56 protein-coding genes and 1 other annotated feature (2 of these 57 running past the window's edge) are annotated in these 56,819 nt (G+C 54.1%); of the genes, 26 read left to right on the plus strand and 30 right to left on the minus strand.

Translation table 11 applies throughout. From position 1 onward, the window contains the following. The 4 genes in view from WG891_RS05790 to puuD are tightly spaced (at most 15 nt apart) and all read right to left on the minus strand, a layout consistent with a single transcriptional unit that may run on beyond the window. A protein-coding gene (locus WG891_RS05790; RefSeq protein ID WP_337261874.1) for an NAD(P)/FAD-dependent oxidoreductase crosses the window boundary here: on the minus strand, window positions 1–1,182 show its 5' portion. It extends 99 nt beyond the left edge of the window; the window shows 1,182 of its 1,281 coding nt (coding positions 1–1,182); its start codon is at window positions 1,180–1,182; its stop codon lies off the left edge, out of view. 10 nt (window positions 1,183–1,192) lie between these two features. Next, entirely contained in the window at window positions 1,193–2,689 is a 1,497-nt protein-coding gene (gene puuC / locus WG891_RS05795) for an aldehyde dehydrogenase PuuC (RefSeq protein WP_337261875.1), read from the minus strand. Between the two features lie 15 nt (window positions 2,690–2,704). Then, window positions 2,705–3,262, minus strand: a complete 558-nt coding sequence (puuR, locus tag WG891_RS05800; protein WP_156292392.1) for an HTH-type transcriptional regulator PuuR — start codon at window positions 3,260–3,262, stop codon at window positions 2,705–2,707. After that, window positions 3,259–4,020: a gamma-glutamyl-gamma-aminobutyrate hydrolase gene (gene puuD, locus WG891_RS05805; protein ID WP_337261876.1), complete on the minus strand. Its 762-nt coding sequence runs from the start codon at window positions 4,018–4,020 to the stop codon at window positions 3,259–3,261. Before puuD ends, puuR begins: the two co-directional genes overlap by 4 nt. Window positions 4,021–4,258: 238 nt before the next feature. Between puuD and WG891_RS05810 the strand changes: the two genes are divergently transcribed. The 5 genes from WG891_RS05810 (at window position 4,259) to WG891_RS05830 (ending at window position 9,746) form a co-directional block, all read left to right on the plus strand. Beyond that, window positions 4,259–5,677 (plus strand): glutamine synthetase family protein, encoded by a 1,419-nt coding sequence (locus tag WG891_RS05810; protein WP_337261877.1) that lies wholly within the window; start codon window positions 4,259–4,261, stop codon window positions 5,675–5,677. Between the two features lie 128 nt (window positions 5,678–5,805). Further along, window positions 5,806–7,176, plus strand: coding sequence for an APC family permease (locus WG891_RS05815; protein WP_337261878.1), 1,371 nt, complete (start codon window positions 5,806–5,808; stop codon window positions 7,174–7,176). Window positions 7,177–7,267: 91 nt separating this feature from the next. Beyond that, window positions 7,268–8,161 (plus strand): aromatic amino acid DMT transporter YddG, encoded by an 894-nt coding sequence (gene yddG, locus WG891_RS05820; RefSeq protein ID WP_076939878.1) that lies wholly within the window; start codon window positions 7,268–7,270, stop codon window positions 8,159–8,161. Window positions 8,162–8,231: 70 nt separating this feature from the next. Beyond that, entirely contained in the window at window positions 8,232–8,504 is a 273-nt protein-coding gene (locus WG891_RS05825) for a hypothetical protein (RefSeq protein WP_076939879.1), read from the plus strand. A 366-nt stretch (window positions 8,505–8,870) separates the two neighbouring features. Continuing rightward, window positions 8,871–9,746, plus strand: coding sequence for a nucleoside-specific channel-forming protein Tsx (locus WG891_RS05830; protein ID WP_337261879.1), 876 nt, complete (start codon window positions 8,871–8,873; stop codon window positions 9,744–9,746). Window positions 9,747–9,816: 70 nt separating this feature from the next. Here WG891_RS05830 and WG891_RS05835 read toward each other — a convergent pair whose 3' ends face one another. From WG891_RS05835 to hutC, 5 genes are all read right to left on the minus strand, one after another. Then, on the minus strand, window positions 9,817–9,984 hold the full coding sequence (locus WG891_RS05835) for a hypothetical protein (RefSeq protein WP_167370507.1): 168 nt from the start codon (window positions 9,982–9,984) through the stop codon (window positions 9,817–9,819). Between the two features lie 413 nt (window positions 9,985–10,397). Further along, window positions 10,398–10,643, minus strand: a complete 246-nt coding sequence (locus WG891_RS05840) for a hypothetical protein (RefSeq protein ID WP_337261880.1) — start codon at window positions 10,641–10,643, stop codon at window positions 10,398–10,400. 276 nt (window positions 10,644–10,919) lie between these two features. Continuing rightward, complete coding sequence (gene hutG / locus WG891_RS05845) at window positions 10,920–11,720, minus strand: N-formylglutamate deformylase (protein WP_337261881.1); 801 nt, start codon at window positions 11,718–11,720, stop codon at window positions 10,920–10,922. Then, the gene (gene hutI / locus WG891_RS05850; protein WP_337261882.1) at window positions 11,717–12,937 is read right to left on the minus strand and encodes an imidazolonepropionase; all 1,221 of its coding nucleotides are present in this window, start codon (window positions 12,935–12,937) and stop codon (window positions 11,717–11,719) included. The genes hutG and hutI overlap by 4 nt, the downstream gene beginning before the upstream one ends. Window positions 12,938–13,077: 140 nt before the next feature. After that, window positions 13,078–13,833, minus strand: a complete 756-nt coding sequence (hutC, locus tag WG891_RS05855; RefSeq protein WP_156292388.1) for a histidine utilization repressor — start codon at window positions 13,831–13,833, stop codon at window positions 13,078–13,080. A 176-nt stretch (window positions 13,834–14,009) separates the two neighbouring features. On the opposite strand from hutC, the gene WG891_RS05860 reads away from it, so the two are divergent. Genes WG891_RS05860 through WG891_RS05870 form a run of 3 tightly spaced genes read left to right on the plus strand, consistent with a single transcriptional unit; the run spans window position 14,010 to window position 16,999 of the window. Then, a complete protein-coding gene (locus WG891_RS05860; protein ID WP_337261883.1) occupies window positions 14,010–15,380 on the plus strand; it encodes a formimidoylglutamate deiminase in 1,371 nt (456 codons plus the stop codon). Then, window positions 15,380–15,940, plus strand: a complete 561-nt coding sequence (locus WG891_RS05865) for a HutD/Ves family protein (protein ID WP_337261884.1) — start codon at window positions 15,380–15,382, stop codon at window positions 15,938–15,940. Before WG891_RS05860 ends, WG891_RS05865 begins: the two co-directional genes overlap by 1 nt. A gap of 57 nt (window positions 15,941–15,997) precedes the next feature. Next, window positions 15,998–16,999, plus strand: coding sequence for a LacI family DNA-binding transcriptional regulator (locus WG891_RS05870; protein ID WP_337261885.1), 1,002 nt, complete (start codon window positions 15,998–16,000; stop codon window positions 16,997–16,999). Between the two features lie 39 nt (window positions 17,000–17,038). On the opposite strand, the gene WG891_RS05875 is transcribed toward WG891_RS05870, so the two are convergent. From WG891_RS05875 to WG891_RS05890, 4 genes are all read right to left on the minus strand, one after another. Further along, entirely contained in the window at window positions 17,039–18,481 is a 1,443-nt protein-coding gene (locus tag WG891_RS05875) for a glycoside hydrolase family 32 protein (RefSeq protein WP_337261886.1), read from the minus strand. Further along, a complete protein-coding gene (locus tag WG891_RS05880) occupies window positions 18,478–19,737 on the minus strand; it encodes an MFS transporter (protein ID WP_337261887.1) in 1,260 nt (419 codons plus the stop codon). The genes WG891_RS05875 and WG891_RS05880 overlap by 4 nt, the downstream gene beginning before the upstream one ends. A gap of 266 nt (window positions 19,738–20,003) precedes the next feature. Further along, a complete protein-coding gene (gene pckA / locus WG891_RS05885; protein WP_337261888.1) occupies window positions 20,004–21,620 on the minus strand; it encodes a phosphoenolpyruvate carboxykinase (ATP) in 1,617 nt (538 codons plus the stop codon). Window positions 21,621–22,169: 549 nt separating this feature from the next. After that, window positions 22,170–22,379: a hypothetical protein gene (locus WG891_RS05890; protein ID WP_076939890.1), complete on the minus strand. Its 210-nt coding sequence runs from the start codon at window positions 22,377–22,379 to the stop codon at window positions 22,170–22,172. A 170-nt stretch (window positions 22,380–22,549) separates the two neighbouring features. Between WG891_RS05890 and WG891_RS05895 the strand changes: the two genes are divergently transcribed. Then, the gene (locus WG891_RS05895; protein WP_337261889.1) at window positions 22,550–22,720 is read left to right on the plus strand and encodes a hypothetical protein; all 171 of its coding nucleotides are present in this window, start codon (window positions 22,550–22,552) and stop codon (window positions 22,718–22,720) included. Here WG891_RS05895 and yniD read toward each other — a convergent pair. Next, window positions 22,691–22,798 carry a small membrane protein YniD gene (gene yniD, locus WG891_RS05900; protein WP_337261890.1) on the minus strand — a complete coding sequence of 36 codons (108 nt, stop codon included), beginning with the start codon at window positions 22,796–22,798 and terminating at the stop codon, window positions 22,691–22,693. The two genes, WG891_RS05895 and yniD, sit on opposite strands and share 30 nt — an antisense overlap. Window positions 22,799–23,115: 317 nt before the next feature. Between yniD and WG891_RS05905 the strand changes: the two genes are divergently transcribed. Continuing rightward, window positions 23,116–23,502, plus strand: a complete 387-nt coding sequence (locus WG891_RS05905; RefSeq protein WP_337261891.1) for an ASCH domain-containing protein — start codon at window positions 23,116–23,118, stop codon at window positions 23,500–23,502. A gap of 62 nt (window positions 23,503–23,564) precedes the next feature. On the opposite strand, the gene WG891_RS05910 is transcribed toward WG891_RS05905, so the two are convergent. The 4 genes from WG891_RS05910 to yebS form a co-directional block, all read right to left on the minus strand. Beyond that, the gene (locus WG891_RS05910; RefSeq protein WP_337261892.1) at window positions 23,565–23,813 is read right to left on the minus strand and encodes a DUF1480 family protein; all 249 of its coding nucleotides are present in this window, start codon (window positions 23,811–23,813) and stop codon (window positions 23,565–23,567) included. 130 nt (window positions 23,814–23,943) lie between these two features. Then, window positions 23,944–25,380: a 16S rRNA (cytosine(1407)-C(5))-methyltransferase RsmF gene (rsmF, locus tag WG891_RS05915; protein WP_337261893.1), complete on the minus strand. Its 1,437-nt coding sequence runs from the start codon at window positions 25,378–25,380 to the stop codon at window positions 23,944–23,946. A gap of 108 nt (window positions 25,381–25,488) precedes the next feature. Then, window positions 25,489–28,119, minus strand: a complete 2,631-nt coding sequence (locus WG891_RS05920) for a PqiB family protein (protein WP_337261894.1) — start codon at window positions 28,117–28,119, stop codon at window positions 25,489–25,491. Continuing rightward, window positions 28,088–29,335 (minus strand): membrane integrity lipid transport subunit YebS, encoded by a 1,248-nt coding sequence (yebS, locus tag WG891_RS05925; protein ID WP_337261998.1) that lies wholly within the window; start codon window positions 29,333–29,335, stop codon window positions 28,088–28,090. The genes WG891_RS05920 and yebS overlap by 32 nt, the downstream gene beginning before the upstream one ends. 223 nt (window positions 29,336–29,558) lie before the next feature. On the opposite strand from yebS, the gene WG891_RS05930 reads away from it, so the two are divergent. The 4 genes from WG891_RS05930 (at window position 29,559) to htpX (ending at window position 34,085) form a co-directional block, all read left to right on the plus strand. Then, window positions 29,559–30,056, plus strand: a complete 498-nt coding sequence (locus WG891_RS05930; RefSeq protein ID WP_076939894.1) for a GAF domain-containing protein — start codon at window positions 29,559–29,561, stop codon at window positions 30,054–30,056. 95 nt (window positions 30,057–30,151) lie between these two features. Beyond that, on the plus strand, window positions 30,152–30,862 hold the full coding sequence (proQ, locus tag WG891_RS05935; RefSeq protein WP_337261895.1) for an RNA chaperone ProQ: 711 nt from the start codon (window positions 30,152–30,154) through the stop codon (window positions 30,860–30,862). Between the two features lie 19 nt (window positions 30,863–30,881). Next, complete coding sequence (gene prc, locus WG891_RS05940; protein WP_337261896.1) at window positions 30,882–32,933, plus strand: carboxy terminal-processing peptidase; 2,052 nt, start codon at window positions 30,882–30,884, stop codon at window positions 32,931–32,933. Between the two features lie 273 nt (window positions 32,934–33,206). Next, window positions 33,207–34,085 (plus strand): protease HtpX, encoded by an 879-nt coding sequence (gene htpX / locus WG891_RS05945; protein ID WP_337261897.1) that lies wholly within the window; start codon window positions 33,207–33,209, stop codon window positions 34,083–34,085. Between the two features lie 41 nt (window positions 34,086–34,126). Here htpX and WG891_RS05950 read toward each other — a convergent pair whose 3' ends face one another. Further along, window positions 34,127–35,533, minus strand: coding sequence for an MFS transporter (locus tag WG891_RS05950; RefSeq protein ID WP_337261898.1), 1,407 nt, complete (start codon window positions 35,531–35,533; stop codon window positions 34,127–34,129). A 230-nt stretch (window positions 35,534–35,763) separates the two neighbouring features. Between WG891_RS05950 and kdgR the strand changes: the two genes are divergently transcribed. Then, the gene (gene kdgR / locus WG891_RS05955; RefSeq protein ID WP_156292376.1) at window positions 35,764–36,555 is read left to right on the plus strand and encodes a DNA-binding transcriptional regulator KdgR; all 792 of its coding nucleotides are present in this window, start codon (window positions 35,764–35,766) and stop codon (window positions 36,553–36,555) included. A gap of 80 nt (window positions 36,556–36,635) precedes the next feature. Here kdgR and WG891_RS05960 read toward each other — a convergent pair whose 3' ends face one another. From WG891_RS05960 to hxpB, 5 genes are all read right to left on the minus strand, one after another. Further along, the gene (locus WG891_RS05960) at window positions 36,636–38,027 is read right to left on the minus strand and encodes an L-cystine transporter (RefSeq protein ID WP_337261899.1); all 1,392 of its coding nucleotides are present in this window, start codon (window positions 38,025–38,027) and stop codon (window positions 36,636–36,638) included. Window positions 38,028–38,208: 181 nt separating this feature from the next. Then, window positions 38,209–38,757 (minus strand): metal-dependent hydrolase, encoded by a 549-nt coding sequence (locus WG891_RS05965; protein WP_156292374.1) that lies wholly within the window; start codon window positions 38,755–38,757, stop codon window positions 38,209–38,211. 173 nt (window positions 38,758–38,930) lie between these two features. Next, window positions 38,931–39,692, minus strand: a complete 762-nt coding sequence (gene kduD, locus WG891_RS05970) for a 2-dehydro-3-deoxy-D-gluconate 5-dehydrogenase KduD (protein WP_337261900.1) — start codon at window positions 39,690–39,692, stop codon at window positions 38,931–38,933. 57 nt (window positions 39,693–39,749) lie between these two features. After that, on the minus strand, window positions 39,750–40,586 hold the full coding sequence (gene kduI, locus WG891_RS05975) for a 5-dehydro-4-deoxy-D-glucuronate isomerase (protein WP_337261901.1): 837 nt from the start codon (window positions 40,584–40,586) through the stop codon (window positions 39,750–39,752). Window positions 40,587–40,850: 264 nt separating this feature from the next. Next, window positions 40,851–41,516, minus strand: a complete 666-nt coding sequence (hxpB, locus tag WG891_RS05980) for a hexitol phosphatase HxpB (RefSeq protein ID WP_337261902.1) — start codon at window positions 41,514–41,516, stop codon at window positions 40,851–40,853. 198 nt (window positions 41,517–41,714) lie between these two features. Between hxpB and WG891_RS05985 the strand changes: the two genes are divergently transcribed. Then, window positions 41,715–42,275 (plus strand): YniB family protein, encoded by a 561-nt coding sequence (locus tag WG891_RS05985; protein WP_076939905.1) that lies wholly within the window; start codon window positions 41,715–41,717, stop codon window positions 42,273–42,275. Window positions 42,276–42,320: 45 nt separating this feature from the next. On the opposite strand, the gene WG891_RS05990 is transcribed toward WG891_RS05985, so the two are convergent. After that, window positions 42,321–43,190, minus strand: coding sequence for a fructosamine kinase family protein (locus WG891_RS05990; RefSeq protein ID WP_076939906.1), 870 nt, complete (start codon window positions 43,188–43,190; stop codon window positions 42,321–42,323). 232 nt (window positions 43,191–43,422) lie between these two features. Between WG891_RS05990 and WG891_RS05995 the strand changes: the two genes are divergently transcribed. Beyond that, on the plus strand, window positions 43,423–43,872 hold the full coding sequence (locus tag WG891_RS05995) for a GNAT family N-acetyltransferase (RefSeq protein ID WP_337261903.1): 450 nt from the start codon (window positions 43,423–43,425) through the stop codon (window positions 43,870–43,872). Between the two features lie 78 nt (window positions 43,873–43,950). On the opposite strand, the gene ghoS is transcribed toward WG891_RS05995, so the two are convergent. After that, a complete protein-coding gene (ghoS, locus tag WG891_RS06000; protein WP_337261904.1) occupies window positions 43,951–44,256 on the minus strand; it encodes a type V toxin-antitoxin system endoribonuclease antitoxin GhoS in 306 nt (101 codons plus the stop codon). Window positions 44,257–44,329: 73 nt separating this feature from the next. On the opposite strand from ghoS, the gene WG891_RS06005 reads away from it, so the two are divergent. Further along, the gene (locus WG891_RS06005) at window positions 44,330–45,028 is read left to right on the plus strand and encodes a transglycosylase SLT domain-containing protein (protein WP_443006033.1); all 699 of its coding nucleotides are present in this window, start codon (window positions 44,330–44,332) and stop codon (window positions 45,026–45,028) included. Window positions 45,029–45,117: 89 nt separating this feature from the next. On the opposite strand, the gene WG891_RS06010 is transcribed toward WG891_RS06005, so the two are convergent. After that, window positions 45,118–46,329, minus strand: coding sequence for an alpha/beta hydrolase family protein (locus WG891_RS06010; RefSeq protein WP_337261906.1), 1,212 nt, complete (start codon window positions 46,327–46,329; stop codon window positions 45,118–45,120). 252 nt (window positions 46,330–46,581) lie between these two features. Here WG891_RS06010 and WG891_RS06015 point away from each other — a divergent pair, with 252 nt between their 5' ends. Further along, window positions 46,582–47,466 carry a PHP domain-containing protein gene (locus WG891_RS06015; protein ID WP_337261907.1) on the plus strand — a complete coding sequence of 295 codons (885 nt, stop codon included), beginning with the start codon at window positions 46,582–46,584 and terminating at the stop codon, window positions 47,464–47,466. Between the two features lie 27 nt (window positions 47,467–47,493). Here the strand turns inward: WG891_RS06015 and WG891_RS06020 are convergent, their stop codons facing one another. From WG891_RS06020 to WG891_RS06030, 3 genes are all read right to left on the minus strand, one after another. After that, window positions 47,494–48,183, minus strand: coding sequence for a MarC family NAAT transporter (locus WG891_RS06020; protein WP_337261908.1), 690 nt, complete (start codon window positions 48,181–48,183; stop codon window positions 47,494–47,496). A 63-nt stretch (window positions 48,184–48,246) separates the two neighbouring features. Beyond that, complete coding sequence (locus WG891_RS06025) at window positions 48,247–49,611, minus strand: MATE family efflux transporter (RefSeq protein ID WP_337261909.1); 1,365 nt, start codon at window positions 49,609–49,611, stop codon at window positions 48,247–48,249. 61 nt (window positions 49,612–49,672) lie between these two features. Further along, the gene (locus WG891_RS06030; protein WP_337261910.1) at window positions 49,673–50,254 is read right to left on the minus strand and encodes a DUF2239 family protein; all 582 of its coding nucleotides are present in this window, start codon (window positions 50,252–50,254) and stop codon (window positions 49,673–49,675) included. A 345-nt stretch (window positions 50,255–50,599) separates the two neighbouring features. Between WG891_RS06030 and thrS the strand changes: the two genes are divergently transcribed. The 7 genes from thrS to pheT all read left to right on the plus strand — a co-directional run. Beyond that, window positions 50,600–52,528: a threonine--tRNA ligase gene (gene thrS, locus WG891_RS06035; protein WP_337261911.1), complete on the plus strand. Its 1,929-nt coding sequence runs from the start codon at window positions 50,600–50,602 to the stop codon at window positions 52,526–52,528. Between the two features lie 3 nt (window positions 52,529–52,531). Then, a complete protein-coding gene (infC, locus tag WG891_RS06040) occupies window positions 52,532–53,083 on the plus strand; it encodes a translation initiation factor IF-3 (protein WP_071882841.1) in 552 nt (183 codons plus the stop codon). 97 nt (window positions 53,084–53,180) lie between these two features. Then, window positions 53,181–53,378 (plus strand): 50S ribosomal protein L35, encoded by a 198-nt coding sequence (gene rpmI, locus WG891_RS06045; RefSeq protein WP_004931418.1) that lies wholly within the window; start codon window positions 53,181–53,183, stop codon window positions 53,376–53,378. A gap of 43 nt (window positions 53,379–53,421) precedes the next feature. Beyond that, the gene (rplT, locus tag WG891_RS06050) at window positions 53,422–53,778 is read left to right on the plus strand and encodes a 50S ribosomal protein L20 (protein WP_004931417.1); all 357 of its coding nucleotides are present in this window, start codon (window positions 53,422–53,424) and stop codon (window positions 53,776–53,778) included. Between the two features lie 114 nt (window positions 53,779–53,892). Continuing rightward, window positions 53,893–54,015: a sequence feature (Phe leader region), on the plus strand. Continuing rightward, window positions 53,898–53,942: a pheST operon leader peptide PheM gene (pheM, locus tag WG891_RS06055; RefSeq protein ID WP_232758228.1), complete on the plus strand. Its 45-nt coding sequence runs from the start codon at window positions 53,898–53,900 to the stop codon at window positions 53,940–53,942. Its footprint overlaps the feature before it by 45 nt. 206 nt (window positions 54,016–54,221) lie before the next feature. Then, window positions 54,222–55,205: a phenylalanine--tRNA ligase subunit alpha gene (gene pheS / locus WG891_RS06060; protein ID WP_076939972.1), complete on the plus strand. Its 984-nt coding sequence runs from the start codon at window positions 54,222–54,224 to the stop codon at window positions 55,203–55,205. Between the two features lie 14 nt (window positions 55,206–55,219). Continuing rightward, window positions 55,220–56,819, plus strand: the 5' portion of a protein-coding gene (pheT, locus tag WG891_RS06065; RefSeq protein WP_337261912.1) for a phenylalanine--tRNA ligase subunit beta. It continues 788 nt past the right edge of the window; 1,600 of the gene's 2,388 nt are visible here — the first part of the coding sequence; it begins with the start codon at window positions 55,220–55,222; the stop codon falls past the right edge of the window.

Genomic DNA, 56,819 nt, shown 5'->3' on the forward strand with positions numbered 1-56,819 from the left:
CTTGGCAAAGGCGTCGAAGCGCTCGGCGTCGCCACGCATCAACTCGGCAATCAATTTGCCCGCCAGATGAGTACAAGTCACGCCGTGGCCGCTGTAACCCTGCATATAGTAGACATTATTTTCTAACCGGCCGAACTGTGGCATGCGCGACAGCGTCAGCAGGAAATTGCCTGTCCAGCGATAGTCAATACGGACACCTTTTAACTGCGGGAAGGTTTTCAGCAGTTTGGGGCGGATAAGATTGTCGATATCGTCGGGATCGCGTGCGCCATACACCACGCCACCGCCATAAAGCAGGCGGTTATCGCCGGTAATGCGGTAATAATCCAGCAGGTAGTTACAGTCTTCCACGCAGTAGTTCTGCGGGATTAAAGAGGCCGCGACTTCTGGTGCCAGCGGCTCGGTGGTTACCACTTGGGTGCCGCACGGCATACTGCGCTTGGCCAAGCGGGGTTCCAGTTTGTCACCCAGATAGGCATTACCGGCAACGATGACATAGCGCGCCGTCACTTGCCCGCTGGCGGTGCTGACCAGCGCGGGCTCGCCGTGGCGGATGTTGGTGACTGCCGACTGTTCGAAAATCCGCCCGCCTTGCAGGCGAATGGCTTCGGCTTCGCCCAGCGCCAGGTTGAGCGGGTGAATATGGCCACCGCTGTGATCGAGCAGGGCGCCGACGTAACGATCGCTGGCCACTTCCTGGCGGATCCGTTCGCCATCCAGCAGCTCAAGTTGCGTATTGCCGTACCGTTCCCAGTTCTGCTTCTGCTCGATCAGGGCGTGATATTGTTTATTGTTGAGTGCGGCAAAAATGCCGCCTGGGCGATAATCGCATTCAATGGCGTAACGTTTAATGCGGCTGCGGATAATATCGGCCCCTTCAAACATCATGCTGCCCAGCATGCGGGCGCTTTCTGCACCGTAGCGCGCCTCAATCACGTCAATATCGCGGCTGTAGGAGTTGACCAACTGCCCCCCGTTGCGGCCGCTGGCGCCGAAGCCGATACGTGCGGACTCCAGCACGACCACGTTATAACCGGCTTCCACCAGAAACAGTGCTGAAGACAGGCCGGTATAGCCGCCACCGACGATACAGACGTCGCATTCAATCGATTCATTCAACTGCGGATAAGGCTGATGAGCATTGGCCGTCGCCGCATAATAGCTTTTTACGTGTTCAGTCATGATGCAGTCCTTATTCCAGAGAAATCCAGGTGGTTTTCAGTTCGGTAAATTTATCCAGGGCATGCAACGACTTGTCACGCCCGTTGCCGCTTTGTTTGTAGCCGCCGAAAGGCACGGTCATATCGCCATCGTTGTAGTTGTTAACGAACACGGTGCCTGCTTTCAACCGCCGAGCCATACGGTGGGCACGGGAAAGATCGCGCGTCCAGACGGCGGCCCCTAGCCCATATTCGCTGTCGTTGGCCAGTTCCAGCGCCTGCTGTTCGCCGTTGAAAGTGGTCACCGCCAGCACCGGGCCGAAGATTTCGTCGCGCGCTACGCTCATGGCGTTGTCTACCTGGGTAAGAATGGTCGGGCCGAGATAGCCCGGCTGGCTGCCTTGCTTGTGCTCGCGGCCATCGAGGAACAGGGCGGCTCCTTGCTCCAGCCCCTGCTCAATATAGCCAACCACCTTTTCGCAATGCCCTTGGTCGATGAGCGTACCCATGATGGTTTGTGGATCGAGCGGGTTACCGGGCTCGAAGGCCGCCGCATGCTTACGTAGTGCCTGGAGGAATTCCTGCTGGATGCTTTCTTCCACCAGCAAACGCGTACCGGCAATGCACACCTGGCCTTGGTTGTAGAAGATACCGGCGGCAGCACCCTGCGCGGCTTTATCCAGATCGGGGCAATCGGCGAAGATGATATTGGCACTTTTGCCGCCCGCCTCGAGCCAGACGCGTTTCATGTTGGATTCACCGGCATACTTCATCAGTTGCTTCGCCACCTGGGTGGAACCGGTGAAGGTGAGGGCATCTACGTTCGGGTGCAGCGCCAGCGCTTTACCGGCATCATGCCCATAGCCTGGGATCACGTTCAGCACGCCGTCCGGCAGCCCGGCCTGCTGCGCCAAGGCGGCCAGATAGACCGCCGTCAGCGGTGATTTCTCTGAAGGCTTCAACACCACGCTGTTACCGGCCGCCAGCGCCGGGCCCAGTTTCCAGCAGGCCAGCAGCAGCGGGAAGTTCCAGGGCACAATCGCTCCCACCACGCCGATCGGTTCGCGTTGGATCAGCGCCAGCGCATCGTTGCCGGTGGGGGCGATTTCGCCATAGACTTTGTCGATTGCTTCTGCGTACCAGCGCATGCAGCGAATGGCACCGGGAACGTCATCACGCAGGCTGTGGCGGATGGGTTTACCGGTGTCCAGCGTTTCTAACAGGGCGAGCTGTTCATGATGTTCTTCCATCAGCGCCGCCAACTTCAGCAGCGTCGCTTTGCGCTGGGCGGGTGCAGCCTGTGACCAGTCGCCACGCTCGAATACTGCGCGGGCGGCCTTCACCGCCAGATCGATATCTGCCTGGCTGCCGCGTGCCATCTGCACCAGCTCACGCTGGGCAGCGGGATCGTCTACGGCAAAGGTTTCCCCTGCGGCAGCCTGTTGGTAACGGCCGTTGATAAACAGCCGGTTTTCAATCTTCAGGGCCTGCGCTCGTTGTTGCCAGTACTGCAAGTGGTGGAAATCCATACCTTGCTCCGTTAATCAGAAGGTGGTCGGCGTGTGGGCGCTGATAATCCGGCACACCCGCGCCGACGTGTTGCTGAAACTGTGGGGAATACCGGTATTGATGGTGTAGCTCTGGCCCGCCTGCAGGTGATAGGTCTGCCCGTTCACCTGCAGCATGACTTCGCCTTCCAGCAGGGTGCCGATCTCTTCCCCTTGATGTTTAAGACGTTCGCCGGTGGTGGTCCCCGGCTCATAGGTTTCGATCATCATCGCCAGCGTGCGGTTTGGGTCACCGTTGTGGATCAGTTTCATCGAAACCCCTTGGCTGCCGATCTCAATCAGGTCTTCATGGCTAATGACGATCTGGGGTTCATCCGGTTTTTCCGGTTCGGCAAAGAAAGCCGACAGTGACAGCCCATACACCGTCAGTAACTTTTGCAGCGTACTGATGGCCGGGCTGACTTTATCCTGTTCAATGGTGCTGATAGCGCTGTGCGTTAATCCAGACAGTTCGGCTACCCGGCGCTGCGACAACCCTAATTGCTGGCGGATCTGCGATAAGCGTTTCCCCGGAGCCAAGCTGACGTCGCTCATAGGCGTTTTTCCTTCTGATAATTCTGGCAAGCGGTAATGAATCCCTCAAACAGCAGGCGGGATAGTGCGTATTCGTCACTGTTCCATTCCGGGTGCCACTGCACGCCCAGCGCAAACGGCTGATCGCGGATGCTGATGGCTTCCACCAGCCCGTCGGCGGCATGTGCTTCGATGCGTACGCTGGGACCGAGGGTTTTGGCTCCTTGGCCGTGCAGGGAGTTCACCCAGAAGCGGTTGCAATCTGGCAGCAGTTGCGCCAGCAAGCCGCCATCCTGAACGATCACCTCATGGGCAGGGGCATATTGCTGTGCCAGCGGCAGATCGTGATCTTCGCGGTGCTCAAGTAATTCAGGCTGCTCATACAGGCGGCGATGCAGGGTGCCTTGGGTGGCGACCACCATTTCCTGCATACCGCGGCAAATGGCGAAAAGGGGAATGCGCCTGTTGAGCGCCAGGCGGATCAGCGCCAGGCTCAATTCATCTCGCCCAGGATCGGCGTCAGGCTCATCGCCGTTTTCACCATAAAGGTGCGGCTGCACGTTGCTGGGGCTGCCCGGCAACAGAATGCCGTCGAGATGCGGCACTAACTCTTCCAGCATTTCCGGCTCTGCCAGCGCATGCGGCAGGGCGATGGGTAACCCACCAGCGGATAAAACCGCATTCAGGTACTTTTCTTGCAAGGTCTGTGTGAGGTGTTGGTTTAACCTATACCTGCACATCACCACGCCGATGATTGGTCTGTTAAATATATTGCCCATAATGACCTCTAGGTGTGTTCGAAATTATGACCGATATATCAAAATATCGCCTTTTCTTGCTCAATATTACCTAAATCTAGCAGCGAGGTGGACAATATTCAAACCAAAAGTAACACTTGCAAAACAATTTTGTTGCATCTATGTTTCATTCGTGGACATTATATTGAGCAAGATGGTCAATAAACATCGAAGGCAATAAGTGTGAGAACCACAGACCAAACACAATGACGGGTGAATCATGCAAACCAACATCGTAGAAGTGGAAAACTTTGTGCAGCACAACGAAGAAAGGCGAAGTAGCGCGTTCCAGCGCGAAGTGAAGAAGTATCTGGAACGTTATCCATTAACCCAGCATGTCGATGTTCTACTCACCGATCTCAACGGCAGTTTCCGTGGCAAACGTATCCCGGTTGGTGGCTTAAGCAAGCTGGAGAAAGGCTGTTACTTCCCGGCCTCGGTGTTCGCGATGGATATTCTTGGCAACGTGGTGGAAGAGGCCGGGTTAGGGCAAGAATTGGGTGAGCCAGATCATATCTGCGTTCCGGTCGCCGGAACCCTGACGCCGTCGGCGGCCGATCCGGAATATATCGGCCAGGTACTGCTCACCATGCTGGATGAAGATGGTACTCCCTTTGACGTTGAACCGCGTAATGTGCTGAACCAGGTGTGGCAGCGTTTGCGTCAGCGCGGGTTATCCCCCGTAGTAGCGGTAGAGTTGGAGTTCTATCTCATCGATCGTCAGCGCGATGCCGAAGGTTATCTGCAACCGCCGTGTGCCCCCGGAACCCAGGAGCGTAACACCCAAAGCCAGGTGTATTCGGTGGATAATCTCAATCATTTTGCCGACGTACTGAGCGAGATAGATGAACTGGCACGCCTGCAAGGGATCCCGGCCGACGGCGCGGTGGCGGAAGCCTCACCCGGCCAGTTTGAGATTAACCTGCATCACACCAGCGATGTACTGCAGGCCTGCGATCATGCGCTGGCGTTGAAACGCCTGGTGCGTATGGTGGCAGAGAAGCACAACATCCAGGCCACCTTTATGGCGAAGCCTTATGAAGAGCACGCAGGCAGCGGCATGCATGTGCATATCAGCATGTTGGATCATCAAGGTAACAACGTGTTTGCCGACGACGACGGTGAAGACTCGGCGCTGCTGAAGCAGGTGCTGGCGGGGATGATTGCCCTGATGCCGGCCTCTATGGCGCTGCTGGCACCCAATGTGAATGCCTATCGCCGTTTCCAACCCGGCATGTATGTGCCAACGCAGGCATCCTGGGGCCATAACAACCGCACCGTCGCACTGCGCATTCCCTGTGGCGATCGCGACAACCACCGCGTGGAATACCGCGTGGCGGGGGCCGATGCCAACCCTTATCTGGTGATGGCCGCGATCCTCGCGGGCATGGTTTACGGCCTCGACACCTCATTACCGCTGCCTGAACCCGTGACCGGCAACGGGCTTGAGCAGGAAGGTTTACCGTTCCCCATTCGCCAGAGCGACGCCTTGTATGAATTCGAACACCAACCGGTGCTGCATGCGCTGTTGGGGGAAAGATTCAGCCACGTTTATCTGGCCTGCAAGACCGATGAGCTGGTGCAGTTTGAACGGCTGATCACCGAAACCGAAATCGAGTGGATGCTGAAAAACGCCTGAGGCGTTCAGCCTGATCCCATCGCGCGCCCGGCGCATTCCCGCGGGTTACCTGTGACCCGGCGAAGCCGTGCGCAGCGGTGACTTCTTTCTTCCAACTTGGCGTACAGGACGCCGGTGAGGAAAATCCCATGACGATAAGTGCCATCGACTGTAATGGCGCGGGCAAACCGCAACTGCGTAAAACATTAAAACTGTGGCAAGTGGTAATGATGGGTCTGGCGTACCTGACGCCGATGACGGTGTTTGACACTTTCGGCATTGTTTCCGGCGTCACGGATGGCCACGTTCCGGCCTCTTATCTGCTGGCACTCGCCGGAGTTCTGTTTACCGCCATCAGCTACGGCAAGCTGGTGCGCCAGTTTCCCACCTCCGGTTCTGCCTATACCTATGCGCAAAAGGCGATTAACCCGCACGTCGGGTTTCTGGTCGGCTGGTCGTCGTTGCTGGATTATCTGTTCCTGCCGATGATCAATACGCTGTTGGCGAAGATCTACCTCACCGCGCTGTTCCCCGAGGTTCCTCCCTGGGTGTGGGTGGTGGGCTTTGTGGCGATCATGACGGCAATCAACCTGAAAAGCGTCAACGTGGTCGCCAACTTCAACACCTTGTTTGTGCTGGCCCAGGTAGCGATTATCGTGGTGTTTATCTTCCTGGTGGTGCATGGTTTGCACAATGGCGAAGGGGTGGGGACGGTATGGAGCCTGAAGCCTTTTGTCAGTGAAAACGCCCATCTGGTGCCGATTATTACCGGGGCGACCATTCTTTGTTTCTCGTTTCTGGGTTTTGACGCCGTCACGACGCTGAGTGAGGAAACGCCGGATGCCGCCAGGGTGATCCCGAAAGCGATCTTTCTAACCGCCTTATATGGTGGTGTGATCTTCATCGGCGTATCATTCTTTATTCAGCTGTTTTTCCCCAATATTGAACGTTTCAAAGAGCCCGATGCGGCGTTGCCAGAAATTGCGCTGTACGTGGGCGGTAAACTGTTCCAGGCGATCTTCCTCTGTACCACCTTTATTAATACCTTGGCCTCCGGCCTGGCTTCCCATGCCAGCGTCTCACGGTTGTTGTATGTGATGGGGCGCGATAACGTATTCCCGGAAAGGTTTTTCGGCTATGTGCACCCTAAATGGCGCACGCCAGCGCTTAATGTGCTGATGGTGGGGCTGGTCGCGCTTTCGGCCATGTCCTTTGATCTGGTGACCGCGACCGCGTTGATTAATTTTGGCGCGCTGGTAGCGTTCACCTTCGTCAACCTTTCGGTGATCAGCCATTTCTTTATCCGCCAGGGGCGCAACAAAACCTGGAAGGACCGTTTTCACTTCCTGATCCTGCCGCTGGTTGGGGCGCTGACCGTCAGCGTGCTGTGGCTGAATCTGGAGAAAAGCTCGCTGACCATGGGGCTGATCTGGGCGGCGCTGGGGTTTGCTTACCTGGTGTACCTGACCCGTCGTTTCCGCCAGCCGCCGCCGCAGTTTGAGCGGCAACCGCAGCAGTAATCTTCTACGGCGGGGCGATCCCGCCTTTCTTTTTGCCTTTCAGGCCAGTAGAGTGAAACCCCGAAAAAACCGATGATTGGATCCTATCCTGATGCCTGCGTTATCCGTATCCCATAAAGCAACCTTGTTTGGCCTGCTGGCTATTGTGCTGTGGAGCAGCGTCGTCGGCCTGATCCGCAGCGTTAGCGAAGGGTTGGGGCCGGTAGGCGGCGCGGCGATGATCTACAGCGTGGGAACGTTGTTTTTGCTGGTGGTGATGGGGATCCCGAAACTGCGTGAATTTCCCCGCTCTTATTTGATCGTTGGCAGCCTGCTGTTTGTGGCGTACGAGATTTGTCTTTCGCTGTCGTTGGGTTATGCCAGTAACCGTATGCAGGCGATTGAAGTGGGGATGATCAACTATCTGTGGCCCTGCTTTACCGTGCTGATGGCGATCTTGTTTAACGGGCAGAAGGCCAGGTGGTGGGTGATCCCAGGATTATTGCTGTCACTGTTGGGCATTGGTTGGATCATGAGCGGTGATGGGGGCTGGTCAGCGGCACAAATGCTGGCGAATGTGCGCAGTAACCCGCTGAGTTATGCGCTGGCATTTAGCGGCGCGGTGATTTGGGCGGTTTATTGCAACGTTACCAAGAGAATTGCCCAAGGCAAGAATGCGGTGGTGCTGTTTATTACGCTGACTGCGTTGGCCCTGTGGCTGCAATATCCGTTCAGCAACGAAAGCGGTATGCATTTCACCCTGCCAGTCACCCTGGCGTTGCTGTCTGCCGGGATCGCCATGGGGGCGGGTTATGCGGCATGGAATGTCGGCATCCTGCACGGCAATATGACCTTACTGGCCACGGTGTCTTACTTCACGCCGGTGCTGTCGGCGGTATTTGCCGCCGTGGTTCTGAGCACTTCGTTGACCCTCAGTTTCTGGCAAGGAGTCGCGATGGTCACGACGGGGTCGCTGATTTGCTGGCGTGCCACGCGTGCAGGTTAACCCGATGATTCGCGAAGCAAGGGATTTCAGCTAATCTCAAATGAGGTGTTCTGCCTGAAGGAACGTGAAAATGAGGAATGATATTCAGTTTATTCAGCAACCTGCGCTTGATGGGCACAGCTTCAGTACCGGCGATATGGTGCGCCTGACCACCGCGAATCTTTTACATGAATACCAGTTGGATGTGGTTATTCTGCGCCGTGACGATAAGCTGATTTATGGATCAGTGGTGGTCGCGGCACCCAAAACCGACATTCCGGTAGGGCGTTGGGAAATTGCTCAGGGGGACGAGGTGGTCTTCCGGCAGGAAAATATTGCCAAGGCGGTTCTCGGCGCCCGCTAACTTCCCGTTTGAACCGAGTTTACCCTCGACCTGAAGCCGACCTGAACCGTCGGCTTTTTTATTATGCCATTAAGCCGGCGCCGGGTGAGTTTTCAGGCCTGTACGCAAATCGTGCTGATGATGTTTTAAAAATCACCGTATATGACGCCCGTCACATTGAATGTGAATTTCAATGAAAAATAATTTTAAAAACGAGAGAGCAATCGATTACCTTAATGAAGAATAGTTCACTGGATCACAGATTCTTACACCCGGTGGTTTCTATAATGCGCGCGGCGTCCAGGCAGTAAGCTGCCGTTCGTCACACCAGACTCATTGTCGTCTTTCTAACGGGCAGCAATCGCCCTTTCAGCATGTGGTAATAAAATGAAAAAAATCGCTCTCGCAGCAGGTGTGCTTCTCACTGCCTCTTACAGCACATCATCAATGGCGGCCAGCAATGATAGCCAGTTCGTTTCTGATTGGTGGCACCAGAGTGTCAACGTGGTAGGTAGTTACCACACTCGTTTTGGACCGCAACTGAACAATGACGTGTATCTGGAGTATGAAGCTTTCACCAGAAAGGATTGGCTGGATTTTTACGGCTATGTTGATGTGCCAAAATTTTTTGGTACCGGCAATACGCCTAACCGGGGTATCTGGGACAACGGCTCACCGCTGTTTATGGAGATTGAACCACGCTTTTCGATCGACAAACTGACCGGTGCCGATCTGAGCTTCGGGCCATTTAAAGAGTGGTATTTCGCCAACAACTATATCTATGACATGGGCCGCAACAGCGCATCACGCCAGAGCACCTGGTATATGGGGCTGGGAACGGATATCGAAACGGGCTTGCCTATCAGCCTGTCGATGAACATTTATGCCAAATACCAATGGCAGAATTACGGTGCTGCGAATGAAGACAGCTGGGATGGCTATCGTTTCAAAGTGAAATACTTTGTGCCCCTGACCCAGATGTGGGGAGGGAACCTGAACTATATTGGTTTCACCAACTTCGACTTTGGCTCCGATCTGGGTAAAAACGACTTTAGCGTCAATGGCCGCCAGGCGCGTACCAGCAATTCTATCGCTTCCAGCCACGTGCTGGCGCTGAATTACGATCACTGGCATTACTCGTTCGTCGCCCGTTACTTCCATAACGGTGGTCAATGGCAGGACGGGGTTGATATCGGTACACCGCAGGGCCCAATCAAATCTACCGGCTGGGGTTACTACGCGGTTGTGGGATATAACTTCTGATTTTCCGTGGTATCAAACAGTAAAAAACCCCGTTTAAAACGGGGTTTTTTATGTCCATTACAATGTCGAATCAGCCGGGTAAATGTTTAACCGGCATGACCAATTTCCCTTTGATGACATAACACTCATTATTGATCCATTTGAGTATTTGATCACGGCTCACCCCTTCAGATCGTGCATAGCGATAGAGATCGCCATTGAAGTATCGCGTGATGTATTCCATAAGGGTCATTTGCATGGCTGTAACTCCTGAACGCCCACCCGTTGCCAGCCTGGCCACCGCGGGAGGTTAAGGTTTGTGAAGATTAAACTTAAATTATTACTAATAAAAGCTCAATAAAAAGCACGAAAAATAACAATAGACTATAAAAAGAAATCCCGCACGGGAAGGCGGGAAATAATGCGTATTATCATTTTTAGATAACATAAAATGGTATTTTGAGGTGCAACGAAAAAGAGCACGCTAACTCTTTTTGTGACTGCCACAAGGTACTGGATGGCCTATTTTGCTGCAAGAGAAACCTGCGGCTTTTCTTCGGTTTTTATGAACAGTAGCTTGGGTTGGGTGTTTTTTCAGCATTTGAGTATTGATAACCACTGTGAATATAAGGTGCCGTACCGCGGGTGAGAATACGGCACCTGGCGCTCAGGTTAAAGGTGCACGCTGATGTCGCATTTAAAGGTTAATACCCGGCTGCGGTTGGCGATCAGATCCACGCTGTAACCACGAAAATACAGGCAAATACGATCGGCCAATCTCGCAGAGATCTCTGCTTGAGTGTGGCTGCTGTCAACCAGGGTAATAGCCCCACCGGGTTTGCCTGCACTTTGCCAGTCGGCCAGCAGCCGGGTGGCCACGGCCTGCGCAGCGCGCCAGTTGAGCGGGGTGTCAAACATAGTTGCCGAGCGGATGGTGATTCCCGTTTGGCTCCAGGTAGCGGAATACGCAGGTTTGAACCCGATCTGAAGCGCGTCGGATTTTGTCGCGTACGGTAACACGCGTAGGCCACTGTTTTGTGCGCTGTGTTGATGGGGGCGTTATCTTTCCGTCAACATTGCGAGGCAGTACACAAATCCCAGTGATAACAACAGATTCGGAAAAACGATCGGAAGCTGGTAATGGATGATGCGCAACAGCGTCGGCGCATCAGGTGCACCGACGCTCAAAGAGGGCTAAGCCTGCTGTTCACCCCAGCTCAGCATGCTTTCAACCATCTGCTGCAGCAGGCGCTGTAGCGGCGCAGCACGCAGTGCGTCGAATGCAAACGGGGGCTGTTCTGACATGTAATTGACCTGTGCCAGCTCCAACTGTACCGCATGCTGTTTTTCCTGCGGCTGGCCATAGGCACGGGTGATGTAACCGCCCTTGAAGCGCCCGTTGAGCACATGGGTAAATTGCTGTTGCTGTTCACAGCAGGCAATCAACCGGTCGCTCATGGCACTGGCGCAACTGGCACCGCTGTTGGTCCCCAGGTTGAGATCCGGCAGCTTGCCGTCAAACAGCCGCGGTATGACGGAAGCAATAGAGTGGGCATCAAACAGCAGTGCATAGCCGTGTTGGGCTTTCAGGCGCGCCAGTTCCTGTTGCAACTGCTGGTGATAAGGCTGCCAGAGGGCTTGTAGGTAGCCCGCCCGTTCTTCGTTGCTGGTGGCAAGATCGGGCAGGAAACTCGGGCGGCCATCGAACAGCACATCCGGGAACAGGCCGGTGGTAGCGGTGGTGTAGAGCGGTTTGTCGTCTGCAGGGCGGTTAAGATCGATCACAAAGCGCGAGTAGTTGCCGATCAACATACTGGCCCCCATCTTGCGGGCGAAATCGTACAACCGGGGAATATGCCAATCGGTGTCCGGCAACGGGCGCGCTTCGTCGGTCAAACCGCGCTCAACGGCTGGCGTCAGCCGGGTACCGGCATGGGGGATGCTGATCAACAGCGGCAGGTTACCGCTCTGGAACTCAAAGGGATCGCGAATCATTGACGTACTTCTCCTCGGAAAATCACCGTGCAGGGCAGTTGGCCGCCCAACCAGTAGGCCAGCTCTGCCGGGCGGGCCAGCGGCCAGTGAACAAAGTCAGCCACCTTACCCACCTCCAGCGAACCATGGCTTGCCTGCAAGCCCAGCGCTTTGGCGGCATGCAGCGTCACACCGGCCAGCGCTTCCTCCGGCGTCAGGCGGAACAGCGTACAGGCCATATTGATCATCAGGCGTAATGACAGCGCTGGCGAGGTTCCGGGGTTGGCATCGCTGGCGATCGCCATCGGTACGCCGTGTTTACGGAACAGATCGACCGGCGGGCATTGGGTTTCACGCAGCAGGTAATAAGCGCCCGGCAGCAGGACCGCCACGGTGCCCGAGGCGGCCATGGCGGCAGCGTCTTCTGCGCTGGCGTATTCAAGGTGATCGGCTGAAAGGGCGTGATGGCGCGCGGCCAACGAGCTCCCCCCGAGGGCGGAGAGTTGCTCGGCGTGTAATTTGACCGGCAAACCTGCCTGTTCAGCAGCCTGAAACACGCGTTCGACCTGGGCTGTGGAAAACGCCAGATGCTCGCAGAAGGCGTCTACCGCGTCCGCCAGGCCCGCTGCCGCCGCTTCTGGGATGATGGTTTGGCAGACCAGATCGATATAATCATCGGCCCGCCCGGCGTATTCCGGCGGCAATGCATGCGCCGCCAGGCAGGTGGTTTTCACTTCAACCGGTAACTGTTCGCCTAGCTGGCGTGCCACGCGCAGCATCTTCAGCTCGCTGTGTGGCGTTAGGCCATAACCGGATTTGATCTCTACGCAGGTTACGCCTTCCGCCAGCAGCGGCCGCAGGCGAAACAGCGCCTGCTCAAGTAATTGTGTTTCTTCAGCGTCACGGGTTGCTTTTACCGTGGAGATAATGCCACCGCCTTGCGCGGCGATTTCCGCATAGCTTACGCCATTTAAACGCTGTTCGAATTCACCGCTGCGGTTGCCGCCAAAGACCAGATGCGTGTGGCAATCGATCAGGCCGGGGGTAATGATCCCGCCGTCAAAACGCACCGTTTTAGCCGCCGCCAACACCGGCATGGTGGCCTCTTCACCCATCCAGACAATCTTGCCGTCGCGCACGGCGATCGCGCCATTGCTGATGATGTGATATTTGCCGTCGCGCATGGTGACGATATCGGCGCCGTGCCACAGGCTGTCGCAGTGGATCTCAGACGTCATGGTGTTCCCGCTCCCACATGGTTGTATATACAATTAAGACCAAGCTAGCGCATTCATCAGGCTGCGACAAGGGAGGGGATAAAATTTGTTATGAGAATGTGATAAAGCGCGCAGCGGGGCCGAGCTTGCCCCGCCGAGGTTCAGACCTGATTAGTAAAACGGCCAAACAGCTGGTAGCGGCTGCCCGGGTACAGCAAACGCGCGGAAGTCACCACCGTTTTGCCTGACCAGGTGCGGCGATGGATCAGCAGGCCCGGCTCATGGTCTTCCAACTGCAGCAGTTCACGTTCGCGCCGCGTGGGCACCACGGCTTCTACGATGTGCTCACCGGCGGTCAGCGGGGCGGCCTGGGTCAGATAAATATAGGGAGTGACCTGATCGAAATCCTGCTTCATGTAATCCGGTGCTACCAGTGGATTAACGCAGCGATCTTCTATCTGCACCGGGACGCCATTCTCGTAATGCACAATCTGCGAGTAAAACAGCGGCTGGCCAGGCTGAATACCCAACGCAGTGGCTTCTTCATCGCTTGCCGGGCGAGCTTTCAGCTCCAGGATTTTGCTGCTGTGGTGGTGGCCGCGCGCGGCAATTTCGTCGGCAATGTTGTGCACTTCCAGCAAGGCGGTGTGCGCTTTCGCTTCGGCGACAAAGGTGCCAACCCCCTGCATGCGGATCAGAAAACCTTCGCTGGTCAGTTCGCGCAAGGCGCGGTTGATGGTCATACGGCTGACGCCGAGTTCGGCCACCAGTTCACTTTCAGAGGGAACGCGCTGGTGTGGTTGCCAGTGGCCCGCGCGAATTTGGCTCACTATCGCTTGTTTGACCCGTTGATAGATCGGGGCAGGTGTGTCGCTCATTGCGGCAGCCAGTTGTAGCACGGTCTGTTGATCTACCACGACGTTAACCTCGTCAAATAAAAAAATAATAACATCAGTTTACTGTTGATGTCGGCATATGTATATGTATATACAAGTAGGGCCAGTTCACCCAATGAGTGATATTGGTTCACAAATTTTTTACGTATGCGCCTGCCGCGCTTTCTTAGCTGTTACACCTACTTTGGAATACTGCTATGCCTGCTTACTTTGCTCCTCGCGCACTGCTCCCATCCGGTTGGGCTCACAACGTGCGGCTCGATGTTGATGCGCACGGCCAACTGACCCAGATCACTCCGAATGCCGAACCTGCCGGCTGTCAGCGTTTGCACGGTGACGTGGTGCCGGGTATGCCAAATCTGCATTCGCATGCTTTCCAGCGTGCGATGGCCGGGTTGGCCGAGGTGGCAGGCGATCCGCAAGACAGTTTCTGGACCTGGCGCGATCTGATGTACCGCCTGGTGCAGCGCTTAACCCCAGAGCAGGTTGAGGTGATAGCCCGTCAACTGTATATCGAAATGCTCAAGGGCGGCTATACCCAGGTGGCAGAGTTTCATTATTTGCACCATGCGCCAGACGGTAAAGCCTATGCCGATCGCGGTGAAATGACCGGCCGCCTCAGCCGGGCGGCACAACAGGCGGGGATTGGCATGACGCTGCTGCCGGTGCTCTATAGCTATGCCGGTTTTGGCGCTCAGCCCGCGCAAGCGGGGCAAAAACGCTTTATCCAGGATGTGGAGAGTTATCTGGCACAGCAGCAGACCATCGCCCGCCAGCTCGCCGGGCAGCCGTTGCAGAACCACGGTGTGTGTTTCCATTCGCTGCGTGCGGTCGAACTTGGCCAGATGCAGCAGGTGTTAGCTGCGTCCGAGCAGCATTTGCCGGTGCATATTCATATCGCGGAGCAGCAGAAAGAGGTCAATGACTGCCTGGCGTGGAGCGGCCAACGGCCAGTTGCCTGGCTGTATGAACATTTGCCGGTGACAAGCCGCTGGTGCCTGGTGCACGCCACCCATCTGGATCGTGAAGAGTTGGAGCAACTGGCGCGTAGCAAAGCGGTGGCCGGGCTGTGCTTAACCACCGAAGCTAACTTGGGTGACGGCATCTTCCCTGGCGATAGCTATCTGCACCACCAGGGGCGGTGGGGCATTGGTTCCGACAGCCATGTTTCACTGAGCGTGGTGGAAGAGTTGCGCTGGTTTGAATATGGTCAGCGGCTGCGCGATCAGCGCCGTAATCGGCTGACCACGCCGGAACAGCCGGCGGTGGGCGATGTGCTCTATCAACAGGCGCTACAGGGGGGCGCACAGGCCTGTGGTACGGCGATCGGCCAACTGGCGGTGGGATATCGCGCCGACTGGCTGGTGCTGGACGGCGACGATCCGTATCTGGCGGCGGCAGCGGATGCTTCCATCCTCAACCGCTGGCTGTTTGCCGGCGGTAAAGAACAGATCCGCGACGTGTTTGTCGCTGGCAGCCAGGTGATCGAACAGGGGCGCCATGCGCTACAACAGCAAAGCAGCGCCGAGTTTCTGCAAGTGCTGAAAACCTTCCAGCAGGAGGCATGATGAACCTGAACCGTTTTGATTTTGCCAGCCTGTTGGTTAGCCCGTGGCGCAACGGCGGTGGTGAGACCCGTGAAATCACCAGCCAGCCGCCGGGCAAGGCCGATTTTGACTGGCGCGCCAGCATCGCGACGATTGCGCAAGATGGCCCGTTTTCGGCTTTCCAGGGTATCGATCGCTCCATCACTTTGCTGGAAGGCGACGGCGTGCATCTGCACAGTGCGGGCCTGATCGATCACCGCTTGCAGCATGTGGGGGAGCCGTTCGCCTTTTCCGGTGATGCGGCGCTGGAGGCGTTTCTGCTCGGAGGCAACAGCCAGGATTTCAATATTATGACGCGGCGCGGACGCTGTAGCGCCGATGTGCAGCGTATCACGGCGGAAACGATCGCCCCGGCGTGGCATGCGGGCGTGCTGTACGTGTTGCAGGGCGAGTGGCAACTGGAGGACGGCAGTTGGTTGGGGCAACGCGAGGGCTGCTGGTGGCAACCGCAACAGCGTGCGCTGCGTTTTTCGCCACGCGAAGGGGCCGTTGCGCTGTGGGCAGAGATCACTGCCCGCTAGAGTCTGCGCTTAAGTTATGGGATTATCAGGCTTTCTATCCCAGACAGAGAAGGGCGCATGGCCTCGCTGAAAGACGTTGCTAAACTCGCTGGCGTATCGTTGATGACGGTGTCTCGCGCCATCAACGAACCCGGTAAACTGCGGCCAGATACCTACCAGCGGGTAAAGCAGGCCATCGATCAACTGGATTACGTGCCGGATCTTTCGGCACGGCGTATCCGTGGCGACAGCAGCCGGGTGAAAACTCTCGGCGTGCTGGCCTTGGATACGGCGACAACGCCATTCTCGGTTGACATGATCCTGTCGATTGAAAAAACCGCCCGTGAACAGGGCTGGAACAGCTTTGTGGTTAACCTGTTTGCCGACGACGATGCTGAACAGACGGTTGACCTGCTGCTGGCACATCGGCCAGACGGGGTGATCTTCACCACTATGGGGCTGCGCCAGGTCACTATTCCCGCCAAGCTGCTGGATCAGCAACTGGTGCTGGCCAACTGTGTCAGCCCAGAAAACGCGGTCGCCAGCTATATTCCCGATGATGAACAAGGCCAGTACGACGCTATGCGTGCGCTGATCGCCCGTGGTTACCGTGCACCACTGTGTATTCAACTACCAGAAAACGCCTTGGCTGCGGGGCTGCGGCGACGCGGATTGGAGCGCGCCTGGCGCGAAGCGGGGGGGGAGTTGGGGCAACTGCGCCAATATCACTTGGATTTAAGCGGTGGTGATAAACATTACCGTGACACCGTCACGTTTTTAGCTCGGCATTTTTCCCCTGGTTGGCAAGATTGCGATGTGGTGGTGTGCGGCAACGATCGCGTGGCGTTTATGGTCTATCAAACCCTGCTGGCTCAGGGCTGGAAAATTCCTGAGCAGGTGGCAGTACTGGGGTATGACAATATGGTGGGGATCGGCGAACTGTTCCAACCGCCATTGACTACCGTACAACTGCCGCATTATGAGCTGGGGCGCCAGGCGGCATTACATCTGATCAATCAACTTACGCATAAAGAAACGGTGCGGGTTGCCTGCCCGTTGTTGTTGCGCGATTCACTGTGAGAATGGGCTCCTGCCACTCAAGGCTGGAGCCCGAGTCATTTACTGCCAGATGCTGGCTAATTCCCACGCCTGAACATCAGTAAATTGCGCACTGCCCGCTTCAGCGAACAGGCTGAGATGGCGATCGCCATCCGCAGGGTAAATCCGGCTGGTCAGGCAGGCTTCCCCTTGATTGACGAACACCTCTATCGAAGAACGATCAACAAAAATCCGCAATCGCAGCGTATCGCCCTCTGGCAGGGGAATGCTGCGGCAACCGCACAAGCCCGGCTCAGGGCTGAAGCGCTCCAGAACCAGGCGACGGGCCTGATGATCAACATACAGACGCGCTGCTTTGCCTACGGCCATGCCACAGCGCTCCGCTTCACTCGCCGCCAGATTGACGGTCATCAGCAGTTCATGCAGGTTACTGCCTAAAATCTGTTGCTGATTATGGCAATTTACCGCCCCCCATTGCCGCTGTTCACCGCGTAATGCGCTCAGTTCGCGGGCCGGGTTCATCAATACTTTGCCCTGAGCACTCAGCGACAGCTCTCTTGGCAAGGTCAAAGCCCCCGCCCAACCGTGCGCCTTACTTGGCATGGCGGATTCCCACATATCCATCCAGGCAAACAGGAGGCGGCGGCCATCGGCGGCGGTGAACGTTTGCGGTGCGTAGAAATCATGCCCGGCATCCAATTCGCAGAAAGGCTGTGTGACGGTAAAATCCTGCCCCGGCTGCCAGTGGCCCAGCAGGTAGCCGCTCTGGAAACGGTTGCGGTTGCGGTAACCCTGTGCCGCCAGCCCCTGCGGCGAGAACAATAACACCTGCTGTTCAGCCAACGGGAAGAAGTCTGGGCATTCCCACATGTAGCCCTGTGCTGCATCTTGCGCCTGAGCGATAATGCGCTCGAACTGCCAGTCGCGCAGGTCAGAAGAGCGATAGAGCCGAACCTGGCCGAACTGGTTCTCTTTGGCACCGATCACCATCCACCAACTGCCCGCTTCGCGCCACACTTTGGGATCGCGAAAGTGTTGAATACCTGGCGGTGCTGCCAAGACTGGCCCTTGTTTAACAAAGTTCACACCGTCATGGCTGGTGGCCAGGCACTGCACTTCACGCACCTGGTCGTCATCGCCGATCTTACCGAGCCAGACATGACCGGTATAAATCAGCGTCAGTACACCCTCATCATCCACCGCGCAGCCGGAGAAACAGCCGTCCCGATCGTAATCCTCGCCTGGAGCCAGCGCGATAGGCTGATGTTGCCAATGCACCAGATCGTTGCTGGTGGCATGTGCCCAATGCATCGGGCCCCAGTTTTCATCGTAGGGGTGATGCTGATAGAACGCATGATAGACGCCGTTAATACAGATCAGCCCGTTAGGATCGTTGATCCAACCGGCCTGTGCGGCCAGATGAAAACGGGGGTAATACGCGTCCTGGCGCTGTGCGCGCAAAGCCTCAATCATTTGCTCGGCTTGAGCTAAAGTTTTTCTCATTGCATCGACTCGCTTGATGTCATTGTCGGTTGAAACGGGGGCGTTTGGTTTACCTGCTCACCGCGCAGCAGGAAGCAGGACAGAAGGGTGGTGCTGGCGACGGCACCGCCCATCAGCAGGTAGGTTGAGGCAAAGCCGATATGGTCATAGCCGTAACCCGCCAAGGGTGACAGGAGGCTGGCCATGGCCTGGGTAACAAACTGGAAGCCCACCAGATACAAGGTGGAGGACAGACGGCTGTCGAAACGGGTAGCGATATATTTGAAAATGGCAATCAACAGGATCGGCAATTCAACCGCATGCAGCAGTTTCATGGCGGAAATCATCAGCGCGCCGCTCGCCAGACCGGAGCCGAGCATGCGCAAAGCCATGATGCTGCCAGCCAGCAATAAGCCTTGTTTAGCCCCGATGCGGTTGACCAGCAAGGGAGCCAGAAACATCCCTCCAGCCTCCAGAAACACCTGCAAGGAATTGAGGAAGCCGTACATCTCATTACCCTGCTGCTGGGTTGCAAATTGCGCAGCAAAGTAGACCGAAAACTGTTGGTCAAACACGTTGTAAACGCTGATACCGAGCACAAATACCACCAGTGCCCAGAAGTTAGGCAAGCGCAGCAAGGCTAGCGCATCTTGCAACTGCAAGTTCTCCGGTTTATCGAATTCCAGACCCGCCATGGCATTGGGTTTCAACTCACGAATCTGGCTCAGCAACAGCAAAAAAATCACGGCAGAGGCGGAGGCCAGCCAAAAGTTGATATTCGGGTTGATATTAAAGATAAAACCGGCAAAGAAGGTGGCAGAGGCCCAACCGAGCGAGCCCCACATGCGTGCACGGCCAAATTCAAAGCCGATAATGCGGCTGACGCGTTCGGTGTAAGACTCCAGCGCGCCAATACCGGCGAAAAAGGTCGCCCCGATAAACAGCCCACCGGTTAAAGCGCCAAGTAACAGATTGGTTTTTAGCAGCGGGGCGTAAACGTAGATAAAGAACGGCCCGGTGAGCAGCAGCATCATGCCGAGAAATTGCAGCAGGTGTTTACGTAGCCCGAGTTTGTCCTGAATAAAACCGTATAGCGGCTGGGCGCAGAGGGCGATCAGCGAAATGGCCGAGAAGATCAGGCCAGTTTCAGCGCCTTTCAAGCCGATCTTCTGGTTCAGCCAAATGGAGATCAGCGAAAAACTGGAGGACCAGGTGAAGAAGAAAAAGAACAGCAGGCCACTGAGGAGCAGATAATCCTTCTTGGTTTCGCGGTTCATGTGAAAGCCCTGATGGATGAGGTTAGTCTTATTGTTAACGTTAACTTTTAACAAGATAAACCCGAAAACCTGTCTGATTGCGATGTTAATCACAAAAGTTAACGTTAACATTTATGTTTTGTGATTAAAGTCACTGGCGAGCACTGCATAAAGCCGCCGCGGTTGTTAAGGAGGGATATCCCGGGGAGTATCGATCAGGCAAATTTATTGCGATAAAAAGGTTCAGCCCGCGCGGAACCTTCGATTAAACACCCTTGCGGATGGGGTTACAGTTTTGGCCCGGCACTCACCAGCTTTTTGCCCGCTTCAGTCACGGTATACTTGCTGAAGTTATCGATAAAGCGCTGTGCCAGATCCTGCGCTTTCTCTTGCCACAGCGCTTCATCAGCATAGGTTTTACGTGGGTCGAGGATCGATGGATCCACGCCCGGCAGGGCCAGCGGTACTGCCAGATCAAAGATCGGCAGCGTAAAGGTTTCTGCCTGTTCGATCTCGCCACTCAGGATGGCATCAATAATGCCGCGGGTATCCTTGATCGAAATGCGCTTGCCGCTACCGTTCCAGCCGGTATTCACCAGATATGCCTGTGCTCCGGCGGCTGCCATGCGTTTTACCAGCACCGAAGCGTACTGCGTTGGGTGCAGCGCCAGGAATGCGGCACCGAAACAGGCCGAGAAGGTGGGGGTAGGCGTGGTAATACCGCGTTCGGTACCGGCCAGTTTGGCGGTGAAACCGGAGAGGAAGTGGTATTGGGTCTGTTCCGCCGTCAGGCGTGAAACCGGTGGTAATACGCCAAAGGCATCCGCCGTCAGGAAAATGATTTTCTTGGCATGCCCGGCTTTAGAAACCGGCTTAACGATGTTTTCGATATGGTAAATCGGGTAGGAAACGCGCGTATTCTCGGTCTTGCTGGCATCGTCAAAATCGATGCTGCCGTCGGCCAGCACCTGAACGTTTTCCAACAAAGCGTCACGGCGGATCGCCTGATAAATCTCTGGCTCGGCCTGGGCGGAAAGCTTGATGGTTTTGGCGTAGCAACCCCCTTCGAAGTTGAACACCCCATCATCATCCCAGCCGTGTTCGTCGTCGCCAATCAACTGGCGTTTCGGATCGGTGGAAAGCGTGGTTTTACCGGTGCCAGACAGGCCGAAGAAAATAGCCACATCGCCTTTCTCCCCGACGTTGGCCGAACAGTGCATTGAGGCGATGCCTTTCAGCGGCAGCAGGTAGTTCATGATCGAGAACAGCCCCTTTTTCATTTCACCGCCGTACCAGGTCCCGCCAATCAACTGCATACGTTCGGTCAGGTTGAAAGCGACAAAGTTCTCTGAATGCATGCCCTGCTGTTGCCAGTCGGGGTTGGTGCATTTGGCACCGTTCATCACCACAAAATCGGGCTCAAAATCCTGCAGTTCCTGCTCCGAAGGGCGGATAAACATGTTCTTGACGAAATGCGCCTGCCAGGCCACTTCGGTGATAAAACGCACTTTCAGCCGGGTATCGGCATTGGCACCGCAAAACGCATCCACAACAAACAGGCGTTTATTAGAAAGCTGATTGCCCACCAGGGTTTTCAGATGCTGCCAGACCTCAGGCGAAAGCGGTTGGTTATCGTTTTTACCTGTGCCGCTGTCAGCCCACCAGACGGTATCGCGCGTGGTGTCATCACGCACAATGTACTTGTCTTTCGGTGAACGGCCGGTGAATTCACCGGTATCGACGTTGACTGCACCTAACTGGGTCAGCGTGCCCCGTTCCAATGCGGGCAAGTCGGTGCGGGTTTCTTCGGTAAACAGTTGTTGGTAGCTAGGGTTGTAAACGATCTCGCTAGCGTGATGAATACCGTAACGAGTGAGAGTTTGTGGGGTAACAGTTGAAGACATATCTACTTCCTTATTGGCTATGTTCTGCCCATTTTGTACGGTGTCGCGTATAAAATGGGGCTCGGCTACGGCTGACCGGATTCAGCTTTTACCGTTCCGGCTCTATTTATTAACCAAGTCGCTACTATAGCATAACATTAGCTGTTCGACTGATGATTTTAATATCCCAGGGCCGGTAACAGTTAATGAAACGCAATATAAGAACAGCAAGAGATATTGAATTTGCATGGTGAGAGGGGGGATGCATAATGTTTTGTTTTTATTAATTATTTTAAATAAAACGGCGTTTTATTATATTTAAAATTTAAACAGGGTTTTAATTCATTATTCGCGGATGCTCTTTTTTCAGCAAGGAAATAATAAAGTCGATTAACGAGAGAAATCTATTGTCAAGGCAGAACCTGGTTGCAGGTCATTAGTCATACCAATCGGCTATTTCCCGATAATTCCTATTAAAACAGGCTTATTTTGTGTGAGAACATACCTTGAGAAAGACCGGGCTTGCATACCTCGGGCTTTCTTAGAATCGCCAGTCATCGTGCTGGCGATTCACTTGCCATCTTTCAGCATGTTGATAGCGGCACCGATCAGAATGCGGCGTTCAATGTCGTGGCTTGCTGCCAGCTGCTGTGCCAGATGTCTGGCCAGTGTTTCTACCGATAAAACCTCGCCGCGATGGCGCAACTGCATCACGCTGTCGCCAATCAACCGCGCAACTTCATCCCAGACGGGCTTTATCTCCTGCTCCGAGAACTTCATTGCTAACCTAGGGTTGGGGGACTTTTGGTCAATGTAGCAGCTGCCTGTCAGGTTCGCTACTTGCGGTGTTGAACAAAAATAAAACCGGAAGGATAAAAAGCAATCCGTCAGTATTTCTTCTGGTTTTGCTATTCAATACTGCTGGTGTCAAACAACGGGAGGATGACGCAATGAAACTGGTCGAACAACTGGAAGAATACTATCGCCTCAGCCGGCGGGAAGAAGTGCAGAATCGCTGGTGCCGGTTGTGGTTACCCCAAGGCGAGGCGCGCATCGCCTATTTGCGGGAACTGCTGGAACCCACGGCCAAACTAACTGAAGGCAATCGCCGCCCAACGTAATAGCATTAATGCCAGGCAGATCAACAACAAGATCACAAACATTTTCCAATGTTTGGTGCGCATACGCTTGCTTGGCAATTTTGCCTCCTTATCCATTCAGGCGCAGAGATATCCGATACCTAGGCCGAAAACCGCAATAGCGGCAAAGGAAACGAATTTCAGTAAATCACTGAAGGTGTCATCAGGGTCTTTCTCTGAGTTGTTCATTAGGTTGGTCCAGCGGCGAGTGAAGATATCTGCAGCACAGTATGCCTGCTGTAGCGGGCTACGCACAGGGATTTACCCTAAAATTGCATAAAAAATGTCAGACTCTCTCTTGGCCGCGAGGGGTAATACGTCAGGTGCAGGTGTGCTATCCTGCGTATATCACGGGTTTTATTGAGAAAGGTAAAGCGATGGCATTTGCGGCAAAATATGAAGATCTAGAGCGTTGGGCGTTTGGTGATACTGAGCAGCAGGCGGATGAGTTGGCCAAACTGGTGCTGGACGGCGTAAAAACGGCGACCTGTTCCAATCTGGACGGTGAGGGGATCCCACAGCCTGGTGACGTTTTTGTCGTGGTTGACGGTAAGAACGAGCCGGTTTGCGCCATAGAACTGACCCGCGTGAGTATGAGCACTTATGATCAGGTGGATGAGGCTCATGCCATGGCCGAAGGTGAGGGCGATCGTTCGCTGGCCTATTGGCGTAAAGAACACCAGCGCTTTTTTGAAGAGTACGATCTGTTTTCACCGGACATGATGCTGGTATTGATGCATTTTAAGGTGATCGAAAAGTTTTAAGCGATATTGCATAGCCGCGCGCTGTGCCCACAGCGGGTGCACAGCGCGTTTTTTGTATCCGCTTATTCCAGCCGCATCACCCAGGCATCCGCCTGCCGATCGTAATGCTGCTTGTACAGCAGCGACTGTTTGCCATCCAGCATGGCGGGGATGCTGGTATGCTCATCCCATCCGTCCAGTTGCATACACAAATCGGGATCGGATTTGCAGGGGATCGTGAGTGGGGTTTTCCCTTCGGCATGTTCAGACGCGGACGTTAAATGTGCGTCATCGACCTCAAAGCTGCCTATTTTTACAACGGTTTTGCCCATTGGAACTCCTTGCTTAAGCAGATGGTAGGAGGTGTGACCAGTTAAGGGTCGCCTGTATGAGCATAGCTAACGCAACAAAAAATGCCACAGAAAAGGCGGGAGCGGGCAAGCTACCGTTGTTCAGCCCCTTTCATTGATGGAAATCCAAGGTGCCATCGCGAACCAGTTCCCGTGGCAAATTATTCTTAATCCGGCTGCCGATCCGTTTGGCAATGCCCAGCGGCTGTTGCTGATAGGTGACGATACATTCGTCGCGTTGCGGCGGCTGTTGCGGATACAGATCGCGGCCATGGAACCACTCCTGCGCCAGCTCAGCATCCAGTTCAAAGGTGTGTTTGCTGTCGCCAGCGGCCAAGGCAATCACTGCCTCATGCTGCCAGCGGAACCCTTTTGGGAAACGTTCCGCCAGCTTAAGGCCAATGCGTGAAAACCGCACTTTGCCAATCAACGCTTCCAGTTCTGCCGGGAATAACCAGATCTCTTTGTCACGAGCCCAGAGCTTGCCGGTTTCATCCCACATCAGCCCAGACGCCGCGGCAGCCTGAGCGATCTGTGCCGTCTCTTTAGCGGAAAGCGGAGTAAAGGGAAATTTGCCGACCTGATAGCTGGGTTTGGCTAAGCGGGGGACCGCATGATTCTTGCGTAGACGAGCGACGAAAAACCCTTCGCTGTCGTAAATCTGCGGGAAAACGTGCAGGAATCCTTCGGCGGTTAACGCCTGTTCTGCACCAGGGAACAACTCACCCAGCGGTTCGATGCTCACGGCATCACCATAGGTGGCCAGCAGAGCGTTGATGACCTGCTGATTTTCCTGGGCGTTAAGCGTGCAGGTGGAATAAACCATAACCCCACCCGGTGTCAGGGCGTGAAATGCGCTGTCGATCAGTTCTCGTTGGGTGGCGGCGATGCTGGCGACGCTTTCTGCCGACCAATTGCTCATGGCATCAGGATCTTTACGCACTACCCCCTCGCCCGAACAGGGGGCATCCAGCAAAATGGCATCGAAGCTTTCTGGCAGCGCTGCGCCAAATACCCGGCCATCAAAATGGGTCAAGGCGACGTTTTTGACGCCGCAGCGGCTGATGTTGGCATGCAGCACCTTGACCCGGCTGGCGGAGTATTCATTGGCCACGATGCCGCCACGGTTTTCCATCAGTGCGGCGATCTGCGTGGTTTTGGAGCCCGGAGCGGCGGCGACATCCAATACCCGGTGCGGTGTATCCTGGTGGGCGAACAGCGCGCTCACCGGCAGCATGGAGCTGGCTTCCTGAATGTAAAACAGCCCGCTGAGGTGTTCTGCGGCACTGCCTAGCCGCAACGCTTCATCATCACGCTCGATCCAGAAACCTTCGGCGCACCAGGGAATGGGTTCCAACCGCCAGTCATAGTCTTTTACTTGCGCCAGAAAGTCGGCGACGCCGATCTTCAGCGTATTCACCCGCAGGCTGCGGCGCAGTGGGCGCTGGCAAGCGGCGATGAAATCGTCCATGGATAGGTGGTCTGGCATGATGGCGCGGGTGGCGTCGAGAAAAGCAGGAGGCAAAAAAGCAGGGGCAGGTTTAGCCACAGGGAACTCTCAGGGCGAAAAAAATCGAAGGGGCTAGTTTAGCATAAACTCTCGCGCTGAGGCTATCCGCTGGGCTCAATATCTCGAGCCCAGCGGAGAAGTGAGGGATTAATCTCTGGGGATTGCCGTTCCCCAAGTACGCCAGCCTTTGGGCTCTTCTGCGTCGAGCAGGAAGTGTTTGTTCGGCGTTGCCTGTGGGGCCAGCGGGATGCTTGGCGGCGTGGCGAAGGCAATCCCGCCGCGGATAAACTGCTGGAAGGTGCCGCTTTTGATCACGCCACCGGTCAGGCCAAATTGCAGGTTATAACCGGAAGCAAGCCAGAATACGCTGTTGCTACGCACCAGATGCTGGAATTTTTTACTGATACGCAGTGAAACATGCACTCGGTCAGACATCGCACCCAGATAGAATCCGGTGACCGTGCCTACTTCGATCCCGCGGAACAGCACCGGCGTGCCGATTTGCAGCGAACCGGTTTCCGCCGCATCCAAGATCACGCTTAAGCCATCCAGATAGCGGGAGTCCGTAATGCTGGCCTCCTGCAGTTCGAAAGTACGCAATGTGCGGCCATTGCCTGGCTCAACGTTGATGTAGGGCTGCAGCAGGGTGTCGAGGTTATTCACCCCGGCGGCGGAGATCTCCGGTGAAACGATGGCAAAGCGGCTGCCAAGGCGGGCGAAGGTTTGCACATATTCAGGATACAGCACCGCTTTTGCCAGCACTTCATTGCGTTCAGGCGCCAGCTTGAGTGATTCCACCTGGCCGATATCGATACCGAGGTAACGCAGCGGCATGCCGGGCGATAGCTTGCTGGCGTCGTAAGTGCGCAAGGTAATCTGGCTGCCGACGGCGCGCGCGCTGGTTTCGGAGGCGTAGAGCACGCGTTTGGCGCCTTTATCCAGCGTGACGCCCTGCAGGTTGTCGAAACTGATGGCCCCTTTCAGGGCGCGATTCAGCGGCGAGGCCTGCACGGTCAGGCCACTGCCGTTCAACTGTACTTTGGCTCCGCCTTCGGCCCAGAAAATACTCTCGTTGGTCAGCAAGTTGCGGTATTCCGGGCTGATATAAACGTCGACTTCAAATTCGTTGGCCTTTGGCCGTACGTTAACGATTTCACCTACCTGGAATTTACGGTACAGCACGACAGAACCGGTCTGTACGTCCGGCAGGCTGGCTGCGGTCAGTGTCAGGGTCGCTGTTGGGGTGTTGCCGACGATCCCGGCTGCGGCTTTTTCAGCATTGCCGAACAGCGGATATTGCACTGCAGGTTCCCCTTTGCTGCCGGGGATGAGCTGCACGCCACCGTCGAGCCACTCCTGTGCGCTGGCGCCTAGCAGCTGTACGCCATCCAGCCCGACTTTCACCTCTACGCGGCTATTCACCACAAACTTGCTGTCGTGGTGCACCAGATGGCGATACTGCGCATCAATCGCGGCGGTAAAGGTTACGCCGTTATCAGTCAGCGCGCGGGTGAGGATTTGGCCAATTTTGATGCCGTGCACGATCAACGGTTGCCCTGCGTCAATACCGTAACTCTGCGGGGCATTCAGCGTCACCGTCAGCACACCCGGCTGTTGCAGCAGGGTTTTATTGCTGTCGAGCACGGTGAAATGCTGCTGCGGCTCGCCTTCGCCCGGCACCAGTTCCAGCGTGGTACCGGTCAGTAACTGGCTTAAGCGAGCGTCGTTCAGGCTGATTTTCGGGCTGCGCATTTCAATTCGGGTGCCGCTGCGCATCAAATCTACCACCGAAGGATCGAGGGTCAGCTCGCCGGTGACTGTGCTGTTCTGCTGTAGCGCCAGGCGAGTGAGGGTGCCGACCTGCAGCCCCTGATACATCAGCGGCGTGCGGCCTTCGCTCAGATTACTGCCACTTGGCAGCTCCAGTGTGATATTCACACTGCGCTGGCTGCGGGCCAGATCCGGGTATAAGGCGTAACTGTGGTCGGCCTTGGCCTGAGCGCCGTCAGGCGGTGAGTCAAAAGCAATCGCCCCGTTGACCAGCGCGGCCAGGCTTTCCATTTGCAGCGAAGCCCCAGCCAGGCTGACATCGCCTTTAAAACCGGAAACATTCCAGAAACGGCTGTTGTCTTTGACCAGCTTGGCAAAGCGGCGATCGATCAGGACATCGATGATCACGCCCTGGTTACCTTCAGAAATGGTGTAGTCATAGACTTTGCCCACCGGAATTTTTCGGTAATAGACCAGTGAGCCCGTGTTCAGTGAGCCGAGATCGTCCGCCCGCAGGTGGATCATCAGTTCGCCGGTATTCAGGCGGTATTTCGGTTGAGTATCCAGCGCGGTGAAGTGGGTTTGCGGCTTGCCACGGCCCGGCATCATGCCGATGTAGTTGCCGCCAACCAGCGCATCCAGGCCGGAAACCCCGGCCAACGAGGCTTTGGGCGTCACCAGCCAGAATTGTGTGCCTTCGCGCAGGTAGTCTTCGAGATCGCTCTTGATGCTGGCCTCTACCACGATGCTGCGCAGATCCTGGCTCAGCGAAATGCTTTGCACGGTGCCCACATCGACCCCCTGATAACGCACGGGCGTCCGGCCCGCCACGATGCCAGCCGCTGATTGGAAATCAATGGTGATGGAATTACCGCGCTCCTGGAAATTGTTGTACACCAGCCAACCGGCAATCAGCAGGGCGATAAACGGCATTAACCAGAATGGCGAAATACGGCGCTTGTTTTTGACCCGCGCCTCAGTCGGCGTATTCGGCGTTTCCTGTTGCATGTGCATCCCAAATCAATCGGCTGTCCAGCCACTGTACGGCAAGGATAGTTAAAATGACCGCCGAGCCAAAGTAAAAGGCTGCCGGCCCCATGGTGAAAGATAACAGTTGGTCACGATTAACCAGTGACATCATTAACGCAATAACAAACAGATCCAGCATCGACCAACGGCCAACCCAGGTTACCAGCCGCAGCAGGCGGATCCGCGTTTTCAGGCTGTGTGAGGTTTTTAAATGAATGCTGAATAATAGGGTGAGCAGTACCATGATCTTGGTAAAAGGCACCAGTACGCTGGCAATAAACACGATGGCCGCAATGGGCAGGTTGCCGGAAGTGGCCAGGGAGACGACGCCAGAGAAGATAGTGTCTTCCATACGCACGCCGTTGGCATAAACAATCGAGATCGGCAGCAGATTGGCCGGTATCAGTAAAATAATGGCGGCGATCAGCGCGGCCCAGGTTTTCTGCAGGCTATAGGGCTGACGGCGATACATGGGAATATGGCAGCGTGGGCAACGAGCGCGTTCATCCGGATAGCCGGTGAAATGACACGACAAACAGGCGTGCAGCGCCTCTGGCTTGCCTTCTGGCTGTTCCTGCGGGTAGTAGCGATCCCACAGTTGTTCCAGGTTCAGGTGGATCAGCGTCAGAATGCTGAGCAGCGTCAGCGATAAATAGGCAATTAACGCGCTGCCAGCCTGAACGTCGGCATACTCCCTGACCTTGATGGCCGCGACCGCCATGCCAATCAGATAAATATCTAGCATGATCCACTCTTTCAGCCGCTCCAGCATCAGCAGCACCGGGCGCAGGTTCATGCCGAGCGCGTGGCCGAAACGTAGATACAGCAATGACAGGGTGAGGGTGAGTGGCGCACCCAGAGTGCAGAATGCCACCATACTGGCCGTGATCGGATCGCCCTGGCTGCTCATCTGCCAGATGCCTTCCAGCAGGCTGGCGTCGATACGCGTGCCCAGTAAACGGATGCTGATTAACGGTTCGGTAAACGCGAATGGCATCAGGAGCAGCATGGCGATCGCCATGGCGGTCAAACGGGTCATTGACCAGTCGCGGCCAGGGATCGCTTTAGCATTGCAGCGTGGGCAGTAGGCAGCCTGATTTCTGCTCAACGGCGGCAGCGTGAACAGCAGGTCGCATTCACCGCAGCGCTGATGGCGAGCTTTGGACAGGCGGCCAGTCATGGTATGTATCTTCATCATCAAAAGGCGGCTCGGAAGCGTGCGGATAGACTCAGCGTCGCTGGAAAATAAACCTGGCTGATATAAGCAAATCAGGTTTCAAACGATTTCAGCGTGGCAAACATACTCTGTTGAGCAGGGTTTTGTGAAGCAACAGATGATTAACCTTGTAGCTATAGGCATTTAATGCTTATTTTATTAGGGCTAAGCTTAGGCTCTCTGAACGTATGAACGGTTAATAATGACTAAAGAACAATTCTACGCGGAATTAAAACGCGATCTGGGTGCGCTGCTGGAAGGGGAAACTCATTTTATCGCCGCCTTATCGAATGCCAGTGCGTTACTTAATGAACGGCTGGATGACGTGAATTGGGTCGGTTTTTACCTGATGGATGGTCAACAACTGGTGCTCGGCCCGTTCCAGGGCAAGATCGCCTGCGTGCGAATTCCGGTGGGCAAAGGGGTCTGTGGTACGGCGGTGGCAGAAAACGCGGTGCAGCGTGTCGGCGACGTCCATGCGTTCCCAGGGCATATTGCCTGCGATGCGGCCAGCAATGCTGAAATTGTGCTGCCGCTTGAAGTGAGTGGCCAGATCATCGGTGTTCTGGATATCGACAGCACAGTTTATCAACGCTTCGATGAACAGGACGAAATCGGCCTGAAAGCAGTGGTGGCGGGGCTTTGTGCGCAGTTGGCACAATGCAATTGTGCGAAATACGTCACTGTAGCGGCAAGTTGATCTACGGTTAACGTGGCATTTAGCGATAGCGTCATTATAATGACGCCTGTTCATGCCTGCGGCTTGTTGGCAACCCGTTGTAATCAGGAAATTTCATGGAAAATCAACCTAAGTTGAACTCTAGTAAAGAAGTCATTGCTTTTCTTGCCGAGCGTTTCCCGCTCTGCTTTAGCGCCGAAGGCGAAGCACGTCCGCTGAAAATCGGTATTTTTCAGGATCTGGTAGAGCGTGTGCAAGGGGAAGAAAACCTTAGCAAAACGCAGCTTCGTTCCGCCCTGCGCCTGTATACCTCAAGCTGGCGTTACCTGTACGGTGTTAAAGTTGGCGCCCAGCGCGTTGACCTTGACGGTAACCCGTGCGGTGAATTGGAGCAGCAGCATGTCGATCATGCTCGCCAGCAGCTTGAAGAGGCCAAAGCGCGCGTTCAGGCTCAGCGTGCTGAGCAAAACGCCAAAAAACGTGAAGCCGCCGGTGAATCTGCTACCGCCGAACCTCGTCGTCCGCGTCCTGCCGGTAAAAAGCCAGCGGCACGTCGTGAAGGTGGAGCAGCGCCAGAGAACCGCAAGCCGCACCCACAAACTCGCCCACAACCCGCTCGTGAACCTCGTGCAGCAAAAGAGGAAAGCCAGCCGCGTCATGTGCCTGTCACGGATATCTCTAAACTGCAAATTGGCCAGGAAATCAAAGTCAGAGCAGGGAAGAGTGCGATGGATGCCACCGTACTTGAAATCGCTAAAGATGGCGTACGTGTGCAACTTTCTTCCGGTCTGGCGATGATTGTGCGCGCAGAACACTTGCAGTTCTGATACGGAGACCAACCAAGGCATGAACAAATTTGTCAGATTAACCGCAGTTGTGGCTCTGCTGTGGGCTGGGGTCAGTTTCGGAGCGGATACAGCCAACATCCGCATCGATCAACTGCCGCAGCTTGAGCAGGAGCCGCAACATGCAACCGTGAGTGAGCGCGTGACTTCGCGCTTCACTCGCTCTCATTACCGTCAGTTTGCCCTTGACGCAGATTTTTCGGGCAAGATCTTCGATCGTTTCCTGAATATGCTGGATTACAGCCATAACGTTTTGCTGGCTTCCGATGTGGCGCAGTTTGCCGACAAACGCAGCACGTTGGGGGAAGAGCTGAAATCTGGCAAGCTGAGCACCCCTTATGCCTTGTTCAATCTGGCGCAGAAGCGCCGTTTTGAGCGCTACCAGTATGCGCTGTCGCTGCTGGAAAAACCGATGAACTTCACCGGCGATGACACGATTGATATCGACCGCAGCAAAGCGCCGTGGCCGAAAGATAAAGCCGAGTTGGATCGCCTGTGGGATGCCAAGGTCAAATATGACCAACTTAACCTGAAGCTGACCGGTAAAACCGAACAAGAAATCCGCGATACGCTGACCAAGCGTTATCAGTTCGCGATCAAACGCCTGACGCAAAGCAACAGCGAAGACGTCTTCACGCTGATCATGACGGCTTTCGCGCATGAGATCGATCCGCACACCAATTACCTGTCTCCACGCAATACCGAGCAATTCAATACCGAAATGAGCCTGTCGTTGGAAGGTATCGGTGCGGTGCTGCAGATGGATGATGATTACACGGTGATCAACTCCATGGTGCCGGGTGGCCCGGCGGCGAAGAGCAAAAACATTACCGTAGGCGACCGTATTGTCGGCGTTGGCCAAACGGGCAAACCGATGGTGGACGTTATTGGCTGGCGCCTGGACGACGTCGTCTCCCTGATTAAAGGGCCGAAGGGCAGTAAAGTGCGCCTGGAGATCTTGCCCGCAGGTAAGGGCACCAAAACCCGAGTGGTCACCTTGACCCGTGAGCGTATCCGCCTGGAAGACCGCGCGGTGAAAATGACCATCAAGACCGTGGGTAACCAGAAAGTCGCGGTAATGGACATTCCTGGTTTCTATGTCGGGCTGACCGATGACGTCAAAGTCCAACTGCAGAAGATGGCTAAGCAGAACGTTGATAGCCTGATCATTGACCTGCGATCCAACGGCGGTGGAGCACTGACGGAAGCCGTATCGCTTTCCGGCCTGTTTATTCCGAGTGGCCCGGTAGTACAAGTGCGCGATAACAACGGCAAAATCCGTGAAGATGCGGATACTGACGGCGTGGTGTACTACAAAGGCCCACTGGTGGTGCTGGTTGACCGTTTTAGCGCCTCGGCTTCCGAGATCTTCGCGGCGGCGATGCAGGACTATGGCCGTGCCTTGATCGTGGGTGAGCCTACCTTTGGTAAAGGCACGGTGCAGCAGTACCGTTCGTTGAACCGTATTTACGATCAGATGCTGCGCCCTGAATGGCCTGCGTTGGGTTCCCTGCAGTACACCATTCAGAAGTTCTACCGTGTTGATGGTGGCAGTACTCAGCGTAAAGGCGTAACGCCAGATATTCTGATGCCAACCGGTATCGATCCAGCGGAAACCGGTGAAAGCTTCGAAGACAACGCTATGCCGTGGGATAGCATCAATGCGGCTACCTACACCAAGACCGGGGATATGAAGCCGTTCGAACCGCAACTGCTGAAAGATCACGAGCAGCGTATTGCCAAGGATCCTGAGTTCCAGTTTATCGCGCAGGATATCGCTCATTACAAAGCGTTGAAGGCTAAGAAAAACATCATTTCTCTCAATCTGGCCACGCGCGAGAAAGAGAACCATGACGATGATGCGACGCGCCTGAAACGCATTAATGAGCGTTTGCAGCGTGAAGGGAAGAAACCGTTGAAGTCCTTGGACGATGTGCCTAAGGATTACAAAGATCCGGATCCGTATCTGGATGAGACGGTCAGGATTGCTTTGGATCTCGCCAATATCGAAAAACAGCAACCCTCGCAGCAAGCAGCAGCTCCAGCCAAGTAATTTGTTGGGTTCTGAGTGGAAAACGCACCTTTCGGGGTGCGTTTTTTATTACAGCGTTCAACATGATTTCCCCTCTATAATTGCTTTAAGGCCTAACACGTTTTCGCAACAATCGTTTACAATTTACAGAGGCGTTATTAAGTACCGTTTTTGTAAAGTTTCGTATTTTTAGTAGGTTAATGGCGCATAACTCTTGAAACTGTGACAAATGCCCATACGATCAGGGTATCTGAGGCCGTGTTTTGTTAACATTTATGAGGAAGTAAACATTCTATGATGCGTATAGCTCTGTTCCTGCTCACCAACCTGGCGGTGATGTTGGTTTTCGGACTGGTACTCAGCCTGACAGGAATCCGATCCAGTAGCGTTCAGGGCCTGATGATCATGGCCGGTCTATTCGGTTTCGGTGGTGCCTTTGTTTCACTGCTGATGTCGAAATGGATGGCGCTGCGCTCTGTCGGTGGCGAAGTGATCACACAACCGCGTAACGAAACTGAAAACTGGCTGCTGGAAACGGTACGCCGTCAGTCACAGCAGGCAGGTATTGCCATGCCGCAGGTGGCGATCTATCACGCACCGGATATCAATGCGTTCGCCACTGGCGCGCGCCGTGATGCTTCGTTGGTGGCGGTCAGCACCGGTCTGCTGCAAGGCATGAGCCGTGATGAGGCCGAAGCGGTTATTGCGCACGAAATCAGCCACGTTGCCAATGGCGACATGGTGACCATGACCCTGATCCAAGGGGTGGTGAACACCTTTGTGATCTTTATTTCGCGCCTGATTGCGCAAGTGGCCGCAGGTTTCATGGGTAACCGCGACGGTGAAGGCGAAGGTAACGGCAACCCGATGATTTATTTCGGTGTTTCGATGGTGCTGGAACTGGTGTTTGGGATCCTGGCCAGCATTATCACCATGTGGTTCTCGCGTCACCGTGAGTTCCATGCTGACGCCGGTTCGGCCAAACTGGTGGGCCGCGAGAAGATGATTGCTGCACTGCAACGCTTGAAAACTAGCTATGAACCGCAGGAAGCGGGCAGCATGATGGCATTCTGTATTAACGGCAAATCCAAGTCGTTCAGCGAATTGTTCATGTCACACCCGCCGTTGGACAAGCGTATTGAAGCGCTGCGCTCCGGCCAATACCTGAAGTAATAATCAGCAGTTAATAAAAGCCCCGGTTTTCCGGGGTTTTTTTATGTCGGTGAGTTAGGTTCATCGGTGCGCGTAGGGGGCACAGAACGGGGCTGGGTGATGCGCAGGCAACTTACCACGGCTGCCACACTGGCAAAGGCACCGGCAAGCACCAGCGAGGCGTGAGTGGCATTGTTGTGGAACAGGTTAAACATCAGGGCAACCAGCGCTGCGCCCGAGGTTTGCCCCAGCAGGCGCGCAGTGCCGAGCATACCGCTGGCACCGCCGCTACGATGACGCTGTGCAGCAGAAATGATGGTGTGATTGTTGGGGGATTGGAACAGACCGAACCCCACGCCGCAAAGAACCATACGCCAAATGATGTCCAGATCCGTTGGAGCGGCCGGCAACATCGCCAACAAAAACAGGCCAAGAGCAAAGGTCGCCAGACCGATACCGCCTAATAATCCGGCGTGAACATGTTCCACCAGGCGGCCAGCAATCGGTGCGACTACGATGATCGCCAGTGGCCAAGGGGTCAACAACAGGCCGGTGGCTACTTCGTCACGGCCCAAGGCACCTTGCAGGAAAAAGGGTAGCGACACCATCGCCAGCATCTGTGCGGTAAAAGAACAGATCGAGGTGCCCATCGATAGGGCAAAGATAGGAATGCGCAGCAAATCCACGGGTAAGAGAGGGGACTCCTGATCCAGTTGGCGGCGCACAAAGAAATAGCCAATCACCAATAATGTGGCAACTTCAGCGGCGATCAACAGCAGGCTTTGCCCTTGGGCAAAACCGCTGATGGCGGTGATCAACAGGCCAAACGTCAGTGCGTTCATCACGGCACTGATAGGATCAAACCGCTGGTTGCCTTTTTTCTGGCTGTTTGCCGGCAAAAATTTGATTCCCAACAGCAAGGCAACGATCCCGATCGGCAAATTGATGGCAAACAGCCACTGCCACGAAGCGACAGCGAGAATAGCAGCCGCGATCGTGGGGCCAGCAGCGGAAGAAAAAGCCACGATCAACGAATTGATGGCGATACCGCGGCCAAGAAAGCGCTGTGGGTAGATAATCCGGATAAGGGCGGTATTGACGCTCATGATTGCCGCCGCACCAAAGCCCTGCAGCACACGGGCAATGGTTAGCGTGACCAGTGAATCAGACAGTGCGCAGAACAGCGAGGTAATGCTGAAGACCAGCAGACCAGCCTGATAGATACGGCGATAGCCAATCAGATCGCCGAGTGAGGCCAGTGACAATAACGAAATAACCACCGCCAATTGATAGGCATTCACCACCCAAATCGAACTGGCTGGGCTGGCCTGTAGATCGCGGGCAATCGTCGGCAGAGCGACGTTGGCGATCGTACCGTCAAGCACGGAAACGGTAATGCCCAACGCAATGGCAAGGATCGCGCCATACCGCTGTGGGACGGGGAGACCGTCGGAACAAGAACGCGTCATAGTCAGGATATTTATAAACAGGGGGAGTATTAACATGCTAATCATATTTGCTGCTGAATGCACCCCTCCTTTCCCCGCCAAGTGTAAAAAGTGGTGAGAAGTGTGTCGCTAATTGCTTCATTGCTGGTCATTATTCCGCAACTTTCATTGCGCGGGGTGAAATGTTCCGATTATACTGAAACTCTTGTTCAAATTTCCTAAAACAAAAACAGGTGAGTAAGGTATTGACCATGGCTAACGCAGATCTAGACAAGCAACCAGATTCGGTCTCATCAGTGCTGAAAGTGTTTGGCATCTTGCAGGCATTGGGCGACGAACGCGAGATTGGTATTACCGAACTTTCTCAGCGGGTGATGATGTCCAAAAGCACCGTTTACCGTTTCCTGCAGACGATGAAGTCGCTGGGCTATGTGGCTCAGGAAGGGGAGTCTGAGAAGTATTCCCTCACCTTGAAATTATTTGAGCTGGGGGCCAAATCGCTGCAAAACGTCGATCTGATCCGCAGTGCCGACATCCAGATGCGTGAACTGTCAAACCAGACGCGTGAAACTATTCACCTGGGTGCGCTGGATGAAGACAGCATTGTTTATGTCCATAAAATTGATTCGATGTATAACCTGCGTATGTACTCGCGCATTGGTCGCCGTAACCCGCTGCACAGCACCGCCATTGGTAAAGTGCTGCTGGCATGGCGCGATCGCGGTGAAGTGGAAGAGATCCTTTCGCACGTCGAGTTCACTCGCAGCACCCCTCACACCATCGTCAGCGCCAAGGCGCTTTTGCCTGTGCTGGATAAAGTGCGCGAGCAGGGGTTTGGTGAAGATATTGAGGAGCAGGAAGAAGGGCTGCGCTGCATCGCGGTTCCGGTGTTTGACCGCTTTGGTGTGGTGATCGCCGGCCTGAGTATCTCCTTCCCAACGATTCGTTTCTCTGAAGAAGCTAAAGAGGGCTATGTGGCACAGTTGCACACTGCCGCTCGTCTGATTTCAGAGCAGATGGGGTATCACGACTACCCGTTTTAATCGTTTACCCTGTGTGACTGCAATAAAAAACCGGCGCATTGATTTAATGCCGCCGGTTTTTTTGTTACTGCGATAAATCTTTACCGATGAGCCAGATCCACTTCGTCTTCACTGTCCATGATGGACTTATCAGTCTGCTTCATCAATTGGCTGGTAACGGTGCCTGCGGTCATCGCTCCGCTGACGTTCAATGCGGTACGGCCCATGTCGATCAAGGGTTCAACGGAGATCAGCAGGGCAACCAGCGTTACCGGTAAGCCCATCGCCGGTAAAACAATCAGGGCAGCGAAGGTTGCACCGCCGCCGACGCCGGCGACACCGGCAGAACTGATAGTCACGAGCCCTACCAGCGTGGCGATCCACATCGGATCTAACGGGTTAATACCCACGGTCGGCGCGACCATCACCGCTAACATGGCAGGATACAGGCCTGCACAGCCGTTCTGGCCGATAGTGGCACCAAAAGAGGCTGAGAAGCTGGCGATGGATTCTGGCACACCCAAACGACGGGTTTGCGCTTCCACGTTCAGCGGAATACTGGCGGCGCTGGAGCGGCTGGTGAAGGCAAAGGTCAGAACTGGCAGCACCTTGCGGAAGAATTTCAGTGGGTTAACCCCGGTAACAGCCAACAGCAGGGCGTGAACGGCGAACATAATCGCCAGGCCAAGATAAGAGGCTACCACGAAGCTACCCAGCTTGATGATGTCTTGAATGTTGGAACCGGCAACCACTTTGGTCATCAGCGCCAGCACACCGTATGGGGTGAGCTTCATTACCAGACGCACCAGCTTCATCACCCAGGCTTGCAGGGTGTCGATCGCCGCCAGCACACGTTGGCCTTTTTCTTTATCGTCTTTCAGCAGTTGCAGAGATGCCACGCCCAGGAAGGCGGCAAAAATCACTACGCTGATAATTGACGTCGGATTGGCACCGGTGAGATCGGCAAAGGGGTTTTTCGGTATAAATGACAATACCAGCTGTGGCACGGTCAGATCGGCCACTTTACCTACGTAATTGTTCTCAATGGCTAAAAGACGCGCGCTTTCCTGCGTACCTTGCACCAAGCCTTCGGCTGTCAGGCCGAACAGATTGGTGACGAATACCCCTACCAGTGCGGCGATCAGCGTGGTGAACAGCAGGGTGCCAATCGTCAGGACGCTGATTTTGCCTAAAGAAGCGGCATTATGCAGTTTGGCTACCGCGCTCAAGATTGAGGCAAATACCAGCGGCATCACGATCATCTGCAGCAGTTGTACATAGCCGTTACCGACAATGTTGAACCAGGTGATGGATTCTTTCAGCACCGGGTTATCTGAACCATAAACCCCTTGCAGTGCCAGACCAAATATCACACCGATCACCAGACCGACCAACACTTTCTTCGCCAGGCTCCATTGCGTATGGCGGGTTTGCGCCAACAGCAAAAGCAGGGCGACAAAAACCAGCACGTTTAATACGAGCGGTAGATTCATCCCATCTCTCCAATCATCTTTTTATAGTCTAAAGGTGCTACCCATCGAGGTATAGCAATGTAAATATCGTAACAGTTTGCGAGAAAGCTCACTTATATCCAAATGGAATGGAATATAACTTTCAGTGCGAATTTGTTTAATCTATACACGTAAAGAACAGAAAATCACCGGGGTTTGGTGATCACAATCGAATATTTTTTATTTGTTCAAAATATGACTGCACGGGAAAGGTATATCCCCCCTGCCAATAGAGAGCAAAAGCCACCAAGCACAAGCACAGGACGCGTTCCAGTTGATTACCTTTCTGCGAGTTCAGCAGCGGCAGGCCGAAACGCCAGCGGCAGGGCCACAACAGTGGTACACCTGCGGGGGTCAGCATGTCGGCCAATAAATGGCTGAAATAGCCGATGATCATCGCGTGCAGTACATCAATAGGGATTAGCCAACCCTGGGGGACGTCTAAGCGGAACAGCATCATACCGCCGAGGATCGCCAGCAGGCTATGCGTGAAGCCGCGATGGCCGAAAGCGCGTGACATTGGGATCGAGATCCAGCGCAGACGCTGGCCTAGCACAGATTTGGGGTGGTCGATATCTGGCAATAACGATGTCAGCAAGGCAGCAGGAATAATATGCCACCAGTCACCGTTGGCCAGTTCGGGCGTGACCTCTGCCTTTTTGGCGAAGATCGCACAGGCAACAGAGAAAATAAGATGTCCTTCCGCGGTCATGCTGTTGTTATTCCGGTTACTAAACTGTTAATTTATCCAGTATATGGTTTTTTTTACAGTTGCGGAAGATGTTACCGTGTAACTGATTGTTTATTTTCCGGCGTATTACAATGAGTTGAGTCAATAAACAGGCCCTGGATGCAGGGCCTTGGTGAATGTATTGAGACCTGCGTTCAGCGTGCCAGCCAACCACCGTCCACCGCAACGGTATAACCATTCACATAGTCAGAGGCGGCAGAGGCCAGAAACACGATCGGCCCCATAATGTCTTCCGGTGTACCCCAACGCCCGGCGGGGATACGCTCCAGGATTTGCTGATTACGCTCTTCGTTAGTGCGCAGTTGCTGAGTGTTGTTGGTGGCCATATAGCCAGGGGCGATCGCATTCACGTTGATACCATAGTGCGCCCATTCGTTTGCCAACAGGCGGGTAATGCCCAACACGGCGCTTTTCGAGGCGGTATAGGAGGGCACACGGATGCCCCCCTGGAAAGAGAGCATCGAGGCGATATTAATGATTTTGCCGCCGTTCCCTTGGCTGACGAACTGCTTCGCCACGGCCTGCGCCATAAAGAACAGGGTTTTGATGTTGACGTCCATCACGGCATCCCAGTCTTTTTCGCTGAAGCTGAGTGCGTCTTCGCGCCGGATAATGCCCGCGTTATTGACCAGAATATCAACCTTGCCGCATTCGCGAACGGCGTCCTCCAACAAGGCAGGAATGGCATCAATCTTGCCAAGATCGGCTTTCAGATTGAGGAAACGGCGCCCGAGCTGGGTTACTTTAGCGATCGTCTCATGCGGATCGCTGCGGTTGACGCCGATAATGTCGCAACCGGCCTGAGCTAAACCCACCGCCATTCCCTGGCCTAAACCGGTATTACAGCCGGTGATTAGCGCTACTTTGCCTTTGAGATCAAAGGAGTTCAAAATCATGATTGCATTCTCTTGTGGCACAGCGAAATACGCTGCGCCGATGATTGCTGAAGGGGGTTAGCGCAGATCGCCGGTAGCCACGTGGTCCATATCACCAAAGACCTGGTTTTCACCCACCATGCCCCAGATAAAGGTGTAACGCTTGGTGCCTACGCCGGAATGAATCGACCAGCTTGGTGAGATCACCGCCTGTTCGTTGTGCACCAACAGATGGCGTGTTTCCTGCGGTTGCCCCATCATGTGGAACACTGCGGTTTCTTCGTCCATGTCGAAATAGAAATACACTTCCATTCGGCGTTCATGGGTATGGCAAGGCATGGTATTCCACAGGTTGCCTTCTGCCAGTTTGGTCAAGCCCATGGTGAGCTGGCAGGTGGGTAAGACATCCGGCACGATGAATTTATTGATGGTGCGGCGGTTGCTGGTGGCGTCGTCCCCTAGCGTTTGCGGTGAGGCCTCGGCCAGAGTGATCTTTTTATTTGGATAATGGGTATGCGCAGGGGCGCTGTTGTAATAAAACTTGGCGGGGTTGTGCGGATCCACGCTGCTGAATGTAACGTGCTGTGCACCTTTGCCCACGTACAGTGCTTCTTCGTGACCAATTTCGTAGGTGTGCTCGTCCACCTTCACCACACCCGGCCCGCCGATATTAATCATGCCCAACTCACGGCGCTCAAGAAAATAGCCAACGCCCAGTTGTTTACCCACATCGTCACCGATGCTGACCGTGGCATGCACCGGTTTAACCCCGCCGATAATGATGCGGTCAATATGGCTGTAGGTCATGGTGTAGTTGTCGGCTTCGAAGATGTTTTCGATCAGGAACTCGCGGCGTAATCCAGCGGTATCGAGTTGTTTAGCCTGGTCACTATGAATGCTTTGACGAACGTCCATCAGCAATATCTCTCTTCTCTGAAATTCACCCTTGAGGAAGAAAGCACCGGACCGCCAGCTTGCGCCGTGTGGCAGTAACAGCGGTCACCGGTTGCCCGGCGTTTTCTTTGTAACGCCAGCATAGAACGGCTGATAAACGAATTCAATAAAAATGAAATGGTGTTTTATTTATTTTATGACGCAGTCGGGGTTTTGCTGTAAAAAGCGCGTGCGATGTCATGTGAGAAGAAAGAAACGGCATCAGCAGGAGCCGATGCCACAGGATTACGCCAAGTGATCGGCGGTTAACTGCTCAAGGCTGTGCAGTTTATAATCTGCCAGCGCCCAGCGGGGGTCCTGATGGTATTCCTGGGCTGGGATCACAATCGAGCGCATACGTGCCGCTTTGGTGGCGATCATGCCGTTGAAGGAGTCTTCCAGCGTAATGCAACGCAGCGGATCGCTGCCCAGACGCTCTGCAGCAATCAAGTAAACCTCGGGGTGTGGTTTGCTGTAGGGCAGATATTCGGCAGAAACCAGTTGATCGAAATAGCTTTCCAGATCGAACATTTTCAGAACCTGCCGCTGCATATGCAGTGGTGAAGCGGAAGCCAGGCCGATATTCAGATCCAGGCTGCGGCACAGCTCCAGCGCCTGCTGTACGCCAGGCAGCAGCGGGCGTTGTTCGCGCACCAGTTCAATAGCCCGTTCGATAATACGCCCAGCCACCTCTTCTTGTGATACGCCTTGCCATGGCATTGACTGGTACCACATTTTCACCACCAGATCGATGCGTAGGCCCAACGTATCTGGCAGCTTGTGGCGATCGGAGAGATCCAGCCCCAGCGCGCCAAAGATATCCAGTTCCGCCTGCAACCACAGGGGCTCTGAATCGATCAACAAACCGTCCATGTCAAAAATAGCGGTATCTATGCGTTGTGAATAAGTCATTAATGAGTAACTCCTACTGCGCCGGTAAAAGATCACGTTTTCGCCAGTTTAACATTTTTGCCGGCAGCGCTGTACCTCCCCTGTTTTGCCAGAACGCAGGCTTTGCTCATCGCTGGGTAAAGAAAACGGTGGGCGAGTTTCATTAACTACAGGTAGACTTAGCCCATTATGGTTATGTCACTGACACAAGGGGAATACATGACGTATCAACAGGCTGGGCGCATTGCCATACTGAAACGTCTTCTGGGATGGGTGGTTTTTATCCCGGCGTTACTTTCAACGCTGGTTTCGCTGTTGAGCTTTGTGTATCAGCACAGTGAGAAAACCAAAGGGATTAACGCCGTGATGCTGGATTTTGTTCACGTTATCGTGGATATGGTGCGTTTTAATACCTCGTTCCTGAATATTTTCTGGTACAACTCGCCGGTACCGGACCTGGAGAAAAGCCTGTTCAGCGGGGCGAATCTGATGTTCATCATCATCTACTTTCTGATTTTTGTGGGCCTGGCGTTACAGACTTCCGGCGCGCGGATGTCGCGTCAAGTGAAGTTTATCCGTGAAGGGTTGGAAGATCAGATGATTTTAGAGCAGGCGAAAGGGAGTGACGGGCAAACGCGTGCGCAGTTAGAAGAACGCATTACGCTGCCGCGTCATACCATCTTTCTGCAGTATTTTCCGTTGTATATTCTGCCAGCGATCATCGCAGTGATTGCCTATTTTGTGCTTAAACTGCTGGGGCAGATGGCGGGTGCTGTGTAGCAGTGATGGGAAATGTTAGGGCGCTGCTTGCAGCGCCCTGATGATTTAGAAGGCGTCAGGACGCAGCAGAGCGTCGACGGCGCGCTGGGCGTTAACCAAATGCTGGCCACCAAACAGGTTGCTGCGGTTGAGCAGGTAATAAAGCTGATACAGCGGCTGCCGCTCGATAAAGCCAGCCTCCAGCGGCCAGACGCTTTGATAGCCATCGTAAATCTGCGCGGGCAGGTCTGGATAGAGCGGCAACATGGACAGATCGCACTCGCGATCGCCCCAGTAGCAGGCAGGATCGAACAGGAATGGCCCATCGGCGGCTAGCGCACAGTTGGCGGGCCACAAATCACCGTGCAGTAGGGAAGGCTGTGGCTGATGGTTTTGCAGCCGCAGATACACCACGTCGATGATTTCATCGATATCACCGAAGGTCATGCCTTTTTCCGCCGCTAACTGCAATTGCCAACCGATGCGCTGTTCGGCAAAGAATTCGGCCCAGCGACGTTGCCAGGCATTAGGCTGTGGTGTGGTGGAAAGATCGTTATCGAAATCCAAGCCGAATTGCGGTTGCTCACTCCATTGATGCAGGCGAGCCAACTGCTGGCCCAGACGGTGTGCACCATGGGCATCTAAGGGTTTAAGCGGTTGATATTCGAGCAGCAGAAAACTGTAATCGCGATCGCTGCCAACACCGTACACTTCGGGCACACGTACGGTCTTACTGCGCGCCAACAGGGCCAGTTGATCGGCTTCGGCAGTGAATATCGGCAGCAGTTCGCGGGTATCGCATTTCACAAACACCTCGCTGTCACCGTAACTCACGCGCCACGCCGAATGGATTTCGCCTCCGGGTAGTTCAGTCCTTTCGCGGATTTCTGCGCTGCCAAGATGTTCACTCAACAGACGACTAACGGCTTGCCACATAGTCATTCCCCTCTGTGTTGCCTGCGATTTCATTAGGTTAGCGTCTTTCCTGTTGCGAAAACACGACATGGCGCACAGCCACACCAACTATTGACGATAATTTCACTGCCGTGTTTCTGCTCAAAGTATATACGCTATTGATTAATTTAAGTACGCCAACTGTTGCAAGTTGTTGGCCGCTCAGCGATGTTTATGGATTGTGTCTTTAATCAGCGAGCATCAGGAGTAGCAGATGGAGCAAAATGTGCAGTGGCGGCGTGGTGAATTTCGCATCAGCACCGACAAGAGTGAATTGGATCGGGTGTTTACCCACGCATTTTTGACCACTAGCCGTTGGGCAAAAGGGATTTCACCGGCAACGGTGCGCCTGTCGATAGAAAACAGCCTGTGTTTTGGGCTTTACCATTCGCATCAGCAAATTGGTTTTGCCCGTTTGGTGACTGACTATGCAACGTTTGGTTATTTGTGCGACGTTTTCGTCACGCCAGAATTTGAGCGGCAGGGATTGGCACGTTGGCTAATGGAGTGTTCGCTGGAGCATCCGGTGTTACAACGCCTGCGGCGCATTATGCTGGTGACCAACAGTGCTCCGTGGCTATATCAAAAAGTGGGTTATCAGCCAATCAATGAAGAGAACTTTGCCTGGCATATCGTCCGGCCTGATATTTATCAGCAGCAATAGCGTGGGCAGAGCAGGCTTGGGAACCGTCGCAGATTTCGTGCCCAAGATCGGCGATGAACTCCACGACGGGGAATCGGGCTATTTTAATGTATCAGCATGTAACTGCTTGACGTAGTCCTTGGAAGTGGCAACGGTAACCTGTGGGGGCTTGCCTAAGGCAACCTGACCGAACCCCTGGGCCAGTTGTTGCACAACTTGTTGATCTAACGGTGTAATCAACGCAAAACTGGTGCTCTCCAGTTGATGGCGAATGCCTCTTTCATCCGTGACTGTGGTAGTAAAACCCTCGCGAGTGAGCTGCCCGCTTAGCTTGGAGATGTCGGTGACACCGTCTTCCTGAACGTTGAAAGTCACCACAAAACAGGTGGGTGGAGATTGACTCATAAATCACCTCTTGGTATATGGATACCCTTAGAATAGACCCAAAAAGTCATGCAGGCGTCCTTACAGGTTGTATATGCTAAGCAACTTATTGAAAGGAGTGAGGGATTCTGTGAAAACAAAAATCAGTTGCCTGATGGCAATCTTATTGTTAGCCGGTTGTGCGAACGATCCGCAGACAACCAGCAACACAGCAGGCAGTGGTAAATCGGGCGGTTGGCTCAAGCCTCCACCGCAAACATCCAGCAACCGCACCGGTACACCGGTCGCTTATAGTGATTATATTCGTCAGGCAGCCAGTAACTATGGCGTTGATGAAAAGCTGATTAAAGCCATTATTCAGGTGGAGTCCGGGTTTAACCCGAACGTCGTCAGTACCTCAAATGCCGTGGGGTTAATGCAACTGAAGGCGTCAACCGCCGGGCGTGATGCCTATCGCATGAAAGGAAAAGACGGGCAACCCAGTTCACGTGAGTTGAAGGATCCGGCTGTTAATATTGATCTGGGAACGGCCTATATCAATATTCTTCAAAGCCAGCAGCTAGCCGGGATTACCGATCCACAAACGCTTCGCTATGCCACCATTGTTTCTTATGTCAATGGTGCCGGGGCGATGCTGCGCACATTCTCATCCGATAAGCGCGTAGCGGTAAACCGTATTAACCAGATGAGCCCGGATGAGTTTTACAAACATATCCAGAAGAAGCACCCGGCACCGCAGGCGCCGCGCTATCTTTGGAAGGTCACTACCGCCTATCAGGCGATGTCTGAGTAATCAGTTCAACTTCTTTCAATATCATCGTCATCGCTAAGGCCCCTTTGCGGGGCCTCTGTGTTTAACGAAGCCAAACTACTTAATGCGTATTATTTGCTATCGAACCACAATTTCCACTGTGGCACGGCGGTCGCAAAGGTGCTCCGGTGCGTGGTATCCCCCGTGGAGATCGCCTCAACCTTGGTATTACCTGAGCCCATCGCTTGTGCGTAGGTCATCGCCATACGGCCAACGCCAACCGTGATGGCTTCGTCTGTTTCGCCGTAATAGTTACGAACCGGTGACTGGATCACCCAGCGATAGGCTTGGGCTGCGGCGATCAGCTTGCCGTAGGCCGAGTTGGCAAAGTATTGCGGGTTGAAATATTCCGGCCGTATCAGTTTGTGCAGATCGGTAGGAATATCCTCTGGATTGAACGGTTGGCGCTCATAGGCTTTCTTGGCGACCTCGTAATATTCGTCGTTGAGCAATGCGCGGGCCATCCCTGGAATCCCGTAGTAATTTTCATAAGCGAAAGCCGATAGGATCACAATGCTGTTCAACCAACTGGCGTCGAACTTACGCGGGAAAAACAGAAAACCGTTCATCAAAGCAAACACGTCAACAGGGGCGCTGGCGGTGGTGGTGCCCTGAGGTTTGATGCCGACACTTTCCAGCTTCTCAAGCATAGCCATGGTCACAAAACCGCCCTGTGACCAGCCGGAAAGGAACAGACGATCGTTGCTCAGCCCCATGTGCTTGAGCACGCTTTGGGCGGCGACCAGCATGTCATAAGTGGCCTGCTGGTGGCTGCCTTTCACCATGTAGCCTTCAGGCTCTGTGGAAACCCCTAAGCCAAAATAGTCAGCACCAATAACCACATAGCCTTGCCCGGCAAACTGCGCGATCATCAACTGGGTTTCCGGTGACTGTTCCGGGAATGAGGGAACCTGATATTTTCCATAGACCGTGCCGTGCTGGTAAGACACGAGTGGGAATGTTTTACCTGCGGTATCTGGGATCGCCAGCAAGCCTGAAGCCACCGTTGGCCGGTTGCCGAGCTCCGGGATCACCGAATGATAGGTAACGCGATACAGGTTAACGGCGTTGTGGGCTGGGGTATATTTAACCGTCACTCCGGCAAATTTAGGGGTATCGACATTAAGAATCTGGTTTAACCGCTCACTGCTCCAGCGATCGATCAACTGATAAGAAACGCTGTCGCTTACCTGAACTTGAGGGTTGTTATTGGTCTCCGCCGTGGCAGGGACCAGCCAGCAAATCAGCAAAAAATAAATGAAAGCGTAAAGAGTTTTTAGCATTGATGTTCCCTCAATATAATCATCGTGTAGAACCGCAGATGGGCCTTGCGGATGATGTGGTATCGCTGAGATGCACTTCACCGACGGGCTTGTTAGTCTCGTAATACAATGGATATTAAATTCATCAGGCCAGCGCAGTGCTTCAATTGCAGGTTAAACATAGTGTGCTTTGGTCAAAAAGACCAAATGGGCCTTTGATAAAGTCAGCATAATCAATGGTGCGAATCAGATAGCAGGAACCGAGGAGATAAGATGGAAAAGATTGATCTGCACATGCATTCCAATTACAGCGATGATGCGGACTTCCCGGTTGACGTGCTGATCGCGCGCTGCCAGGAGCAGGGGATCGGCACACTGGCCGTGACCGACCATAACAATGCTTATTCGGTAGCAGCAGCCAAAGCCTTAGCCTCATCCAGCCTGAATGTGTTGTCCGGCATTGAGATTGACTGCACCTTTGAGGGGCGCAACTATCATCTGCTGGGATATGGTTTTACCCCCAGTGAAGACTTTGTGGCGATCCACCAGAATTTTAGTGCAATCCAGCGGGAATTGACGCCGAAAAAGTTCGAAAAGCTGCGTGAACTGAATTTCTATCTGGATGAACAGCGGTTGCAGCAGCTGTGTGGTGACGCTCTTCCACAGGAAGAGCAGATGGGAGAGGTGATACTGGAAGATGAGCGCAATGACGAGCATCCGCTGTTGGTTCCTTATCGTGCCGGTGGCGCCAGAGCGGATATGCCTTTGATCAACTTTTACTGGGATTTTTTTGGGCCAGGCAAGGTGTGCTACATGCCGGTAACCTACCCGGCCATGAGCGACATGGTTGAGGTGATCCGCCAGAATGGTGGGATCCCGATCGTGGCGCATATCGGTGCCAACGTTAAGCAGGATCACACTCAGGTGATTGAGCGTATGCTGAAAGCAGGGGTGATGGGGGTTGAAGTATTCTCCAGTTACCATGGGCCGGAACTGGCTCGTCAGTTGTATGATTTTGCCACTGCACGCGCGGCATTCGTTACCTGCGGCAGCGATTTCCATGGGCGCAACAAACCGAAGATCGAAGTCGGGCAGTGCGCTTACGGCCCGCAACATATAGAGCAAATTCGCCGTTTTGTTGCTGCCGCTAGCGCCTGAAAATTTGTATCCAGTCTAAAGCGAGAGTTAAAGGGCGTTCGGAGTATAGGTGGAGATAATCTCCAGTACGCCGTTGATAATAAATTGAACGCCCATACAGACCAGCAGGAATCCCATCAGGCGGGAGATGGCCTCAATCCCGCTTTTGCCCACCAGGCGCATGATGCTGGTCGAGCTGCGCAGGCAGGCCCACAAAATCACTGAAACCACCAGGAACGTTGCCACCGGAGCTACCAGTAACACCCAACGGGCGAAGCCTAGCGTGTTTTCTTTGATACTGGATGCAGAACTGATGATCATCGCAATGGTACCCGGCCCGGCGGTACTCGGCATCGCTAAGGGCACAAAGGCGATATTGGCGGAGGTCTTCTTGCGCAGCTCTTTGCTTTTGGTTTCCACCTCCAGCGTTTCGCCCGCCGTTTGCTGCGGGAACAGCATGCGGAAACCGATAAAGGCGACAATCAAACCACCGGCGATGCGCAGGCCAGGAATGGAAATGCCGAAGGTTTTCATGACCAATTGACCGGCGTAGAACGCTATCGTCATGATAAAGAACACATACACCGAGGCCATCAGCGACTGCTGATTACGTTCTTCGCTCGTCATATTGCCCGACAGGCCAAGCAGCAACGCTACGGTGGTGAGTGGGTTAGCCAGTGGTAGCAGCAACACCAGTCCCAGCCCGATGGCTTGAAACAACTGCAAAATGGTCAACATAGAAACAAACCCCAAAAAATAATGGACGGTGAACGTACTCAATACGCTTTTGTATCAACAACGCTATACCAAGCGCTCGATCTTTTTGTGCCGCCATACCAGCCTGTAAAAAGCGGTCTGCAACGCCAGCATGGCCAAATAGGCAATCGGGAAGGCCATCCATACGCCTTCGAGGCCAAAGTGGCTGCTGAGAAGGTAGGCGGCAGGTAGCTGCACAACCAGAATACATAAAATCGAAATGGACACGGGGACCAACACGACGCCGCTGGCACGCATGATACCACCGACAATCGCCTGAAAACCAAATACCAGCATGCTCCACAGCATGATATGTAACAAATATTCTGCCTGTGCCAGCACGTTAGGGTTAGTGAGGAACAGGCCCAATAACCAATGTGAAAGCACGTAGCCCAAGACAATCAGCGTGCCGGTCAGCCAGAAATTGATCATCAATCCGGTGCGCAGAATGGGGCTAATCCGTTCCATATTTCCACCGCCGATCGCCTGAGCACCGAGAATCGAAGCCGTAATGGCGATCGACAGCGCCGGGAACTGCACGTAGTTGACGATCTGTGTAACAGCCCCATAGGCTGCGGTTGCATCTGAACCGTGGCGGTTTACCAGCGCCAGAATGGCCAGTTCAGAGATGGAGATCACCACCATCTGCAAACCGGTCGGTAAACCAATGCGCAACACTTTGCGCAGCACCAGCGGGTTGAGCTTCAATGCGGCCAGCATGGCACGGTCGGGTGCCAGGACGTGTTGTTTACGGCGCAGGCGCAGCGCCAGATAGACCATGGCCAGCGCGTTCCCCACCATTCCAGCCAGGGCTGCACTCTGAATGCCCAACGGGGCCAAGCCCAGCCAGCCACGGATCAGCGCTGGCGTCAGCAACAAGCCAACGCTGGTAGACAGCACCAGTGCCAACAGCGGAGAAACCGTATCGCTGACGCCGCGCAGTAGCTGAGTGAACAGAATAAACACTAGCAGCAGCGGCATGATCAGCATCATAATACGGGCGTAGGAAACCGCTTCTTCCAGCACATCTGGCGGCGTGCCCAGAGCTTGTAACGCCTGCCGCGCAAACAGAGAGCCAAACACGGCGGCCAGCAAACCAATGATGATGCCCAGCATCAGCGCCGTGCCAGCGATGGTTTTCACCTTCTCCGGCTCATTGGCCCCCCATGCCTGCCCAATCAGCACTGATGCCCCGGCGCCGACGCCAATCACCAATGAGATAAAGAAGAAGACAACGGGAAACATACCGGCAATGGCGGCCAGCGCATGAGTGCCGAGCATTTGGCCGATATAGATGCCGTTAAGGGTGCCGGAAAATCCCTGCAGGAAGTTGGACAGTACCATCGGCACTAAAAAGATCAGGTAGATACGCCAAAGCGGCATCTGCCCTTGTTGCGAACGGGTTGGCATTTAACGTTTTCCTGCACTTAAAAGGAGTGTAATAGCATTGATCGCGCTTATCGTTGCGCTCTCAAGAGGTGAACGCATCACGGGTCATCCAGGCCAGATGAGCCTGGATGTCGGCTGGCCAGAATGCGATACGTTCGGCAAAAAGCTTGCCGTCATGGCCAAACAGCGCACGCACCGCTTCTTCATAACCAGGAAGAGAACCGGCTATAGCGGTCATAAAGCGGTAGCCATTCTCTTTTGCCTGGCGCTCATGGTCTTGCTCCGCCATATTGTGCCGAGCTTCATCAACTAGGCGACGCAATGCCGCAGAGGCACCGCCACGCTGTTGTGCCAACCATTCCCAATGGCGGGGAAGAAGCGTGACTTCACGAGCCACTACGCCAAGCTTTGGCCGGCCAACGGAAGGTTGAGCGTTTGGTTCTGCCTCAGGTGCTGGGGTGTTTTCCCCAGGCTGCGGCCAGGTATAACCTTCAGGCCAGGGGTAATCGACTTGCGCACCAGTGGCATCATCAAACACCAGCAGGCCACCGGCTGAAAGATCGATCGTTGCCAGCATGTTGGCGACTTCGGCGTAGGAGCCTGTAGCGACGCGTTGGTAACGTAGAAATGCGGTACATTTGGCGGAGGCCATGGTATCTTTCATTTTTATACCCGGGTTTTATTATTTTACCCGGATTAATTTGGCCGTATTATGTTTAAAAGTCAAGCATCGTGATATTCACGGAGTCTTACAAATTGTTTCGGTGGGCGGCAATAACCTATTGATGCGGGTGCGATTGCGCTTTATTTATCCGCTACAAATTTAATGTTATTATCCACGGGGCTGTAAACAGCCGCTGAAGGTACGCGTTTTATTGGCGTATCAAGTTGTGCACCAATCTGGCAATTGTGGGCGAGATATGATGCATAACTTACTCATTACTAACCAGAATATCTGTACTGCATGTGATCTGTCGTGTGGGTCACCACTGTAGATAAGGAATTATTAATGCCTGTTATTACTCTTCCTGACGGAAGTCAGCGTCACTATGATCACGCCGTTTCCCCTATGGACGTTGCCCGCGATATCGGCCCTGGCCTGGCCAAAGCCTGTATTGCCGGCCGTGTTAACGGTGAACTGGTGGATGCCAGCGATCTGATCGAATCCGATGCACAGTTGGCGATCATCACCATCAAAGACGCCGAAGGCCTGGAAATCATGCGCCACTCCTGTGCGCACCTGCTGGGCCATGCGATCAAACAACTGTGGCCGGATACCAAAATGGCCATCGGCCCGGTGATCGACAACGGTTTCTACTATGACGTTGACATCGACCATACCCTGACGCAGGAAGATCTGGATCTGCTGGAGAAGCGGATGCATGAGTTGGCCGACAAAGATTACGACGTCATCAAGAAAAAAGTGAGCTGGCAGGAAGCCCGCGACACCTTTGCTGCCCGTGGCGAAAGCTACAAAGTGGCGATTCTCGATGAAAACGTTAGCCGTGACGACCGCCCTGGCCTGTATCACCATGAAGAATACATCGACATGTGCCGCGGCCCGCACGTGCCAAACATGCGTTTCTGCCATCATTTCAAGCTGCAGAAAACCTCAGGTGCCTACTGGCGCGGCGACAGCAAAAACAAAATGCTGCAGCGTATCTATGGCACGGCCTGGGCAGACAAGAAACAGCTGAACGCCTATCTGCAACGCTTGGAAGAAGCTGCCAAGCGTGACCACCGTAAGATCGGCAAACAGCTTGACCTGTACCATATGCAGGAAGAAGCGCCGGGCATGGTGTTCTGGCACAACGACGGCTGGACCATTTTCCGTGAACTGGAAGCCTTTGTGCGCATGAAGCTCAAAGAGTACCAGTATCAGGAAGTGAAAGGGCCGTTTATGATGGACCGCGTGCTGTGGGAAAAAACCGGGCACTGGGAAAACTACAAAGATGCGATGTTCACCACGTCGTCAGAAAACCGTGAATACTGCATCAAACCGATGAACTGCCCGGGCCACGTGCAGATCTTCAATCAGGGCCTGAAGTCTTACCGCGACCTGCCGCTGCGCATGGGCGAGTTCGGCAGTTGCCACCGTAACGAACCTTCAGGTTCGCTGCATGGCCTGATGCGTGTTCGTGGCTTCACCCAGGATGATGCCCATATCTTCTGTACCGAAGATCAGGTGCGTGCCGAAGTGAACGACTGCATCAAGATGGTCTACGATATGTACGGCACCTTTGGCTTTGAAAAGATCGCGGTGAAACTGTCTACCCGCCCAGAGAAGCGCATCGGTACTGACGATATGTGGACCCGAGCTGAAGACGATCTGGCCGCCGCGCTGACCGAAAACGGGATTCCGTTTGAATATCAGCCGGGTGAAGGTGCCTTCTACGGTCCAAAAATTGAATTTACCTTGCATGATTGTTTGGATCGCGCATGGCAATGTGGTACCGTGCAGCTCGATTTCTTCTTACCGGGCCGTCTAGGCGCGTCGTATGTCGGCGAAAACAACGAACGCGTGGTTCCGGTAATGATTCACCGTGCTATTCTTGGCTCCATGGAGCGCTTCATCGGTATCCTTACCGAAGAATATGCCGGTTTCTACCCAACCTGGATTGCTCCAGTGCAGGTAGTGGTGATGAATATCACCGACAGCCAGTCTGATTACGTCCAGCAATTGACCAAAAAACTGCAAGATGCAGGGATTAGGGCAAAAGCGGACTTGAGAAACGAGAAGATTGGCTTTAAAATTCGCGAACATACTCTACGTCGAGTTCCTTACATGTTGGTGTGCGGTGATAAAGAGGTCGAATCAGACAAAGTTGCTGTTCGTACCCGCCGTGGCAAAGACCTGGGGAGCCTGGACGTGAGTGACGTCGTAGACAAGCTGCTGAAAGAAATTCGCAGCCGTAGTCTTCATCAACTGGAGGAATAAAGTATTAAAGGCGGAAAACGAGTTCAACCGGCGCGTCCAAATCGCATTAACAGAGAAATTCGCGCGCAAGAAGTTCGCCTAACCGGCGTCGATGGCGAGCAGATTGGTATTGTCAGTCTGAATGAAGCTCTTGAAAAAGCTGAGGAAGCGGGCGTCGATTTAGTAGAAATCAGCCCAAATGCCGAGCCGCCAGTTTGCCGGATCATGGATTACGGCAAATTCCTCTACGAGAAGAGCAAGTCGACCAAAGAACAGAAGAAGAAGCAAAAAGTTATCCAGGTCAAGGAAATCAAATTCCGTCCTGGCACCGATGATGGCGACTATCAGGTCAAACTACGCAACCTGATTCGCTTTCTGGAAGATGGCGATAAAGCCAAAATCACCCTGCGGTTCCGTGGGCGTGAAATGGCGCACCAGCAGATCGGTATGGAAGTGCTTAACCGCGTCCGTAAAGATCTGTGTGAAGATATTGATCTGGCAGTGGTCGAATCCTTCCCTACGAAGATCGAAGGCCGTCAGATGATTATGGTGCTCGCACCCAAGAAGAAACAGTAAGGCTTCCAAGTAATCGAACCCGCGCCGTGTAAGCGTGCGTGGGTTTTATTCGCCTCACTGATTCGTTGTTTAACAATGCGAAGTGGATTTAATTAACATGCCAAAGATTAAAACTGTACGTGGTGCAGCCAAGCGCTTCAAAAAAACCGGCAGCGGTGGTTTTAAGCGTAAACATGCTAACCTGCGTCATATTCTGACCAAAAAAGCAACCAAGCGTAAACGTCACCTGCGTCCGAAAGGCATGGTGTCTAAGAACGATCTGGTCCTGGTTACTGCGTGCCTGCCGTACGCATAAGCCATATTTTTTGAATCAAGAATAAGACTTTAGGAGAGAGCATATGGCTCGCGTAAAACGTGGTGTAATTGCACGCGCACGTCACAAGAAAATTATGAAGCAGGCGAAAGGCTACTACGGTGCCCGTTCGCGCGTCTATCGTGTTGCCTTCCAGGCAGTAATCAAAGCAGGCCAGTATGCTTACCGTGACCGTCGTCAACGTAAGCGTCAGTTCCGTCAGCTGTGGATTGCACGTATTAACGCAGCTGCTCGTCAGAACGGCCTGTCTTACAGCAAGTTCATTAACGGCCTGAAAAAAGCCTCTATTGAAATTGACCGTAAGATCCTGGCTGACATCGCTGTATTCGACAAAGTGGCCTTTGGCGCACTGGTTGAAAAAGCGAAAGCAGCTCTGGCGTAAGAAAGACGAAGAGGGAGCTTGCTCCCTCTTTTAATCTTTATTTTTCATAGACAAATATTGACTTTTATTGGCATCCGCTAGCAAACTGGGCGGCAATCCCTCAGCAAGGTAACGTAAGCATGCACGCTGCTGTTTTCCGTTTCTTTTTTTACTTTAGCGCCTGATTTCAGGGGGCTTCGGCGTAAGAAGAGAAACGAAAAGTAGCGCCTGAGCCTCCCCTGTGGAGGCTTTTTTGTTTTTGACCACCGTCTTCGCCTTTCAAGCGTTAGCGTTGTTGGCTGCACTCACAGCAGGCTCCAATCACTTACTTGAGTAAGTGACGGAGGGAGCACGGGTTGGCCACTGATTACCGCTTGAAATCTTTGAAGATAAATCAAAGGCGTGCTCGAATAATAATCCATCATCACTTAGCGGGCCATCACGGTCAGAGGAAGAGGAAAGCAATGCCACATCTCGCAGAGCTGGTTGCCAAAGCCAAGGCAGCCGTAGAAGATGCCCAGGATGTTGCCGCGTTAGATTTGGTACGCGTCGAATATTTAGGCAAAAAAGGCCATTTCACCTTGCAGATGCAATCACTGCGTGAAGTGCCAGCGGAAGAGCGCCCGGCTGCCGGTGCGGTGATCAACCAGGCAAAACAGGAGGTTCAGGATGCGCTGAATGCGCGTAAGAGCATGCTGGAATCCGCCGTACTGAATGCACGTTTAGCCAGTGAGACGATCGACGTCTCATTGCCAGGCCGTCGCCTGGAAAATGGCGGACTGCATCCGGTGACCCGTACTATCGATCGTATCGAAACTTTCTTCGGCGAACTGGGTTTCTCCGTCGAAACCGGCCCGGAAATCGAAGACGATTACCACAACTTCGACGCTCTGAATATTCCCGACCATCACCCAGCGCGTGCCGATCACGACACCTTCTGGTTCGATGCTACGCGCCTGCTGCGTACCCAGACTTCTGGCGTGCAGATCCGCACCATGAAGACTCAGCAACCGCCGATCCGCATCATTGCGCCGGGCCGTGTTTATCGTAACGACTACGATCAGACGCATACCCCGATGTTCCACCAGATGGAAGGGTTGATCGTTGATAAAGACATCAGCTTTACCAACCTGAAGGGCACGCTGCATGATTTCCTGAACAACTTCTTTGAAGAAGACCTGCAGGTTCGTTTCCGTCCTTCCTATTTCCCCTTCACCGAGCCTTCTGCAGAAGTGGACGTGATGGGTAAAAACGGCAAGTGGCTGGAAGTGTTGGGCTGCGGCATGGTGCACCCGAACGTACTGCGCAATGTGGGTATCGATCCGGAAGTTTACTCCGGCTTTGCCTTCGGCATGGGGATGGAGCGCTTGACCATGCTACGTTACGGTGTCACCGATTTGCGCGCATTCTTCGAAAACGATCTGCGTTTCCTCAAACAGTTTAAGTAAGGCGGGAATATCACATGAAATTCAGTGAACTCTGGTTGCGCGAGTGGGTAAACCCGGCCATCAGCAGCGAAGCATTGTCCGATCAAATCACCATGGCTGGCCTGGAAGTAGACGGCGTTGAGCCGGTTGCCGGTGTTTTCAACGGCGTAGTGGTTGGCCATGTAGTGGAATGTGGTCAGCATCCTAACGCCGACAAACTGCGTGTAACCAAGGTTAATGTGGGCGGCGATCGTCTGCTGGACATCGTTTGTGGCGCACCAAACTGCCGTGCTGGCCTGAAGGTGGCGGTCGCCACCGTTGGCGCGGTACTGCCGGGTGATTTCAAAATCAAAGCCGCCAAGCTGCGTGGCGAACCTTCTGAAGGCATGCTGTGTTCGTTTTCTGAACTGGCGATTTCTGAAGATCATAACGGCATTATCGAACTGCCAGAAGACGCGCCTATCGGCACCGACATTCGTGAATATCTGAAGCTTGATGATAACGCGATCGAAATCAGCGTGACGCCAAACCGGGCCGATTGCCTGGGGATTATCGGCGTAGCGCGTGACGTTGCCGTGCTGAACCAGTTGCCGCTCACCGAGCCGGATATGAGCCCGGTAGCCGCGACGATTAACGACGTCCTGCCAATCCGTGTCGACGCGCCACAGGCGTGCCCACGCTATCTGGGCCGCGTAGTGAAGGGCATCAATGTGAAAGCAACTTCACCACTGTGGATGCAGGAAAAACTGCGCCGCTGCGGGATTCGCTCTATTGATGCCGTGGTGGACGTCACCAACTATGTGTTGATGGAGCTTGGTCAGCCAATGCATGCGTTCGATCTGAACCGTATTGAGGGTGGGATCGTGGTGCGTATGGCTACCGAGGGCGAAACGCTGCGCCTGCTGGACGGTAACGAAGCTAAATTAAACGCCGACACCTTAGTGATTGCCGATCACCATAAAGCGCTGGCGATGGGCGGTATTTTTGGTGGTGAGCACTCCGGCGTGAACGACGAGACCCAGGATGTGCTGTTGGAGTGTGCCTTCTTCAGCCCACTGTCGATTACCGGCCGTGCACGTCGCCATGGCTTGCATACTGACGCTTCACACCGCTACGAGCGTGGTGTGGATCCCGCATTGCAATATAAAGCGATGGAGCGTGCGACACGTCTGCTGATCGACATCTGTGGCGGTCAAGCTGGGCCGATCATCGACGTTACCGATGAAAGCGCCTTACCGAAACGCGCGTCTATCACGCTGCGCCGTGAAAAACTGGATCGCCTGATTGGTCACGTGGTGCCTGCTGAGCAGGTGAGTGACATTCTGCGTCGTTTAGGTTGCCAGGTGACTGAACAGGGCGACCACTGGCTGGCGGTTGCGCCAATCTGGCGCTTTGATATGGAGATCGAAGAAGATCTGGTGGAAGAAGTGGCCCGTGTTTACGGCTACAACAATATTCCAGACGTCCCCGTGCGTGCCGACCTGGTAATGACCAAGCATCGTGAATCCGATCTGGCCCTGAAGCGTGTAAAAACCATGCTGGTCGATCATGGCTTCCAGGAAGCGATTACTTACAGTTTTGTCGATCCTAAAGTCCAGGCCTTGTTGCATCCGGGTGAAGAGGCGCTGATCCTGC

The organism is Serratia sp. MMO-28 (assembly GCF_037199905.1).
GTDB lineage: Bacteria > Pseudomonadota > Gammaproteobacteria > Enterobacterales > Enterobacteriaceae > Chania > Chania oryzae.

Coding starts and splice junctions, on each gene's coding strand:
- puuC (WP_337261875.1), bottom strand. CDS start 2,689: ATGGATTTCCACCACTTGCAGTACTGGCAACAACGAGCGCAGGCCCTG.
- puuR (WP_156292392.1), bottom strand. CDS start 3,262: ATGAGCGACGTCAGCTTGGCTCCGGGGAAACGCTTATCGCAGATCCGC.
- puuD (WP_337261876.1), bottom strand. CDS start 4,020: ATGGGCAATATATTTAACAGACCAATCATCGGCGTGGTGATGTGCAGG.
- WG891_RS05810 (WP_337261877.1), top strand. CDS start 4,259: ATGCAAACCAACATCGTAGAAGTGGAAAACTTTGTGCAGCACAACGAA.
- WG891_RS05815 (WP_337261878.1), top strand. CDS start 5,806: ATGACGATAAGTGCCATCGACTGTAATGGCGCGGGCAAACCGCAACTG.
- yddG (WP_076939878.1), top strand. CDS start 7,268: ATGCCTGCGTTATCCGTATCCCATAAAGCAACCTTGTTTGGCCTGCTG.
- WG891_RS05825 (WP_076939879.1), top strand. CDS start 8,232: ATGAGGAATGATATTCAGTTTATTCAGCAACCTGCGCTTGATGGGCAC.
- WG891_RS05830 (WP_337261879.1), top strand. CDS start 8,871: ATGAAAAAAATCGCTCTCGCAGCAGGTGTGCTTCTCACTGCCTCTTAC.
- WG891_RS05835 (WP_167370507.1), bottom strand. CDS start 9,984: ATGCAAATGACCCTTATGGAATACATCACGCGATACTTCAATGGCGAT.
- WG891_RS05840 (WP_337261880.1), bottom strand. CDS start 10,643: ATGTTTGACACCCCGCTCAACTGGCGCGCTGCGCAGGCCGTGGCCACC.
- hutG (WP_337261881.1), bottom strand. CDS start 11,720: ATGATTCGCGATCCCTTTGAGTTCCAGAGCGGTAACCTGCCGCTGTTG.
- hutI (WP_337261882.1), bottom strand. CDS start 12,937: ATGACGTCTGAGATCCACTGCGACAGCCTGTGGCACGGCGCCGATATC.
- WG891_RS05860 (WP_337261883.1), top strand. CDS start 14,010: ATGCCTGCTTACTTTGCTCCTCGCGCACTGCTCCCATCCGGTTGGGCT.
- WG891_RS05865 (WP_337261884.1), top strand. CDS start 15,380: ATGAACCTGAACCGTTTTGATTTTGCCAGCCTGTTGGTTAGCCCGTGG.
- WG891_RS05870 (WP_337261885.1), top strand. CDS start 15,998: ATGGCCTCGCTGAAAGACGTTGCTAAACTCGCTGGCGTATCGTTGATG.
- WG891_RS05875 (WP_337261886.1), bottom strand. CDS start 18,481: ATGAGAAAAACTTTAGCTCAAGCCGAGCAAATGATTGAGGCTTTGCGC.
- WG891_RS05880 (WP_337261887.1), bottom strand. CDS start 19,737: ATGAACCGCGAAACCAAGAAGGATTATCTGCTCCTCAGTGGCCTGCTG.
- pckA (WP_337261888.1), bottom strand. CDS start 21,620: ATGTCTTCAACTGTTACCCCACAAACTCTCACTCGTTACGGTATTCAT.
- WG891_RS05890 (WP_076939890.1), bottom strand. CDS start 22,379: ATGAAGTTCTCGGAGCAGGAGATAAAGCCCGTCTGGGATGAAGTTGCG.
- WG891_RS05895 (WP_337261889.1), top strand. CDS start 22,550: ATGAAACTGGTCGAACAACTGGAAGAATACTATCGCCTCAGCCGGCGG.
- WG891_RS05905 (WP_337261891.1), top strand. CDS start 23,116: ATGGCATTTGCGGCAAAATATGAAGATCTAGAGCGTTGGGCGTTTGGT.
- WG891_RS05910 (WP_337261892.1), bottom strand. CDS start 23,813: ATGGGCAAAACCGTTGTAAAAATAGGCAGCTTTGAGGTCGATGACGCA.
- WG891_RS05920 (WP_337261894.1), bottom strand. CDS start 28,119: ATGCAACAGGAAACGCCGAATACGCCGACTGAGGCGCGGGTCAAAAAC.
- yebS (WP_337261998.1), bottom strand. CDS start 29,335: ATGAAGATACATACCATGACTGGCCGCCTGTCCAAAGCTCGCCATCAG.
- WG891_RS05930 (WP_076939894.1), top strand. CDS start 29,559: ATGACTAAAGAACAATTCTACGCGGAATTAAAACGCGATCTGGGTGCG.
- proQ (WP_337261895.1), top strand. CDS start 30,152: ATGGAAAATCAACCTAAGTTGAACTCTAGTAAAGAAGTCATTGCTTTT.
- prc (WP_337261896.1), top strand. CDS start 30,882: ATGAACAAATTTGTCAGATTAACCGCAGTTGTGGCTCTGCTGTGGGCT.
- htpX (WP_337261897.1), top strand. CDS start 33,207: ATGATGCGTATAGCTCTGTTCCTGCTCACCAACCTGGCGGTGATGTTG.
- WG891_RS05950 (WP_337261898.1), bottom strand. CDS start 35,533: ATGACGCGTTCTTGTTCCGACGGTCTCCCCGTCCCACAGCGGTATGGC.
- kdgR (WP_156292376.1), top strand. CDS start 35,764: ATGGCTAACGCAGATCTAGACAAGCAACCAGATTCGGTCTCATCAGTG.
- WG891_RS05960 (WP_337261899.1), bottom strand. CDS start 38,027: ATGAATCTACCGCTCGTATTAAACGTGCTGGTTTTTGTCGCCCTGCTT.
- WG891_RS05965 (WP_156292374.1), bottom strand. CDS start 38,757: ATGACCGCGGAAGGACATCTTATTTTCTCTGTTGCCTGTGCGATCTTC.
- kduD (WP_337261900.1), bottom strand. CDS start 39,692: ATGATTTTGAACTCCTTTGATCTCAAAGGCAAAGTAGCGCTAATCACC.
- kduI (WP_337261901.1), bottom strand. CDS start 40,586: ATGGACGTTCGTCAAAGCATTCATAGTGACCAGGCTAAACAACTCGAT.
- hxpB (WP_337261902.1), bottom strand. CDS start 41,516: ATGACTTATTCACAACGCATAGATACCGCTATTTTTGACATGGACGGT.
- WG891_RS05985 (WP_076939905.1), top strand. CDS start 41,715: ATGACGTATCAACAGGCTGGGCGCATTGCCATACTGAAACGTCTTCTG.
- WG891_RS05990 (WP_076939906.1), bottom strand. CDS start 43,190: ATGTGGCAAGCCGTTAGTCGTCTGTTGAGTGAACATCTTGGCAGCGCA.
- WG891_RS05995 (WP_337261903.1), top strand. CDS start 43,423: ATGGAGCAAAATGTGCAGTGGCGGCGTGGTGAATTTCGCATCAGCACC.
- ghoS (WP_337261904.1), bottom strand. CDS start 44,256: ATGAGTCAATCTCCACCCACCTGTTTTGTGGTGACTTTCAACGTTCAG.
- WG891_RS06005 (WP_443006033.1), top strand. CDS start 44,330: ATGCTAAGCAACTTATTGAAAGGAGTGAGGGATTCTGTGAAAACAAAA.
- WG891_RS06010 (WP_337261906.1), bottom strand. CDS start 46,329: ATGCTAAAAACTCTTTACGCTTTCATTTATTTTTTGCTGATTTGCTGG.
- WG891_RS06015 (WP_337261907.1), top strand. CDS start 46,582: ATGGAAAAGATTGATCTGCACATGCATTCCAATTACAGCGATGATGCG.
- WG891_RS06020 (WP_337261908.1), bottom strand. CDS start 48,183: ATGTTGACCATTTTGCAGTTGTTTCAAGCCATCGGGCTGGGACTGGTG.
- WG891_RS06025 (WP_337261909.1), bottom strand. CDS start 49,611: ATGCCAACCCGTTCGCAACAAGGGCAGATGCCGCTTTGGCGTATCTAC.
- WG891_RS06030 (WP_337261910.1), bottom strand. CDS start 50,254: ATGAAAGATACCATGGCCTCCGCCAAATGTACCGCATTTCTACGTTAC.
- thrS (WP_337261911.1), top strand. CDS start 50,600: ATGCCTGTTATTACTCTTCCTGACGGAAGTCAGCGTCACTATGATCAC.
- rpmI (WP_004931418.1), top strand. CDS start 53,181: ATGCCAAAGATTAAAACTGTACGTGGTGCAGCCAAGCGCTTCAAAAAA.
- rplT (WP_004931417.1), top strand. CDS start 53,422: ATGGCTCGCGTAAAACGTGGTGTAATTGCACGCGCACGTCACAAGAAA.
- pheS (WP_076939972.1), top strand. CDS start 54,222: ATGCCACATCTCGCAGAGCTGGTTGCCAAAGCCAAGGCAGCCGTAGAA.